Source organism: Bacteroidia bacterium, assembly GCA_039924845.1.
In the GTDB taxonomy this organism is placed as follows: Bacteria; Bacteroidota; Bacteroidia; order DATLTG01; family DATLTG01; genus DATLTG01.
Window position 1 is genome coordinate 57,672 of the sequence record JBDTAC010000089.1, and the last position, 49,172, is coordinate 106,843.

Annotated in this window: 47 protein-coding genes and 1 tRNA gene (1 of these 48 only partly in view); 21 read left to right on the top strand and 27 right to left on the bottom strand. The window is 35.6% G+C overall.

Annotation, left to right across the window (positions count from 1 at the left end):
* The 5 genes from ABIZ51_11005 to ribH all read left to right on the top strand — a co-directional run.
* A protein-coding gene (locus ABIZ51_11005; GenBank protein ID MEO7089310.1) for a gliding motility-associated C-terminal domain-containing protein crosses the window boundary here: on the top strand, positions 1–3,580 show its 3' portion. Its footprint begins 1,640 nt before the window's first position; only the last 3,580 of its 5,220 coding nucleotides appear in the window; its start codon lies beyond the left edge, outside the window; the stop codon is at positions 3,578–3,580.
* 575 nt (positions 3,581–4,155) lie between these two features.
* Positions 4,156–5,142, top strand: coding sequence for a T9SS type A sorting domain-containing protein (locus ABIZ51_11010; protein MEO7089311.1), 987 nt, complete (start codon positions 4,156–4,158; stop codon positions 5,140–5,142).
* 94 nt (positions 5,143–5,236) lie between these two features.
* Positions 5,237–5,746 carry a hypothetical protein gene (locus tag ABIZ51_11015; GenBank protein MEO7089312.1) on the top strand — a complete coding sequence of 170 codons (510 nt, stop codon included), beginning with the start codon at positions 5,237–5,239 and terminating at the stop codon, positions 5,744–5,746.
* A gap of 129 nt (positions 5,747–5,875) precedes the next feature.
* Entirely contained in the window at positions 5,876–6,538 is a 663-nt protein-coding gene (locus ABIZ51_11020; protein MEO7089313.1) for a tetratricopeptide repeat protein, read from the top strand.
* A gap of 24 nt (positions 6,539–6,562) precedes the next feature.
* The gene (gene ribH / locus ABIZ51_11025) at positions 6,563–7,063 is read left to right on the top strand and encodes a 6,7-dimethyl-8-ribityllumazine synthase (GenBank protein MEO7089314.1); all 501 of its coding nucleotides are present in this window, start codon (positions 6,563–6,565) and stop codon (positions 7,061–7,063) included.
* A 29-nt stretch (positions 7,064–7,092) separates the two neighbouring features.
* Here the strand turns inward: ribH and ABIZ51_11030 are convergent, their stop codons facing one another.
* The 4 genes from ABIZ51_11030 to ABIZ51_11045 all read right to left on the bottom strand — a co-directional run bounded on the left by ABIZ51_11030 (position 7,093) and on the right by ABIZ51_11045 (position 9,991).
* Entirely contained in the window at positions 7,093–7,497 is a 405-nt protein-coding gene (locus tag ABIZ51_11030) for a thioesterase family protein (protein ID MEO7089315.1), read from the bottom strand.
* A gap of 30 nt (positions 7,498–7,527) precedes the next feature.
* Positions 7,528–7,857, bottom strand: coding sequence for a YbjQ family protein (locus ABIZ51_11035; GenBank protein ID MEO7089316.1), 330 nt, complete (start codon positions 7,855–7,857; stop codon positions 7,528–7,530).
* Positions 7,858–7,969: 112 nt separating this feature from the next.
* Positions 7,970–8,929: a hypothetical protein gene (locus tag ABIZ51_11040; protein ID MEO7089317.1), complete on the bottom strand. Its 960-nt coding sequence runs from the start codon at positions 8,927–8,929 to the stop codon at positions 7,970–7,972.
* 6 nt (positions 8,930–8,935) lie between these two features.
* On the bottom strand, positions 8,936–9,991 hold the full coding sequence (locus ABIZ51_11045) for a tetratricopeptide repeat protein (protein ID MEO7089318.1): 1,056 nt from the start codon (positions 9,989–9,991) through the stop codon (positions 8,936–8,938).
* A 166-nt stretch (positions 9,992–10,157) separates the two neighbouring features.
* On the opposite strand from ABIZ51_11045, the gene ABIZ51_11050 reads away from it, so the two are divergent.
* Positions 10,158–10,574 carry a hypothetical protein gene (locus tag ABIZ51_11050; GenBank protein MEO7089319.1) on the top strand — a complete coding sequence of 139 codons (417 nt, stop codon included), beginning with the start codon at positions 10,158–10,160 and terminating at the stop codon, positions 10,572–10,574.
* Positions 10,575–10,601: 27 nt separating this feature from the next.
* Complete coding sequence (locus ABIZ51_11055) at positions 10,602–12,476, top strand: Nramp family divalent metal transporter (GenBank protein ID MEO7089320.1); 1,875 nt, start codon at positions 10,602–10,604, stop codon at positions 12,474–12,476.
* Positions 12,477–12,546: 70 nt separating this feature from the next.
* Here the strand turns inward: ABIZ51_11055 and ABIZ51_11060 are convergent, their stop codons facing one another.
* Together ABIZ51_11060 and ABIZ51_11065 are read right to left on the bottom strand one after the other, a co-directional pair.
* The gene (locus ABIZ51_11060; protein MEO7089321.1) at positions 12,547–13,323 is read right to left on the bottom strand and encodes a hypothetical protein; all 777 of its coding nucleotides are present in this window, start codon (positions 13,321–13,323) and stop codon (positions 12,547–12,549) included.
* A gap of 117 nt (positions 13,324–13,440) precedes the next feature.
* A complete protein-coding gene (locus ABIZ51_11065) occupies positions 13,441–14,655 on the bottom strand; it encodes a bifunctional 3,4-dihydroxy-2-butanone-4-phosphate synthase/GTP cyclohydrolase II (protein ID MEO7089322.1) in 1,215 nt (404 codons plus the stop codon).
* Between the two features lie 146 nt (positions 14,656–14,801).
* Between ABIZ51_11065 and mqnB the strand changes: the two genes are divergently transcribed.
* Genes mqnB through ABIZ51_11085 form a run of 4 tightly spaced genes read left to right on the top strand, consistent with a single transcriptional unit; the run spans position 14,802 to position 17,443 of the window.
* Complete coding sequence (gene mqnB / locus ABIZ51_11070; protein MEO7089323.1) at positions 14,802–15,458, top strand: futalosine hydrolase; 657 nt, start codon at positions 14,802–14,804, stop codon at positions 15,456–15,458.
* A 3-nt stretch (positions 15,459–15,461) separates the two neighbouring features.
* A complete protein-coding gene (locus ABIZ51_11075; protein ID MEO7089324.1) occupies positions 15,462–16,292 on the top strand; it encodes a 1,4-dihydroxy-6-naphthoate synthase in 831 nt (276 codons plus the stop codon).
* 9 nt (positions 16,293–16,301) lie between these two features.
* Positions 16,302–17,267, top strand: a complete 966-nt coding sequence (rfaD, locus tag ABIZ51_11080; protein MEO7089325.1) for an ADP-glyceromanno-heptose 6-epimerase — start codon at positions 16,302–16,304, stop codon at positions 17,265–17,267.
* A complete protein-coding gene (locus ABIZ51_11085; GenBank protein MEO7089326.1) occupies positions 17,267–17,443 on the top strand; it encodes a DUF5522 domain-containing protein in 177 nt (58 codons plus the stop codon). The genes rfaD and ABIZ51_11085 overlap by 1 nt, the downstream gene beginning before the upstream one ends.
* Positions 17,444–17,625: 182 nt before the next feature.
* Here the strand turns inward: ABIZ51_11085 and rocD are convergent, their stop codons facing one another.
* Positions 17,626–18,858: an ornithine--oxo-acid transaminase gene (rocD, locus tag ABIZ51_11090; GenBank protein ID MEO7089327.1), complete on the bottom strand. Its 1,233-nt coding sequence runs from the start codon at positions 18,856–18,858 to the stop codon at positions 17,626–17,628.
* A 74-nt stretch (positions 18,859–18,932) separates the two neighbouring features.
* On the opposite strand from rocD, the gene rlmD reads away from it, so the two are divergent.
* From rlmD to ABIZ51_11105, 3 genes are read left to right on the top strand one after another with little or no spacing between them, the layout of a single operon-like run.
* A complete protein-coding gene (gene rlmD, locus ABIZ51_11095; GenBank protein ID MEO7089328.1) occupies positions 18,933–20,342 on the top strand; it encodes a 23S rRNA (uracil(1939)-C(5))-methyltransferase RlmD in 1,410 nt (469 codons plus the stop codon).
* Positions 20,343–20,394: 52 nt separating this feature from the next.
* Positions 20,395–20,871: an NlpC/P60 family protein gene (locus ABIZ51_11100; GenBank protein MEO7089329.1), complete on the top strand. Its 477-nt coding sequence runs from the start codon at positions 20,395–20,397 to the stop codon at positions 20,869–20,871.
* Between the two features lie 15 nt (positions 20,872–20,886).
* Positions 20,887–21,399: a phosphoribosyltransferase family protein gene (locus tag ABIZ51_11105; protein MEO7089330.1), complete on the top strand. Its 513-nt coding sequence runs from the start codon at positions 20,887–20,889 to the stop codon at positions 21,397–21,399.
* Between the two features lie 10 nt (positions 21,400–21,409).
* Here ABIZ51_11105 and ABIZ51_11110 read toward each other — a convergent pair whose 3' ends face one another.
* Positions 21,410–22,306, bottom strand: a complete 897-nt coding sequence (locus ABIZ51_11110; protein MEO7089331.1) for a M23 family metallopeptidase — start codon at positions 22,304–22,306, stop codon at positions 21,410–21,412.
* A gap of 187 nt (positions 22,307–22,493) precedes the next feature.
* Between ABIZ51_11110 and ABIZ51_11115 the strand changes: the two genes are divergently transcribed.
* Positions 22,494–22,934 carry a peptidylprolyl isomerase gene (locus tag ABIZ51_11115; protein MEO7089332.1) on the top strand — a complete coding sequence of 147 codons (441 nt, stop codon included), beginning with the start codon at positions 22,494–22,496 and terminating at the stop codon, positions 22,932–22,934.
* A 7-nt stretch (positions 22,935–22,941) separates the two neighbouring features.
* A complete protein-coding gene (locus ABIZ51_11120) occupies positions 22,942–23,583 on the top strand; it encodes a phosphatase PAP2-related protein (protein MEO7089333.1) in 642 nt (213 codons plus the stop codon).
* Positions 23,584–23,944: 361 nt separating this feature from the next.
* Here the strand turns inward: ABIZ51_11120 and ABIZ51_11125 are convergent, their stop codons facing one another.
* Entirely contained in the window at positions 23,945–24,235 is a 291-nt protein-coding gene (locus ABIZ51_11125) for a helix-hairpin-helix domain-containing protein (protein ID MEO7089334.1), read from the bottom strand.
* A 15-nt stretch (positions 24,236–24,250) separates the two neighbouring features.
* Positions 24,251–25,657, bottom strand: coding sequence for a redoxin domain-containing protein (locus ABIZ51_11130; protein ID MEO7089335.1), 1,407 nt, complete (start codon positions 25,655–25,657; stop codon positions 24,251–24,253).
* A gap of 99 nt (positions 25,658–25,756) precedes the next feature.
* Between ABIZ51_11130 and ABIZ51_11135 the strand changes: the two genes are divergently transcribed.
* On the top strand, positions 25,757–26,296 hold the full coding sequence (locus tag ABIZ51_11135) for a hypothetical protein (protein MEO7089336.1): 540 nt from the start codon (positions 25,757–25,759) through the stop codon (positions 26,294–26,296).
* Positions 26,297–26,369: 73 nt separating this feature from the next.
* Here ABIZ51_11135 and ABIZ51_11140 read toward each other — a convergent pair whose 3' ends face one another.
* The 8 genes from ABIZ51_11140 to ABIZ51_11175 form a co-directional block, all read right to left on the bottom strand.
* Positions 26,370–27,248: a pirin family protein gene (locus ABIZ51_11140; protein ID MEO7089337.1), complete on the bottom strand. Its 879-nt coding sequence runs from the start codon at positions 27,246–27,248 to the stop codon at positions 26,370–26,372.
* A complete protein-coding gene (lepB, locus tag ABIZ51_11145; GenBank protein MEO7089338.1) occupies positions 27,238–28,848 on the bottom strand; it encodes a signal peptidase I in 1,611 nt (536 codons plus the stop codon). The genes ABIZ51_11140 and lepB overlap by 11 nt, the downstream gene beginning before the upstream one ends.
* 10 nt (positions 28,849–28,858) lie before the next feature.
* On the bottom strand, positions 28,859–29,575 hold the full coding sequence (gene dapB / locus ABIZ51_11150; protein ID MEO7089339.1) for a 4-hydroxy-tetrahydrodipicolinate reductase: 717 nt from the start codon (positions 29,573–29,575) through the stop codon (positions 28,859–28,861).
* Between the two features lie 10 nt (positions 29,576–29,585).
* Positions 29,586–30,188 (bottom strand): DUF5683 domain-containing protein, encoded by a 603-nt coding sequence (locus ABIZ51_11155; protein MEO7089340.1) that lies wholly within the window; start codon positions 30,186–30,188, stop codon positions 29,586–29,588.
* Positions 30,178–31,071 carry a ParB/RepB/Spo0J family partition protein gene (locus ABIZ51_11160; protein MEO7089341.1) on the bottom strand — a complete coding sequence of 298 codons (894 nt, stop codon included), beginning with the start codon at positions 31,069–31,071 and terminating at the stop codon, positions 30,178–30,180. The genes ABIZ51_11155 and ABIZ51_11160 overlap by 11 nt, the downstream gene beginning before the upstream one ends.
* A gap of 25 nt (positions 31,072–31,096) precedes the next feature.
* Complete coding sequence (locus ABIZ51_11165) at positions 31,097–31,912, bottom strand: AAA family ATPase (protein MEO7089342.1); 816 nt, start codon at positions 31,910–31,912, stop codon at positions 31,097–31,099.
* Between the two features lie 45 nt (positions 31,913–31,957).
* The gene (locus ABIZ51_11170) at positions 31,958–32,638 is read right to left on the bottom strand and encodes a metal-dependent hydrolase (GenBank protein ID MEO7089343.1); all 681 of its coding nucleotides are present in this window, start codon (positions 32,636–32,638) and stop codon (positions 31,958–31,960) included.
* A gap of 245 nt (positions 32,639–32,883) precedes the next feature.
* The gene (locus ABIZ51_11175; GenBank protein MEO7089344.1) at positions 32,884–33,219 is read right to left on the bottom strand and encodes a hypothetical protein; all 336 of its coding nucleotides are present in this window, start codon (positions 33,217–33,219) and stop codon (positions 32,884–32,886) included.
* 442 nt (positions 33,220–33,661) lie between these two features.
* Here ABIZ51_11175 and ABIZ51_11180 point away from each other — a divergent pair, with 442 nt between their 5' ends.
* Positions 33,662–34,627, top strand: a complete 966-nt coding sequence (locus ABIZ51_11180) for a zinc dependent phospholipase C family protein (protein MEO7089345.1) — start codon at positions 33,662–33,664, stop codon at positions 34,625–34,627.
* Positions 34,628–34,690: 63 nt separating this feature from the next.
* On the opposite strand, the gene ABIZ51_11185 is transcribed toward ABIZ51_11180, so the two are convergent.
* Together ABIZ51_11185 and ABIZ51_11190 are read right to left on the bottom strand one after the other, a co-directional pair.
* On the bottom strand, positions 34,691–35,557 hold the full coding sequence (locus ABIZ51_11185) for a DUF4249 domain-containing protein (protein ID MEO7089346.1): 867 nt from the start codon (positions 35,555–35,557) through the stop codon (positions 34,691–34,693).
* 15 nt (positions 35,558–35,572) lie between these two features.
* Complete coding sequence (locus ABIZ51_11190) at positions 35,573–37,924, bottom strand: TonB-dependent receptor (protein ID MEO7089347.1); 2,352 nt, start codon at positions 37,922–37,924, stop codon at positions 35,573–35,575.
* 415 nt (positions 37,925–38,339) lie between these two features.
* On the opposite strand from ABIZ51_11190, the gene ABIZ51_11195 reads away from it, so the two are divergent.
* Complete coding sequence (locus ABIZ51_11195) at positions 38,340–39,953, top strand: mucoidy inhibitor MuiA family protein (protein MEO7089348.1); 1,614 nt, start codon at positions 38,340–38,342, stop codon at positions 39,951–39,953.
* Positions 39,954–39,996: 43 nt separating this feature from the next.
* Here the strand turns inward: ABIZ51_11195 and ABIZ51_11200 are convergent, their stop codons facing one another.
* From ABIZ51_11200 to ABIZ51_11215, 4 genes are all read right to left on the bottom strand, one after another.
* Positions 39,997–41,253: an MFS transporter gene (locus ABIZ51_11200; protein MEO7089349.1), complete on the bottom strand. Its 1,257-nt coding sequence runs from the start codon at positions 41,251–41,253 to the stop codon at positions 39,997–39,999.
* A gap of 54 nt (positions 41,254–41,307) precedes the next feature.
* Positions 41,308–42,021 (bottom strand): methyltransferase, encoded by a 714-nt coding sequence (locus ABIZ51_11205; protein ID MEO7089350.1) that lies wholly within the window; start codon positions 42,019–42,021, stop codon positions 41,308–41,310.
* 61 nt (positions 42,022–42,082) lie between these two features.
* The gene (gene rimM, locus ABIZ51_11210) at positions 42,083–42,631 is read right to left on the bottom strand and encodes a ribosome maturation factor RimM (protein ID MEO7089351.1); all 549 of its coding nucleotides are present in this window, start codon (positions 42,629–42,631) and stop codon (positions 42,083–42,085) included.
* 70 nt (positions 42,632–42,701) lie between these two features.
* On the bottom strand, positions 42,702–43,226 hold the full coding sequence (locus ABIZ51_11215) for a 30S ribosomal protein S16 (protein ID MEO7089352.1): 525 nt from the start codon (positions 43,224–43,226) through the stop codon (positions 42,702–42,704).
* A gap of 257 nt (positions 43,227–43,483) precedes the next feature.
* On the opposite strand from ABIZ51_11215, the gene ABIZ51_11220 reads away from it, so the two are divergent.
* The gene (locus ABIZ51_11220) at positions 43,484–44,227 is read left to right on the top strand and encodes a glycosyltransferase family 2 protein (GenBank protein MEO7089353.1); all 744 of its coding nucleotides are present in this window, start codon (positions 43,484–43,486) and stop codon (positions 44,225–44,227) included.
* A gap of 12 nt (positions 44,228–44,239) precedes the next feature.
* Here the strand turns inward: ABIZ51_11220 and ABIZ51_11225 are convergent, their stop codons facing one another.
* The 3 genes from ABIZ51_11225 to ABIZ51_11235 all read right to left on the bottom strand — a co-directional run bounded on the left by ABIZ51_11225 (position 44,240) and on the right by ABIZ51_11235 (position 47,454).
* Entirely contained in the window at positions 44,240–45,883 is a 1,644-nt protein-coding gene (locus tag ABIZ51_11225) for a glycosyltransferase family 39 protein (protein MEO7089354.1), read from the bottom strand.
* Complete coding sequence (locus tag ABIZ51_11230) at positions 45,884–46,534, bottom strand: phosphatase PAP2 family protein (protein MEO7089355.1); 651 nt, start codon at positions 46,532–46,534, stop codon at positions 45,884–45,886.
* Positions 46,535–46,617: 83 nt separating this feature from the next.
* Positions 46,618–47,454: an START-like domain-containing protein gene (locus tag ABIZ51_11235; GenBank protein MEO7089356.1), complete on the bottom strand. Its 837-nt coding sequence runs from the start codon at positions 47,452–47,454 to the stop codon at positions 46,618–46,620.
* 181 nt (positions 47,455–47,635) lie between these two features.
* Between ABIZ51_11235 and ABIZ51_11240 the strand changes: the two genes are divergently transcribed.
* Positions 47,636–47,709 (top strand) — tRNA-Met (locus ABIZ51_11240).
* Positions 47,710–49,172: the final 1,463 nt, after the last annotated feature.

Consider the following 49,172-nt stretch of genomic DNA (forward strand, 5'->3'; position numbering starts at 1 on the left):
TCAAGTAGTACAATATGATGCCAATTTGAATCAGCTTTCCACTGCTGCTACACCTTCTGCTGTATATGATGTTGCCGTTAATAAAAACGGAGAGGTAATTGCTTGTGGAAATGGGTTTGCAACCTCATTGGCAATGGCAAATTGCCATCCGATAAAATCGATTTGTGTGATATGTGTTCCTCCAACAATAAACATCACGGCTTTGCCAACTACCATTTGCGCGGGAAGTAATACTGTTCTAACAGCAAGCGGTGGAACAACTTATAGTTGGAGCACAGGCGCGACCACTAATCCAATAACATTAAATCCGGCAACTACCACTACTTATACCGTAACAGGCACTACAGGTGGATGTTCTGGAACTGCTACGGTAACTGTTATCGTAAATCCATTACCAACAGTTGCAGTTAATTCACCAACTATTTGTGCAGGAACTTCAGCAACCTTAACAGGAACAGGTGCTACGACATACAGTTGGAGTACAGGTGCTACGACGAATCCGATAACTGTAAATCCAGCAAGTGCAACTTCTTATACGGTAACCGGCACTACAGGTGGTTGTTCAGGAACAGCAGTAGCGACAGTAACAGTAGTTCCAAGTTTAGGAATAACGATTAATCCATCACCAGTAACAATTTGTGCAGGTACGAATACGACATTGACAGCAAGCGGTGGAACAACTTATAGTTGGAGTACAGGCGCGACCACTAATCCAATAACATTAAATCCGGCAAGTACGACTACTTATACAGTAACAGGCACAACAGGTGGATGTACAGGAACGTCAACGGTAACTGTAACCGTAAATCCATTACCAACAGTATCGGTTAATTCACCAACAATTTGTGCAGGTACGAATACGACGCTGACAGCAAGTGGAGGAACAACTTACAGTTGGAGCACAGGCGCAACAACAAATCCAATAACAGTGAATCCGGCAGCAACGACAACTTATACCGTAACAGGAACTACTGGTGGCTGTTCAGGAACTGCCGTAGCAACGGTAACCGTAAACCCATTACCAGTAGTAACGGTTAACTCACCAACAATTTGTGCAGGTACGAATACGACGCTGACAGCAAGTGGTGGAACAACTTACAGTTGGAGTACAGGTGCTACAACGAATCCAATAACCGTAAATCCTGCAAGTACGACAACTTATACCGTAACAGGAACAAAGACAGGATGTACAGGTAGTATAACAGCCACAGTAACAGTAGATCCGGCAATCGTTTTAAATCCATCATCTACTCCAGCTACATGTGGAGGCAGCAATGGCAGTGTGGGTGTAGCAGCTTCGGGTGGTATAGGCACTTATACTTATTCTTGGAACCCTGGAGGAGCGGGTACAGCAAGTGTAGCGAATTTGAGTTCTGGATCTTATACCGTAACGGTAACGGATGCCAGCGGTTGTACACAAACAGCAATAGCCAATATAACAAATACAGGAGGTATTACATCTGTAACAAATAGTGCAACACCTGCAACGTGTGGTAAAAATAATGGAAAAGATACGATAACGAGTATAACAGGTGGTACATCGCCTTATACTTATTCTTGGTCAGGAGGACAAACTACCTCTGGTATATCGGGTCAAGCAGCAGGTACATACAACGTAACGGTAACAGATGCAAACGGTTGTAAGTACCCAACTTCTGTAATAATACCTGGTACACCTGCTGTTTCAATTACAATGGGTGTAGCAACGAATGTTAGTTGTAATGGAGGTAATAATGGAAAAGATTCAATAATTGTTTCAGGTGGTACAGGATCTTATACGTATTCTTGGAATACAATTCCTCCACAATCAAGCGCTACAGCGACTGGTTTAGCAATGGGGAATTATACTGTAACCGTAACAGATGCGAGTGGATGTTCGGCAACAGGAACCATCAACATTACTCAACCAACTAAATTAGATACATCAACAAGCTATGTTAACGAATTGTGTAACGGCGGCAATAATGGAACTGCAACTGTTAATGTAACAGGAGGCACAGGAGCTTATACGTATGTTTGGACACCAAACGTTAGTAGTACAGGAACTGCCACGGCATTATCAGCAGGAGCTTATTCCTTAACGGTGAAGGATGCCAACGGATGTAGTATTAGTAAATCATTTACAATTACTCAACCGAGTGCGATTGTTTTAAACACATCTTCAACACCGGCTACCTGCGGTTTGTCAAATGGAACAACTACTGTAAATAGCAATGGCGGAACAGGATCATACACCTATTCATGGAATTCTATTCCTGCTCAAACTACACAAACTGCAACTGGTTTAAATGTTGGTACGTATACTGCAACAGTAACAGATGCCAATGGTTGCACACAGACAGCCTCGGCAACAGTGAGTGTTGGACTTGTTACGATTAATATAAACCCTTCACCTGTAAGTATTTGTTTGGGAGATAGTACACTCTTAACTGCAAGCGGAGCAAGTACTTATAGTTGGAGCCCAGCTACGGGATTGAGTTCATCAACTGTCTCAAATCCAACAGCTAAACCAATATCTACAACCACTTATACAGTAACTGGAACTTCCGGAATATGTACTGCTTCTGCAAGTGTTGTAGTAACAGTAAATTTACTTCCTGTAATAACGGTAAATCCCTCTCCTGCTAATATTTGCCAAGGAAGTAGCACCATTTTAACAGCAAATGGAGCTGTTACGTATGCCTGGATTCCGAATACAGGACTCAGTAGCACAACAGGCTCTTCTGTAACAGCAAGTCCAGCTTCTACAATCACTTATACCGTAACAGGAACCAATGCTGCGGGTTGTTCCAACAACATTACTGTGAAGGTAATTGTAAATCCGAAACCAATTATAGACAGTTTAAGTGCGATTGTGTCACCGCCTTTGTGTAAAGGCATGAAAGGCAGCATTTCTGGTATTGTTGTAACTGGTGGAACCAGCCCATATACTTATTTATGGACACCTACTGGACAAAACACCGTAAATGCAACAGGATTAGCCGCCGGAAGTTACACTTTAACGGTAACCGATGCATCTGGATGTACAGCTAATTCAGGACCGTATATCCTTACAAACAGTTCCGTAACAGCTTCGTTTATTGCTAACCCTGATTCAGGAATTGCTCCTTTGCAAGTAAATTTCACCAATACAAGTACTGGCGCAAATAGTTATGAATGGTATTTAGGCAATGGAGATACGACCAACGCAACTAATCCGAATACGACATATCAAAATACTGGCGCGTACAATGTGGAATTAATTGCAACAAATGCCAATGGTTGCAAAGATACCGCCTATGGTAAAATAGATGTATATGGTCAATCTATATTGATTATCCCAAATGTGTTTTCTCCTAATGGTGATGGTAAAAATGACCTGTTTACTGTGAAATCCTCCGGAATAGTCGCACTTCATGGAGAAATATTTGACAGATGGGGCATTAAATTATATTCATGGGATGGCTCAAGTGGAGGTTGGAATGGTGTTAATACAAGCGGAGTAGAAGTTCCTGCTGGTACTTATTATTATCTTATTACTGCCACTGGAGTGGATGGTAAGAAATATGTTGAAAAAGGATATTTGACACTTTTAAGATAATTGTATTTAAAGCTTTTAAAATCACACAATGAAATGTTAAGCAGATACTTTCATTTCTAAGTAAATCACTTAGAGATGAAAGTATTTCATTTACAGTTCTTAACTACCTACTCACAGCTCATACTGCCTCACTCACAGTTCTTAGTGTCATACTAACAGTTCTTAGTGTCATGCTCACAGTTCTTAGTGGTATACTCACAGCTCTTAGCGCCTAACTAACAGTTCTTAGTGTCATGCTCACAGCTCTTAGTGCCTCACTCACAGCTCTTAGTGTCATGCTAACAGCTCTTAGTGTCATGCTCACAGCTCTTAGTGCCTCACTCACAGTTCTTAGTGTCATACTAACAGCTCTATAATAGGCAAGTTCTCTTTAAAATGATTAAAATTGAAAAGGAAGAATTGAACAGGCAGAAAATCGCTATCCACTACTTGATACAACAAATGCAAGAGCAGCTTTTTCCTTCTTCTTTGGAAAGAAATCAGCTAAGGTTTAAAATGAACATCATAAAAATCATATCTTTGATACTCATTTACCACTTATGAGAAAAATTATTTTTCTTGCTTTTTATTTTTGTGTGTTTTCCTTTTCAGTGAAAACAAAAGCGCAAAACCTTGTGCCTAATTACAGTTTTGAAGACACGATACAATGTAGTCCAAATGGTCAATTTACAGGTTATGTGAAGAATTGGACAGGACAAGGGGGCGGGGGGGGACTCGAATATTTTACTTCACAATGCTCAGATTATTACTTTGGAGTTCCTACAAATGATGTTGGACATCAAAATGCACATACTGGAGTGTCGTATGCGGGTATTTATACGTATGTAGATTCCCTATATTATCCCACAGATCCTAATAACAGAGATTATATACAGGATAGCTTAATAAGCTCACTAATAGCTGGAACTAAGTATTATCTTACTTTTTACGTAAGTTTAACAGATACTATGGCATACGCTTGCAATAATATGGGGGCGTATTTTTCTGATTCGGCTTTAGTGTTTAACAATACAACAAATGGAAGGGTAAAACCCTACCTGCATCCGCAGGTAATAAATGATGTTGTACATAACCCTTTGACTGATAAAGTAAACTGGATGAAGGTAAGCGGCAGTTTTGTGGCAGCAGGGGGGGAACAATACATTGTGATTGGTAATTTTGTGGACGATGCTCATGTAGATACCGTTTTTGTCGGTCCAAAAAATTCGTTGTATTCATTAACAGCTTACTATTACATAGATGATGTAATAGTAAGCACGGATAGCACATACTCAGATAGCTTGTTTACAGGAGTAAATGAAATAAAGCCTGTTAAGGCAAATGTAAAAGTATATCCAAACCCAGCAACTAATTTATTGAATGTAGCAGTGGATATGCAACAAATTAAATCAGGTAGTATTTGTTTGTATAACACAACCGGACAAAGAGTAGAATGCGAAGATTTATCTGGTAATATTACAAGCATTTCAACTAATAAATTATCAGCAGGTTTATATTATTATAGAATAACAGATAGCTATGGCAATTTAGTAAAAGCAGATAAGGTTGTTATAACGCACTAAATTAATTGACAATAGAGAATGGCATCTAATTGCGAAAGAGATTTTAGCAAAGCGAAAGCAAAGTTTTTATAATTTTGTAGGAAATAACAAAAAGATGGCTGATAAAAACAATTTTTTCGATCCCGAAAATTACAATACCATTCATGTTTCAGTAGGCGCTGATGATACCCACGCTCCTAATAAAAAGAGTAATGACATTGCTGCCAAGCTCTTGCACTTATTGAGTGATCCGGAGCAGAAAGAATTTCGGCACGAAACACTTTTACTCTTGAAGAAAAATCCAAATGCTTTGGATATCCTAATGGAAGCCATCAAAAATAAGGAGATAAAAAAGAATAAGCAGTATCTGATTTCTGCCGTTTGGGAAGCCGGAATTGATGGTAGCAAATACCTTTCTGATTTTGTAAACATTGCAATTGAACATCCTTTTTTGGAAGCCATGGAAGCTCTTACCGTTATTGAGGATATGTGTGGAAAGATGGATCAAAAGGAAATAGCAGAGAACATTAAAAAAATGGAAGTTGCCATTTCTAAAACAAGCGAAAAAGAAAGGTTTTTTTTACTCCAAACAACCTGCGATAAATTAAAGGATTTCAGTGCCTGAAAAAATAATTTTTTCATTAATCTTCCTACAATTGGTTTTCAGGTATAAGTCGAGGAGAATTCGTTTCTCAAAAGAAAATTCTTCCTGTTTACAAAAAAAACTTATTTTTGCGGGTCTAAAATAAAAACAATGAGTAACGAAAACGAAAAAACGGGAATAGATATCGAAGAAGCTTATGGTAGAATGGAGCTTTTCTTTGAAGAGTATAAAAACAATATTTTATTGATTGCCGGTGCGATAGTTATTGTAGTAGGAGGCTTTTTGGCTTGGAAATACTATTACATTCCCGGACAAGAAGCGAAAGCGCAAAAAGATATGTTTGTAGCAGAAAGTTATTTCGATAAAGACTCTACTAAACAAGCCATCGAATTATTCGGAGCTGTGGTAGATCAATACAGTTCAACGCCTTCCGGAAATTTATCAGAGTATTATTTAGGACTTTCATATTACAAACAAGGTGATTATGAAAATGCCATTAAGCATTTGAAAAATTTTAGTTCGAATGATGAAATGTTAGCACCTATTTCCGTTGGTGTTATTGGTGATGCAGAAATGCAACTCGGAAAAACAGACGAAGCGATACCGTATTATTTGAAAGCAGCAGAGAAAAATAAAAACGATTTTTCATCGCCTATTTACTTGCAAAAAGCAGCAATGGCTTACGAATCTCAAGGAAAATACGAGGATGCGTTAAAATTGTATCAACAGATAAAATCGGATTACGGAAAAACGTCGCAAGGCAGAGATGCTGATAAATACATCGCGCGCGTGCAAACGTTACTCAATAAATAATGCCTTCGAAAAAATAATTTTTCAATGGCATCATCGCTTAAAAACTTATCCGACCAAGGCTCTATTTCTCTTCCTTTAGCAGGAAAAATTTGTATTGGAATTGTGGTGTCTGAATGGCATGCAAGCATTACGGATAAGCTATTGGATGGCGCGGTAAAAACGCTTCTGAAAAATAAAATTTCTCAAAAAAACATTTTCATAACGCATGTTCCAGGAGCTTTTGAGTTAGCACTTGGCGCACAATTTCTTGCTGAATACCATAAAAAAGCAGATGCCTTTATTTGTTTAGGATGTGTAATACAAGGCGATACCAAGCATTTTGATTTTATTTGTGATGCTTCCGCGAAAGCAATTTCCGACTTGAATTTAAAATACAATAAACCGTTTGTTTTTGGGGTACTCACCACCAATAATTTGCAACAAGCCGTAGATAGGAGCGGAGGGAAGCACGGCAACAAAGGCGATGAAGCTGCCATGGCAGCTTTAAAAATGATTGCGCTTAAAAAAGGACTGTTAAAAAAATAATTTTTCGAGACCGAAAATAAAGTTCTCTTTTACAGAAAAGGCTGTAGTTTTTCCAATACCCAATTGGGTGCTGCACAAGGTTTGTTGGTGCTTCTTTCCATAAAAACCAAGGTCGTCTCGCCTTTGTTGAGTAATTCTTTTTTCTCATTGTACATTTCGTATTCAAATACAATGCGTGCTTGTGGCATTTTTTTTACCATTGTGCGAATGGTCAATAAATCATCAAAAAAAGCAGGCTTAAAATACTTGATGCTGAAGCTGAAAACTGGAAGCATAATTCCTTTTTGTTCCATTTCTTTGTAGTTCAAACCCAAGCTGCGCAAAGCTTCTACACGCCCAACTTCGTAGAAATACGCGTAATTTCCGTAATATACATACGTCATACAATCCGTATCGGCGTAGCGTACTCTTACTTGAGTTTCCGAACTATACATGGTTGTTTAACACGAATTGAACGTTGAAAATTATTTTTTTTCTACAGTAACTGCTGTTCCGTATGCAAGTACTTCCGTAATTCCTGGACCAATTTCATTGGCGTCGTAGCGCATACAAATAATGGCGTTGGCATTCATTTCGTCTGCGTGTTGCAACATTAATTCGAAGGCATCTTCTCGCGCTTTTTCGCATAAACTCGCATAAAGCGAAATATTACCACCTACCAAAGATTGGAAACTGGCACCAATATTAGCAAATACATTTCGAGAGCGAACGGTAATACCGCGTACAATTCCCATTGTTTTTACGATTTTAAAACCTTCTAATTCAAGTGCTGTAGTAACATTTTTTTTGTCCATTTGTTTGTTTTTTTAAGATGAATAAAAAGTTCTAATTAATGCCTTCGAAAAATTATTTTTTCAAAGCTCTTTTTTGGGAAGCAAATCGTAAAGTAAACATCTTTTCTGAACATTACCTATTACAATTAGATTTTAAAATCTCTGCATCTGCTTGTTGAACTCCTAATTCTTTTGCTTTATACAAATCTTCGCATCCTTTATCTTTTTGTCCTATACGAACTTGAATTTCTCCTCTAAACAAATAAGCTGGACCAAAATTTGAATCGTTTTCAATTACTTTTAATAAATCTAACATTGCTTTATTGTAGTTTTGAAAAGAAGTTTCTAATAATCCTCGGTTAAAATAGGAAAATGTATCCTGCTTATTTAATTCGATCGCCTTTGAATAATCTATTATGGCACTTGCATAATTATGCATATAGCCTTTTACTATACCTCGATACCTAAAATAAACATAGGATTTTGGGCTTAAGCGAATTATTGCATCTAAATCTTCAATGGCACCTTGATAATCATGCAGCTCTCTCCTCATAATAAACCGTTGTTTAAGAGTTCTAATATTTGTTGTATCTAAGTTAACGGCAATTGTTTCGTCTTTCAATGCACCTATCGAATCGTGCATATAATTCCATTTATAAAATGATCTGTAATAATAGCCTAAAATTAATTTAGGATTTAATTTTAGAGCCATATTAAAATCAGACAAAACACCTGCTGTATCATTTAACAGTGTTCTTGTAATTGCACGCACACAATAAGCTCCTGTATAATTTGGATCGGCTTTGATGGCTGAATTGAGATATTCAATGGCTTTTGAATTCTGATTACGGCTAAGAGCAGTGACTGCCGTATCATAATATTCTTGAGAGAGATTAGTAGATTTACTTTGTACTAATTTTAATAAATCATTATATAAACCTTTACTTGTAAAACCATTTCCATTAGTTATTGTCTGAGTATTTGTCGAACTCGAATCTTGTTTTGTTATTTTGTTTTTATCTTTTGTGCTGCTTGGGCCACAGGAAATAATAAAAACAAACAAAAAGATTAATACAAAGTATAATTTTTTCATTAAAAATTATTTACAACCTGCTGCGTAATCCGTCGCATCATCGTCTCCGAGTGCTGCGGATTTTTTATAATCGGCGCAAGCCGCTGGTTTTTCATCCAATTGATCTTCGATAGAAGCGCGTTTAAAATAAGCTGTTCCGTCTTGCGGTTTTAAGCGAATTACTTGACTGTAATCGTACAAAGCAGAATTGACTTGATTCATAGCTTCGCAGCATTGTGCGCGCGCCAAATAAGCATCAGCAGACATTGAATTGACTTGAATCGCTGCCGAAAAATCATTAAAAGCATCTTTGTATTTTTCTTTTTTGAAAAGAATTTTTCCGTGTATAAAAAGCACATTAAAATTAGTCGAATCTATTTTTTTTGCTTGCGATAAATCAACTAATGCGCTGTCGTACTCATTCATTTCCATCAAGGTCTGACCTCTTTTTGCGAGGAAATTAGCGGAATCAGGACTCAAAGCAACTGCTAAATTAAAATCAGCTAAAGCTTCCGGAAATTGGTGCAATTGAAATTGAGAAAGTCCAGCTTTGTAATATTTTACTCCAGAAGTCCAACAAAAATCATCGTTGTATAAATCATTTGCTTTTGTATTTCCGGCTTTCGCAGAAAGACGTAAATCGATACAAGCTCCGTCTTTGTCTTTGTTTGCTTTTTTAATCAAAGCGCGCTCGTAATAAGCATCTGCGTAAGCAGGATCAATATTTATTGCCATCGAAAAATCTTTCGCCGCATTGTCTTTTTGCTCCAATTTAGTATACGCTACACCTCTGTCGTAATACGGAATTGCCATATCGTGATTTACTTTTACCACTTGCGATGGATCCAATAAAGCTTTTTGATAATCAGATAAAGCATTGTAGGCTTGTAACTTTTTCACGTAAGCGTTTGCGGTATTTTCGTTGGCAGAAATAATCGGAGTTAAATCACTAATAGCACCCGCAAAATCAGAAGCAGCAATTTTTGTTTCCGCTCCTTTCATCACATCCGCATTGCTTTGCGCGAAAATAGAACTTGTCATTAAACAAAAAATAACGCAGGAAGTAAGTAGAGGTTTATTCATTTTATTTTTTTTATTTTCGTTTTTAGATAGAAAAACAAATTTATGATTTTTTTTAAACTTTCTTAAAAAAACAGCTTTGAAAAATTATTTTTTCGAAACCTTAAAAATAAATTTGTTTTATTAATCTAACTTTATACTTTTGTAACGAAAACTAAAATTCAAAGCCATGAAAACGAAAAAAATAGTTTTACTAATTCCTTTCTTTGTTTTATTGATGTTGGCAAACGGTTTTGCGAAAACATCCGATACTACTTGCAGCGTTAATTGCAATGGTATTTACGCCTTTAAAATTGATGCGAATAATTCTGCTATTTTACGTTTTTACGACGATGGAACTGTGCTCGCCTCTTCGTCGGTAAACAATTATACCAATGTGCTTACTTGGTTTACAAAAGACAATCAGAAAATGGTATTAAGCGGAAAATACAAAATAAAAAAATGCGCTTTTAAATTTAAAGTAAAAGGTGAAACCGGCTCGCAAAAATACGAAGGCACTCTTCAAGACAACCAATTGACGCTGACCGTAGAGGATTTAAAAACAAAAACATTTGCTACACGCGTTTATTCTTTTATTGCTTCCTAAAAATATTTTTTTGAAGCCCAATAAACTATGCATTTAAAAAACGAAAAATCTCTTTCTGAAGTAAACGGTAGCGTTGATACAACTCTTCAAAGCGGTTTTTGGAAAAAACTTTTCGCTTTTGCTGGTCCCGCTTACCTCATCAGTGTTGGTTATATGGATCCGGGAAATTGGGCAACCGATATTGCCGGCGGTAGTAAATACGGCTATTTGTTACTTTGGGTATTATTATTATCCAATTTAATTGCACTGTTATTACAAAATTTAAGTGCACGTTTAGGTTTAGTGAGCGGTTTAGATTTAGCGCAAGCATCCCGACAAAATTATCCTCCCGTAGTCAATTTTTTCTTATGGATTTTAGCTGAAATTGCCATTGCCGCTTGCGATTTAGCCGAAGTTATCGGTATGGCAATCGGCTTAAATTTATTATTCGGTTTGCCCATGATGATCGGCGTTGTCATCACCATTTTTGACACTTTTATTTTGTTAGTGCTACAACGTTACGGAATGCGGAAAATGGAAGCGTTTATCATTGCACTTATCGCGATTATTGGTATCGCATTTATTGTAGAAATGTTTTTTGTACATCCGGATGGAAAACAAATTTTACTCAATTTTATTCCTTCTGCTCTCAACAAAGATTCGCTTTACATTGCGGTCGGAATAATAGGTGCCACCGTTATGCCGCACAATCTTTATTTACATTCTTCACTTGTCCAAACACGAAAAATAGATCGCAGCGAAAAGGGAATAAAAGCGGCTATTAAATTTAATATTATTGATACCAGCATCGCACTCAATTTAGCTTTTTTTGTAAACGCAGCCATTCTAATTATGGCGGCTGCCGCATTCTACGGAAGAGGTTTGTACAACGTTAGTGAAATCCAAGATGCGTACAAATTACTCACTCCGCTTCTGGGTTCTAAAATTGCTCCGCTACTTTTTGCCATTGCCTTAATTGCAGCCGGACAAAGCTCCACACTTACCGGAACTTTATCTGGACAAATTGTAATGGAAGGTTATTTGAATTTGCGTATTCAACCTTGGTTACGCCGAATTATCACGCGCTCATTAGCCATTTTACCTGCTTTTTTCACCTTGTGGCTTTTTGGTGATAATAAAATTTCTGCGTTGTTGGTTTTAAGTCAAGTAGTATTGAGTTTGCAATTGGGCTTCGCGATTATTCCACTTATTCATTTTGTAAGCGACAAAAAAATAATGGGAAAATTCACGATAAAAACGTATTTAAAAATTATGGGCTGGGCTTGTGCTATATTTATTCTGGTATTAAATATTCAACTTGTTTACGATTCAATATTGGATTGGATGTCGAACCCACAAGTTAAGCCATTTATCGAATTTATTGTTATTCCGATAACAGTTATTTCCGCTTTAGTATTGGCTTATGTAACCGTTAAACCTTTCTTTAAAAAATCAAATACAGATAAAAGGATGGTCTTTTTACCTGCTGAAATAACATTTTCAGAAAGTGCTGCTTACAAAACAATTGCTATTACGGTTGATTTTTCAGCCAGCGATAGCATTGCCATTAACAATGCCATTTCGCAAGGCGGAAACAAAGCGCATTATATACTCATTCATATTGTTGAAACGGCAGGTGCTTTAATGATGTACGATGAAATTGCCGACAAAGAAACTTTTTCCGACAAGTTATTTTTGAAAAAATATGCGGATGAGTTGGAAAACAAAGGCTTTCATGTAACTCCTGTTTTGGGTTATGGAAATCCGAAAATCAGTATTCCTGAAATCGTTAATAAACAACAAGCCGATTTATTGGTAATGGGCGCACACGGACACCGCGCTTTGAAAGATATTATTTTTGGAACTACCGTTGAAAGCGTACGACACAAAATAAAAATTCCGGTGATGATTGTACGCGTTTAAAAAATTATTTTTTCGAACGTCTTTTCTTTATTATTTCGAAAAACTAACCTTTAATTTAGAACCAATCTTGTTAGAACGGCAAATCATCCTCTACTTTTTTTGTCGAAACTGCTTGTCGAAATTGAAGTTGGTCTTGATTGGATAAAATCCAAGCCTCTCCTTTTTCTGTCAATCTACAAACTATATACTCTTCGCTATTATTCCACTTGTCAAACTCTTTTGTCGTAGTAACCATTCTGTTTTTTGAAAGTGTCCTTATACCAACACTTGTTGCAATGTCTGTGTAACCAGATTTATTCATTTCGCTCTTTAAACCATAAACTGAAAAACTATCTTCAGAAGAAACTTGATTTTCCATAATTAAAATCAGAATAGCTATTTCGTGTCCCTTTAGCCCTTCTGTTTCAACAACTGGTGTTGTGTGAAGTTGTTTTACAGTTTTTGATTTTTGTTGAAGAGCCTTTATTTTTCTTGTAATAGTATCTTCTAAAGAAATAAAATCACTTGTTGAACTTGTCTTATAACTAATAATATGTCTGTGTTGAATATCAAAAGGAAATTTGCCAAGCCTTTCTTCAGAAGAAACCATTACTACATCTTTGTCACATGCAAAAGCAAAACCTAATTCATACCAGACGTTTGGATTGTCTGTCGTGATTTCAGCAAAACAGATTGCGCTTTCAGATATTTCTTTTTCAATATCGTCAATTGGGATTCTTACACTTAAATCTTGGTCAATTCGATAAGGCTCAAACCCCGATTTTACAATTGCAGGTTTAAATATGTCGATAAATCGTTTGTCAAATTTGTCGTTGTCGAAGGGTTGAATTACAAAGCATTTTTCCATTGTCGTGTTTTATATCATATAAAAGTTACCAAACACCCGGACTTACGCAATTGGACGTAATCTCCAAACAATGTTCGTAAAGATTACAACTGAAAAATTATTTTTCTGAACGCAATTTTATTCTTCCATTTTTAAGGTATGTCCCATTTTATCACGCTTCGTTTGGAGGTACAATTTATTGTGGATATTCGATTTAATTTCCATCGGAACGTTTTCTATAATTTCCAATCCGTAACCAATTAAACCCGCGCGTTTAGTAGGATTATTTGTCATTAAACGCAATTTACTGATGTTTAAATCACGCAAAATTTGTGCGCCCACACCGTAATCGCGTTCGTCCATTTTAAAACCAAGTTCTAAATTTGCTTCCACGGTATCCATTCCAGATTCCTGTAATTTATAGGCTTTTAGTTTGTTCAACAAACCAATTCCGCGCCCTTCCTGATTCATATAAACCACCACGCCTTTGCCTTCTTTCTCAATCATTTCCATCGCTTTGTGCAATTGCGGACCACAATCACAACGGCAAGAACCAAAAATATCTCCTGTTAAACAGGAAGAATGTACACGTACCAACACAGCTTCGTCTTTTTTCCAAGTGCCTTTTACCAGTGCCAAATGCTCTTGATCATTGGTTGTTTGGCGATAAGCCGTTAAATTAAAATCGCCCCATTGTGTGGGTAATTTTACAGTAACAGCTTTCTCGATTATACTTTCTGTTTTTAAACGATACGCAATTAAATCTTCGATGGAAATAATTTTCAAATCAAATTTTTTCGCGATTTGCAATAACTCAGGTAAACGCGCCATCGTGCCGTCTTCGTTCATAATTTCCACCAAAGCACCCACTGGTTCGAAACCTGCTAATTTTGAAATATCTGTTGTAGCTTCCGTATGACCAGATCTGCGAAGCACACCGCCATTTTTCGCTTTCAGCGGAAAAATATGTCCAGGCTTTCCAAAATCTTCTGGTTTTGTTTTCGGGTTAATTAATGCTTGAATGGTTTTAGAACGATCGCTTGCCGAAATTCCAGTAGTACAGCCATTTCCAAGTAAATCGATGGAAACCGTAAAAGGTGTTTCGTGCAAAGAGGAATTTTTTTGCACCATCATTTCTAAACCTAATTGCTCCGCTCTGTCCTCCGCAATAGGCGCGCAAATTAATCCGCGACCATGTGTTGCCATAAAATTAATTACTTCGGGCGTTACATTTCTGGCAGCCGTAATAAAATCACCTTCGTTTTCGCGGTCTTTATCATCCACCACAATAATTACTTTGCCTTGACGAATCGCTTCAATCGCCTCTTCTACCTTGTTCAGTTCTATTTGCATCGCTCAAAAATTATTTTTTTACAAAGGTAGGAAATTCTCATTTCAGAGTAAGATTTACCTTCATTATTCGTGTGATTGGGTTTTATACCAAAGAAAGCTTCTTCGAAAAAATGATTTGTACCTTTGGGAAAATTTATTTTTGACGAATGAAAATTTTAATAGTTTCTGCAACGCAAATGGAAGTTCAGTCTTTGTTGGACAAAATGGAAAGCGTGCGTCATTCCACCGAAAAAATAATTTTTAGTCGCTATAAAAATCACGAAATAAATTTTCTCGTTACCGGAATTGGAATGGTTGCAACGGCTTATTTTACTGCAAAAACTCTTTGTAATAATTACGATATTGCTTTTAATGTCGGCATTTGTGGAAGTTTTTCGAAGAGTTTAGAAATCGGTTCTGTTATCAATTGCGTTCAAGAACACTTTTCGGAATTAGGAGCTGAAGATGGCGAACATTTTTTATCGCTAAAAGACTTGAATTTAGATGGAAATAGCGAAATCATGAACGAGTCAATTATCAAAAATAATATTTTAGAACTGATTCCGAAAGTGTGCGGAATTACTGTAAACACGACGCACGGAGAAGAAACGAGTATCGAAAAAGTGTTCCAACGTTTTCATCCGATGATTGAAAGTATGGAAGGTGGCGCGTTTTTATTTGCTTGCGAACAGGAAAAAATTCCTTGCGCACAAATTCGTGCTGTAAGTAATTATGTGGAGCGCAGAAACAAAGAAAATTGGAACATTCCGCTTGCGATAAAAAATGTGAATGAAAAAATGTTGAAAATTTTAAATGCGTTTTAAACGATGAATTTAACACTTGGTTTTTCGCCTTGCCCTAATGATTGTTTCATTTTTGATGCGCTCATTCACAATAAAATTGATACCGAAGGTTTGTTGTTTAATGTATCGATGGAAGATGTTGAAACGCTGAACCAAATGGCTTTTAAAGGCGAAATTGACATCACGAAATTAAGTTATCACGCGTATGCCTTTCTCACTAAAAAATATATTTTATTGAATGCAGGAAGTGCTTTGGGAAATGGCTGCGGACCGCTTTTAATATCAAAATCTGATTTAAATTCATCCGATTTAACAAATGCTAAAATTGCGATTCCTGGAAAATACACAACTGCAAATTTCCTTTTGTCGCTGGCATTTCCAGAAGCAAAAAATAAAATAGAAATGGTATTTTCGGAAATTGAAGATGCTGTTTTAAACGGAAAAGTAGATGCCGGATTAATCATTCACGAAAACAGATTTACCTACGAACAAAAAGGCTTGAAAAAAATAATTGATTTGGGAGAATATTGGGAAAGCACCTATCAGTCGGCTATTCCGCTTGGCGGAATTGTAATAAAAAGAAATTTTTCAGAAGCCATTCAGCAAAAAGTAAATCGTGTCTTGAGAAAAAGTGTAGAATTTGCGTTTGCAAATCCCGCTTCATCGCTTACTTTTGTAAAAGCAAATGCGCAAACGATGAGTGAAGAAGTGATGCAAAAACACATTCAATTGTACGTCAATAAATATTCTATTGATTTGGGTATTGAAGGGAAAAAAGCCATTCGTACTTTATTTGAGAAGGCAGAAAATTCAGGTATTATCAATAAAATAGAAGAAAAAATATTTGTAGATTAAAACAAGCAAATGATTGTAATAACAGGCGCAGCAGGATTTATAGGAAGTTGTTTAGTAAGCAAACTAAACCAGGAAGGGTTTTACGATATTGTGTTGGTAGATGATTTTTCGAATGCGGAAAAAAATAAAAATTTTGCAGATAAAAAATTTTCTCAAAAAGTGCATCGTGATGATTTCGACCAGTGGTTGCAAAGTAATCACCGATTGGTAGAATTTATTTTTCACATTGGTGCACGTACTGACACTACCGAATTTAACACCGAAATTTTCGACAAACTTAACTTAAATTACACCAAACAAGTTTGGAATAATTGTGTGGAATTTGGATTGCCATTAGTTTATGCTTCTTCGGCTGCCACTTATGGTTTGGGCGAATTTGGGTACGATGATAATCATGCAACCATCGAAAAATTAAAACCATTAAATCCTTACGGAGATTCAAAAAATGATTTTGATAAATGGGCATTGAAACAAGAACGCGCACCTTATTTTTGGGTGGGTTTAAAATTTTTTAATGTTTACGGACCAAACGAATATCACAAATCCCGCATGGCTTCTGTGATTTTTCACGCTTATCAACAAATTTCAGAAAAAGGAAGTATGAAATTATTTCGTTCGCACAATCCGAATTACAGAGATGGCGAGCAATTGCGCGATTTTGTATATGTAAAAGATGTGGTGGATGTTTGTTTCTTTTTGCTGAATCATCGCAAAAATTCGGGCATTTATAATTTAGGTTCTGGCAAAGCGCGTAGTTTTTTAGACTTAGCAAAAAATACTTTTTCGGCAATGAATAAAACCGAAACAATTGATTTTATTGAAACTCCAATTGACATTCGCGATAAATACCAATATTTTACGGAAGCCAATATGGCGAAATTAAAGTCCATCGGTTATTCGAAAAACTTTTTTTCGCTGGAAGATGGCGTGAAAGATTACGTTCAAAACTATTTGCTTCCAAAAAAATATTTTTAATGGAAGGATTTTCACAACGCCCAAAATTAGATCCGGAAGATTTTTATTACAGCCCAGAAGGCTATATTATTTTTACAGAAAAATACCATCTCAAACGCGGCTATTGTTGTCAGAATGGCTGCAAACATTGTCCTTACGGATTTAATAAAAAAAAAGGGCGCATCGAAAAAAAATAATTTATTTTCGTTCAAAAATCACAGCATTTATGGCGGCAATACGCGCATTCATTTATACACCAAAATGATTGATTTTATACTTACTAATTTGTAAGAAAAAAAGATGTTTGAAAAATTAATTTTTCGAACACCTTTTTTAGAGAGTATAAAAAACCCTTTCAAAAAAATAATTTTTCGAAGCTTTAAAAATGTTCCAAAGTTTTTTTAATGATGGAAATACATTCTTCCATTTGTTCTTCGGTAATTACTAAAGGCGGCGCAAAACGAATAATATCGCCGTGTGTAGGTTTTGCAAGCAATCCATTCTCTTTTAAAGCAAGGCAAACATCCCAAGCTGTTTTTCCATTTTTGGGTTTAATGATAATGGCATTTAACAAACCTTTTCCACGTACCAAGGTGAGAACATCGGATTTAATTTTTTTCAATTCGGTGCGTAAAATTTCTCCAAGATACGCGGCGTTTTCAGCTAACTTTTCTTCTCTGATAACTTCCAATGCAGCGATGGCAACCTTTGCGGCAACAGGATTTCCACCAAAAGTAGAACCGTGTTCGCCCGGTTTTATGCACAACATAATTTCATCATTTGCCAACACTGCCGAAATCGGGTAAACGCCTCCCGACAAAGCTTTGCCGAGAATTAAAATATCCGGATGCACATTTTCATAATCGCAAGCAAGCATTTTTCCGGTGCGTGCAATACCTGTTTGAATTTCATCTGCTATAAAAAGAACATGGTGTTTTTTACACAAATCAAAACATTTTGATAAATAACCTTCATCCGGAACATTAACGCCAGCTTCGCCTTGAATCGGTTCTACTAAAAATCCGGCTACCGTTTTATCTTTCAAAATATTTTCCAATGCGTTTACATCGTTGTAAGGAATGGTAATAATTCCAGGGGTATACGGTCCGAAATTATTTTTTGCATCCGGATCTGTACTTGCCGAAATAATAGTAATCGTACGTCCGTGAAAATTTCCTTCGCACACAATTATTTTTGCTTCGTTAGAAGGAATTCCTTTTTTCTCATAACCCCATTTACGGCACAATTTCAAAGCTGTTTCAACGCCTTCCGCGCCAGTATTCATCGGTAATACTTTATCGTATCCAAAATAAGAAGTAATGTATTTCTCGTATTCTCCCAATGTATCATTGTAAAAAGCGCGCGAAGTAAGGGTCAATTGTTCGGATTGTTCAATCAAAGCATTCACAATTTTTGGATGACAATGTCCCTGATTAACGGCAGAGTAGGAGGAAAGAAAATCAAAATATTTTTTTCCGTTTACATCCCACACAAAAACACCTTTTCCTTTGGTTAAAACCACGGGAAGCGGGTGATAATTATGTGCTCCGTGTTTTTCTTCGAGTTGCATTGCTTGCGCTTCGCTGATTGTATTTTTCATTGTCGTTTCCATAATTGTATTTTTTTAAATCGCTACTCTTACAAAAGTACAAAATATTTGCTGTAAATTCTTAGTTTTGCCAAGCTATGAGACCCAAAAAGAAAATATTACCATTGTTAGAATCGGTAACAATAACGGATGCAGGAAGCGAAGGACAAAGCATTGCGAAATTAAACGACTATGTTTTGTTTGTTAAAAATGCCGTTCCCGGCGATGTGGTGGATGTGCAAATTACACGCAAAAAAAGTAATTACAGAGAAGGCACTGCCGTATTGATTCGACAGCCTTCTGAAAAGCGCGCCATTCCTGAATGCGAACATTTTGGTACGTGTGGCGGTTGCAAATGGCAAAACATGAAATACGAATGGCAACTTTTTTACAAGCAAAAACACGTACACGATTGTTTCACACGCTTAGCGAAAGTGGAGTTTCCTGAGATACAAAAGATTTTACCTTCCGAAAAAATATTTTTTTACCGCAATAAATTAGAGTACACTTTTTCCAATAAAAAATGGCTCACCTACGAAGAAATTAGTGGGAATGAGGAGATGGACCGTTCTGCACTTGGTTTTCACATTCCGAAAATGTTTGATAAAGTACTTGATATAAATAAATGTTTTTTGCAAGCCGAACCTTCCAATTCTATTCGTTTAGAAATAAAAAAATACGCACTCGAAAATAAATTATCATTTTTTGATTTGCGCCAGCAGCAAGGCTTGTTGCGAAATATTATTATTCGTACCACATCTACAAACGAGTTAATGTTGATACTTTCCGTTTTCGAGGAAACAGAAGAAGTACATCAATTATTAAATCATATTTCTGAAAAATTTCCGGAAATAACTTCGCTGCAATATGTTATCAACGCGAAAAGAAATGATACGATATCAGATTTGGAAATAAAAGTTTTCAAAGGAAAAGATCACATCACCGAAAAAATGGAGGATTTGAAATTTAAAATTGGTCCGAAATCTTTTTACCAAACTAATTCCGAACAAGCTTATTTTTTATACAAAACAGCGCGCGATTTCGCCCAATTAACGGGCGATGAAGTAGTGTACGATTTATATACAGGAACAGGAACCATCGCAAATTTTATCGCTAAAAAAGCAAAAAAAGTAATTGGAATTGAATATGTGGATGCTGCGATTGTAGACGCAAAAGATAATTCGCGTGAAAATAATATTTCGAATACCTTATTTTTTGCTGGTGATATGAAAGATGTTTTGAACGATGATTTTATCAGTGAACATGGTATTCCCGATGTTATTATTACCGATCCTCCGCGAGTTGGAATGCACGAAGACGTAACAAAAAAAATACTGCAAATAGGCGCGAAAAAAATTGTGTATGTAAGTTGTAATCCCGCTACGCAAGCCAGAGACATTGCGTTGTTGGACGAGAAATACAAAGTAGCAAAAGTGCAACCTGTTGATATGTTCCCGCAAACGCATCACGTGGAAAATGTCGTATTGTTAGAACTTCGGACGGTTTAAAAAATCGTATATTCGCGTCGTGAAAATTATTTTTTTAGGACTGTTTATCTTAATGTGTAACACCTTTGTTTCGGCACATGCGGATTACAAAGCAGTTGCCGTAGATGATTCTGTTGTCGCACAATTTTATCATGCCGAAAATTTGGAAATTGATTCGGCTGCCAATCCCGAATTGTATTATAAAGTGTACGATTGGTTGGGCACGCGTTACAAATATGCGGGCAGAACAAAAAAAGGAATTGATTGCTCGGATTTTGCCTGCATGATTTATCGCGAAGTGTATTGCGACACGATTGGCGGCAATGCTCCCAGACTTTTTACGATTTCAACACCAATTAAAAAAGAGGAGTTGCAGGAAGGTGATTTGATTTTTTTTAAGATAAAAAATAATCGCATTTCACATGTGGGTGTTTATTTAGGAAACGATAAATTTGCGCATGCTTCCTTACATGCGGGTGTTATTATCAGCGATTTAAACGAAACATATTACAAAAAAAGATTTTTTTCGGGCGGTAGAATTAATCCATAAAAAAATAATTTTTCAATGAGCAAAAACGAAAAAATATTGGTTGTAAATCATCTTCAGATGGAGCAAAAAATCAATCGGATGGCATATCAGATTTACGAAAACAATTACGAAGAAAAAAATATTTTCATTGCGGGAATCGCGCCAAACGGCTATTTACTGGCGCAGAAAATCACGAAAGTGCTCGAAAAAATTTCCCCCTTAAAAATTCAATTATTGAAATTAACCGTCAATAAAGAAAATCCGCTAAAAGAAAAAATAAGTTTGGAGCCGAAAGAAAATGACCTAAAAAACAAAGTGGTTATTTTGGTGGACGATGTATTAAATTCAGGACAAACACTTATTTACGGAGCCAATTATTTCTTAAACTTTCCGCTGAAACAATTACGTACTGCCGTTTTGGTGGATAGAAACCACACGCGTTATCCTGTAAAAGCAGATTATATTGGAGTTTCGCTTTCCACTACTTTACAGGAACACATTGATGTAGAGCTGGATAAAAAAGGAAAAGAAGCAGTGTATTTAATGTAGAAAATTATTTTTACAACATTACTCTTTTGCCTATTTGCAAATGCGTTTCGTGGTTCATACCGTTTAAACGATACAAATCTTTTACCGGAATGTGGTTTTTTCTTGAAATAGCGTAAATCGTGTCGCCTTCTCTCACAATATAATAATGATGATTTCCTTTTTTTACGACGTACGAAAAATTATTTTTTCGAGTGCGTTTATTTGCATACATTCTTTTAGACATGTATGAAAAATTATTTTTTGTGATGTACAAATCGTTCATCAATAAAGAATGATTATCGAAAGAAATAATTGTTTTCGGATCTATTGGATGACCTTTGTAACGCACTTCAAAATGCAAATGATTTCCAGTGGAATGACCTGTGCTGCCGCCTAATCCAATTTTTTGTCCAGCAATTATTTTTTCATCTGCATGCACTAATATTTTTGAAAGATGGGCGTAAATGGTTTCCAAACCATTGTTATGACGAATAATAATCACATTTCCATAACTTTTATTGTGTTGCGCAATACGCACTTCTCCGTCAAATGCAGCTTGTACGCTATCTCCTTTGTTTAATTTTATGTCAATTCCGTAATGATAACGGTATTTGCGAAAACCAAAATCAGATGTAATCGCGCCAATATAAGGTTGCACAAATTGGCAGCAACTGGTGTCAGTTTGCAAAACCACTTCTTCCGTATCAGGCATATTTTGCACATCAAAATGATAAGGCTCCAAACAAAGTGTATCCCAATTTTTATAAAGAGAATAGGCTGGAAATAGTTGTATCGAATCATTATACGATTTAGTAGGAATGTATTTTGTAGCAGAAAGAGTATCTGTTTTCAAACTTCTAACGCTTGAAAACGCAGTAAAATCAATCAACAAAAAAACAAACAGACTTAAAAAAAATATTTTTCTCATGGCAAAAAGTAATCGAGCGTTGATGAAGCGCTATCAAATAATGAAACGTAAATTTTATGATTTTTAATAACTATTGACGCGAAGGTGAAAAAAATATTTTACAAATCAAAATAATTCTTTTAACAATCTTTTAATAATTTGAAAACTTAGGTATTTCAAATATGTATATTTGCGAAAAAATTTAGACATGAAAACAGCAGAAATTATTACAGGAAAAGGATCCATGAAAATTGAATTCTATGAAAAAGATGCACCATTAACAGTGAAAAATTTTATTGATTTGGCGGAAAAGAAATTTTACGACGGATTAACTTTTCATCGTGTGATTCCGAATTTTGTGTTGCAAGCAGGCTGCCCAAATGGCACAGGCACTGGCGGACCAGGTTATAAAATTAAATGCGAATTGAATGGAGAAAACCAATATCACGATAAAGGAGTGCTCTCAATGGCTCATGCTGGAAGGGATACAGGAGGTTCACAATTTTTTATTTGCATCAGTCGACAAGCAACGCAACATTTAGATCGCAACCATACTTGTTTCGGAAAAGTGGTTGAAGGACTTGATGTGATTGATAAAATTAAGCAAGGCGATGTGATTGAAAAAATAATTATTTCAGAAAAAAAATAAGCGTACGATGAAGGAGAAGTGGATAGAAGCTTGGAAATACAAGCCCTATAGATATACCCTGTTGGCTTCCTTGGTTTTTACGTTGATTGTTTCGCATTATTATGCTATTTTTTTATTATTCAATGAAGGCCGCAACGGATTTGATTTTAATGATCCTGTTTTACGATTTTTTACGCCTGTTAATTTATCCGTTCCGCTTTTTATTGCAATGTATTCGGCTGCCGTTTTTACGGCTATTTATGTGATTAATACATCGCCGATTTTAACGTTGAAATTAGCATTTGCCTATACTTTTTTATTGATTTGGCGAATGTTTTCCTTAACGATTTTACCTTTAAATCCGCCGTCGGGTGTGCTTCCGCTGAATGATCCCTTTTTAATACATTTTGTTTATTCCGATCGTATTGATGTACGCGATTTGTTTTTTTCAGGACACACTGCCAGCGCATTTCTGTTTTATATTGTTGTCGAAAACAAAAAACTTAAAATGTATTTATTAGTATGCGTTTTATTTATTGCTGTTGGCGTTTTAGCGCAGCATTTGCATTACAGCATTGATGTTTTGGGCGCACCGATATTTTCGTATTTAGCTTATTTCCCTGCTAAATGGTTGGTGAAAAGAGTGGATTATACGCGCGCAAAAAAATAATTTTTTTGAAGCCATTTAGAATGTTGTATTTTTATCGAATCATAAATTATAACGATAAAAATAAAATATCCTCATATCGCTTCTTATAGTCGTTTTTCGTATAGTCCAACCATTCCATATTATTATTCATTAAAAGATGTATTTGTTATTGTTTTTGAAAATAAATTTTACCGTTACATTTTGATGCGTGGTAATAAAATACAGGACATTCTCTATGGTATTTATGACCCAAACATTCTTGATTATTGGGTATTCCCAAGTCATTACGGATATAGTTATAGAGACAATTTTTGGGATGATGCTGTTAAAATACCTTTGATTTTAAAGAAGTAATTTAAAAAATAATTTTTCAAAAGATAAATCACTCATTGTAAAATTTATTTTTCCAATACCACCAATTTAATTTTTCAGTATCGTGATTTTTTTCCGTCGCAAAATATACAGCACAACGAAATGTATACAACATACAAATGTCGTGCGTTACGCCACTAAACGTATTGAGTTGATTGTATAGCGTAATCGGATTTTTATTAGAAAGATCGGCAATATTTCGAATCCCAATATTCCATAAATCCAGCGAGCATGCTTTGCCGATACTTGGAATTTTTTGAAGGTCTTTCAAAATTTTATTTTTCTCGGCAGCAGCAATCATTTCAAAAAAATATTTTTACTCAACCGTTATTTTATATTTCTTTTTTAGCAATTCGTTGAGCTGCTCTACATCCAATCTTTTGGCTACAATGGTTTTGTTTTCATCCAATAAATAAATAACGGGCGTACTATATACATCATACACTTGATGTAAACCACTTTGGTGATAACGATCCGAAACATTGATCCAATCCAATTTGTTTTCGTCAATGTATTTTCGCCACGTAGCAATGCCATCGTTGGTTTGAACGGCATATACTTTTATGTTTTTAAATTTTGCTTTCTCGTACCATTCCAATAATTTAGGTGTTACTTTTTTACAATAACTGCAGTCGTAATCCCAAAAATAAACAATCGTAAATGCTGCTTTTACGGAATCCAGAGGAATAATATGCCCGGAAGTATCGGGTAAAATCAAGGAGGGCGCTTGTTTTCCGATAAGAATCGGATCCAATGTTTTGGCGCGCTCGGTAATACGGTACAATTGTGTAGAATCTATCCAAAAGGCTTGTTTGGTGGCATAATATTTTTTCACCATGTGCACAAAAACGGCATCCATGCCCATGATATTGGATGTTTCGTAAGTGCTCGTAATTTCATTCACAATGTATTTAAACATTTCTTTATTTGCCCTTGCTTTTTCGCTGAGGTAATCAGCAGCAGCGTTAAGAGAATCAGGAGTTTGTAAGGTAAGTTTAGTAAGGTATTCTTTTAATTTACTCGCCATAATGGGCGTGCGAATTAAACGCGCATCCGAAAAATCTACATTGTCAAAATAATGGCTTTTATAATATCGAAAGGCAAAAAGAGAATCCTTTTTTCCATCTGCTAATTTGGGTGCTTCCGGCACTTTTGGTTCTTGCGATGTTATAAAAATCTTTGCCAAAAAAGTTTCTGGATGTTCTGCAATATAATCAGTTTTGTATTTGTTTACTTCTTTGTCTGCCGCTGATAATTGGGCATCTATCACTTTTATAGAATCTTTATTTTTTGCAGAAGACAATTCTTTTCGCAAAGGATCGACCATTTTTGCTTTGTCGGCAATGAAATGGAGGTATTTGTAAAAAAGAACATTGTCCTTCGAATTTTTCACTTTCATGTCATTGATAAAATCGGTCGTATCAGTTTCCATCGAAATGTGCTGGTCTTTATCCACAATAAACTCAAAATATTTTTTATTTTTAAATAGGATAAAATACACGCCGCCTGGAAGCGTTTTGTTTCCTTTAAATTCGAAATTGCCTTGCGCATCAATCTTCGCAGTATCCTGCACAAATTCTTTATCACCAAAATAACTTCCCATAAAACAGGTGCTGTCTTTTATATGGAGCACTTTGAATTTAAAATCATAATTGCTTTCCGGATTGGCATTTGCACTGAATGCTCCGATGATAATAAGTAGTGAAAAAAATATTTTTTTCATATCGCTTCTATTTTTATTTTTTATTAGATGAAGAAGCAAAAATAATAATAAATTTAGAGCCTGTTCATAAATCATTCATTCAAAAAATAATTTTTCAACATGAAAATTCTCAAGAATATTTTTATTATTATATTGATAACAGCTAATTTCATTGGAAAAGCGCAAGTTGTCGGAACAATTTTCCCAGATATTACTGGCGAGACATTCGATAATAAAGCTGTTACGCTGCCACAAGATACAAAAGGGAAATACACGATTATCGGTATGGCGTATTCCAAATCTGCGGAAAGTGATTTGAAAACCTGGCTCAATCCTGCTTTCAATAAATTTATTGCCAAAACCGGATTGATGGATTCCACTTACGATGTAAATATTTATTTTATCCCGATGTTTACTGGAACCAATTCGGCTACGGAAGGAATTGCTAAAAATAAATTAGAAAAAGGCACCGATAAAAAATTATTTCCCTACGTTCTTTTTTACAAAGGAGCTTTATCAAAATACAAAAAAGCATTGGCTTTTGATAAAAAAGACACCGCTTATTTTTATGTGTTGGATAAAGATGGAAAAATAATCTATGCCACTTCTGGCGCATTTTCTGAAGATAAAATGGATGCCATTACAGATAAATTGGAATAAAAGAGCCAATTATAAAAAGACCGCTCAAAAAAATAATTTTTCGAGCGGTCTTTTTAGTTTAAACTTTTAAAAATTAATCTTCCAGAAACCCGAATTTCCCCATATTATAATCATCAATTGCTTGAACAATTTCAGCTCTGGTATTCATCACAAAAGGACCTTGCGCTGCAATAGGTTCGTGTATCGGTTCTCCGCTTAATACCAATACCACCGAATTTTCAAGTGCATCCACTGTAAAGTTTTCGCCTTCGTTTTCAAACAACGCAAAATAATCGAGCGGCACATTTTCCGCGTCGTTCACTTTCACACTTCCTTCTATCACCAATAAAGCGGTGTTGTAATTGGCAGGAAAAGAAAATTCGGCTTTTGCTCCTTTATTTAATCTTCCATTTAACAAATTTACTGGCGTAAAAGTAAATGCAGAACCTTTTATATCTTTGTAATTTCCGGCAATAACTTCAATAATTCCGCCATTATCTGGCAATTTAAATTTATTAATTTTATTGTTGACGATTTCCTGATATTTTGGTTTCGACATTTTATCTTTTGCAGGAAGATTAACCCACAATTGCACCATTTGGAAATCGCCGCCCGCTTTACTGAAATTTTCTTCGTGGTATTCTTTGTGTAAAATTCCTCCAGCAGCCGTCATCCATTGTACGTCGCCTTCGCTTATTACACCACTGTTTCCGGCACTGTCGTGATGCGCCACTTTTCCTTTGTAGGCAATCGTTACCGTTTCAAAACCCTTGTGTGGATGAACGCCAACGCCTTTGGGTTTTTCAGAAGGTGGAAAATAAAATTTCGAATTGTAATCCAGCATTATAAACGGACTCATTCGTTGCATATCCAAACGGTAAGCACTTGGAATAAAATTGTGTACTCTAAAGCCATCGCCTACATAATGCGGTTCTCTGGGCGGTATTACGATTTCTATTTTTTTAGTTTTCATCTTTTTTTCGAGGTTTTCTGAAATACGTAAACATAAAAATAAGAGCAGCTACAATAATAACTGGAATAAAATAAGAGCGCGAAACACCATTGCTATCAATGAAACTAAACAATCTGTTCCATCTTATTTTTTGTATGAAATTAGCTCCGGTTGTTTTCCATGACATCCAAATAAATACGGCTTTTCCTACAATGTGATCTTCCGGAACAAATCCCCAAAAGCGCGAATCTTCTGAGTTGTGGCGGTTATCACCCATCATAAAATAATAATTCATTTTAAAAGTGTAGGAATTACTTTCTTTTCCGTTGATGAAAATTTTATTTCCAACAGTTTTCAAATCATTGTGCTCATAAGCTGTAATGACACGACTGTAAAGCGGCAAATTGGTGGTGTCTAATTTTATGGTTGCTCCAGCTTTCGGAATGTAAAGTGGTCCGAAATTATCTACATTCCAACGGTAATGCGGATTGTTCGGATAAATATCTTCGTCGAAAATCTCTTTATCAGCGATATCAAGTTGTACACTTTTTATTCCCACATAATTTTTTATTTTTTCGACATTCTCTTTTGGTAAATTTACCAACCAACTGGTAGAATCTGTTTGTCGCGGATCATCCGTAATATCAAGTCCTTTAAGTGCTTCCGGATTAAAATAAGAACCGTCAGTTTTTACCACATAACCAGCTTGCGCTTCTTGAGCAAGTGTCGTACTTTTTCCGTTGATAAAAACTTGCGCTCTTTTAATCAGAATCGTATCGCCAGCAATACCGATGCAACGCTTGATGTAATTTTCTTGTTTATCGACCGGGCGATACACAACATCGCCTAATTTTTCTTTGTTATCCCAAACGACCGCTCTGCCATAATGTCTGCAAAGTGAGTAATAGTCAGGGTTGGAGACTTTTGTTGTAACCGTGTCACCTTCGGGATAATTAAAAACAACGACATCGTTATTTTTTACTTTTTCATAACCCGGCAAACGCAAATAAGGCAATTCAATCCATTCTAAATACGATTTTACATCATCGAAAAAAGGCAAGGAATGGTGCACGAAAGGAAAGGAGAGAGGCGTGTTCGGAATGCGCGGACCGTAACTTACTTTGCTCACAAAAAGATAATCGCCCACCATTAAAGTTTTTTCCATGGAAGAAGAAGGAATGGTGTAGGCTTCCACAAAAAAAGTACGAATGATAGATGCCGCAATAACCGCGAAAACAATAGCTTCTACCCATTCTCGAGTAACGGATTTATTTTCAATTTTATCAGAAGGTTGTGTGTATTTCGTGTCTTTTTGAAAAGCGATATAAGGTAAGTAAAAAAATCCGATGAGCGCTGCCAACACGGCGTCGACTGTTTTTTTCTTCCCAAATGTCGCGGATAACGCCACCGACATCACCATCAACATCATGTAATCAATGCCTGGAATGATGATTAAAAAAATCCACCACCACGGTTTTTTAATGAGCTTTAACCAGATGTAATAATTGTAAATCGGAATAAGTGCTTTCCAGCCTTTCTCTCCGGCCTTTTCAAACAATTTCCATAATCCAATAACGGTGCTTACCGCGAAAATAATAAGTAAATAGGTGGTGTTTTTCATGTTTGAAAAATTATTTTTTTAAGAGGTCGTTCATGCCGAAAATTCCTTTTTTGCCAATCATCCATTCTGCTGCAACCACAGCGCCCAAGGCAAAACCTTTACGATTGTGAGCAGTGTGTTTAATTTCAATGTCATCTACTGCGGATGTATAAGTAATACGATGCGTTCCCGGGACTTCATCTATTCGTTTGGAAACGATGGAAAGTTCTTCCGACAGTGTATTTACACCGTTTTTCCAATTTTTTTTAGAAGAATTTTGTTGAATGATTTTTTCCGCCAAGGTAATAGCAGTGCCGCTTGGCGCGTCTTTTTTATGAATGTGATGAATTTCTTCTACCGCAATTTCATACTCTTTATAAGGATTCATCAATTTCGCCAAATAGTCATTCAGTTGAAAAAATAAATTAACGCCGATGCTAAAATTGGATGCGTAAAAAAAGCCTTGTTTTTTTTCTTGACAGCTATTTTTGATGTTTTCCATTTCATCCAACCAACCTGTAGTACCTACTACCACAGGAATATTCGCATTAAAACATTTTAAAATATTTCCAACGGCGCTGTTGGGAGTACTAAATTCAATCGCTACATCGGCTTGAAAAAATAATTTTTCGGACGTATTTTTTTGATCGGAAGAATTTATTTTTAAAATAACTTCGTGTCCGCGTTCAATGGCAATTTGCTCGATTTCTCGTCCCATTTTTCCGTATCCGAACAAAATTATTTTCATGGATGCGAAGTTATAATTTTAGACTTATCGTGAAACCGCTTGCTGCTGTATTTTTAGAAAAATTAACAATATTGATATAAGGTTGCACGCGAAGTGTGAGATTATCGCTCACATCAAACGTGAAAAATTGAGCATCTACATTGGCATCTACTAAATTTAAAACATACAATAATCCCGCGCAGATAATGGATAAATCTCGGTATTTATGGTAGTAATTATCCAGCGTCAATAAATTGTCTTGCGTATACAAAGGATAATTATCAGGAATACCGTTGCTTCGATTATAATAAGCTTGTTTGTAAATGGAATACTTGTGTTGATTGAAAGAAATAGCATAAGCGATGCCTGCAAAACCTGCATAAATAATGGGAATTTTCCAATATTTTTTATTATATGCTTGTCCTAATCCCGGACAAATGGCTGAAAATAAAAGTGCTTTTTTAGGCGAATGCGCTGGTTTTTCAGTTTCGATAATCGTATCTGTTTTTACTTTTAAAGTGTCTTGATTTTGTGCACTTACCTTGCTAAACGGACAAACCGATAGCATCATCAGCAAAAAGAAAAAAAGTGCTGTCGAAAAATTATTTTTTCGAACGTGTTTTTTAGAGGTCAAAAAAATCGAGGATTCGTGATAAATCTGTTTCTGATTCGAAGTGAAAAATTATTTTTCCTTTGCCTTTATTGTCGCGTTTAAAATCCACTTTTGTTTTAGTAGTTTGCGCTAAATCATTTCCTATTTTTTGTTCCTGAAAAGAAAGCGGCGCCGCAATTTTTTTTATGGTAGAATTTATTTTCTCCAGTTTATTTCCTTTCGCCATTTCTTCTACTTGCCTTACAGAAAGGTCGTTTTCGATGATTTCACGATAAATATCTAATTGTGTTTTTTCATTTTCGATGTTAATCAAAGCGCGTGCATGTCCCATCGCAATTTTTTTATCGCGAATACCCAATTGAATTTCGGGAGGAAGTTTTAACAGTCGTAAGTAATTGGTAATGGTAGAGCGTTGTTTGCTTACTTTTTCGCTCAATGCTTCTTGTGTTAAATTGCATTCATCAATCAAACGTTTGTAGCTCAAAGCCACTTCCACAGCATCTAAATTTTCGCGCTGAATGTTCTCCACCAATGCCATTTCCAACATCGCTTGATCGTTCGCGATGCGGATGTATGCAGGAATTTCAGTTAATCCGGCAATTTGCGAAGCTTTAAACCTGCGCTCGCCAGAAATCAATTGGAATTTATCGTAACCCAATTTACGAACCGTAATTGGCTGAATAATGCCGTGTTGTTTGATAGATTCCGCTAATTCGAGCAAGGCTTCTTTTTCAAAATGCGTTCTCGGTTGAAAGGGATTTGTTTCAATATTTTTTATCGGCAAAACGGATATGGAGCTTGCCAATCCTGATTTTTCGCCTTCGTATTTAGTGGTAATATCGGTTTTTGCATTTTCCAATAAGGCACCTAATCCTCTTCCCAATGCTTGTCTTTTTACGCTCATGTTCTGATTTGTTTCTGTCGTAAAATTAATTTTTTCCGGTAACATCAATAATTTTTTCTGAATCGCTCATACGTGTTAAATCATTTTTTTGCAATACTTCGCGCGCTAAATTCAAATAATTGATGGAACCTTTGCTGCTGGCATCGTGCATAATAATGGTTTCGCCGTAACTTGGTGCTTCGCCTAATTTAGTGTTGCGTTGAATAATCGTGTCAAAAACCATTTGCTGGAAATGTGTTTTTACTTCTTCCACCACTTGGTTGGAAAGACGCAAACGTAAATCGTACATCGTTAATAAAATACCTTCGATGGCGAGATCCGGATTTAAACGTGCTTGTACGATTTTGATGGTATTCAATAATTTTCCGAGTCCTTCCAACGCAAAATATTCGCATTGTACTGGGATAATCACAGAATCCGCTGCGGTAAGAGAATTAATCGTAACCAAACCCAATGATGGCGAGCAATCGATGATAATAAAATCATACTCCTCTTTAATTTTTGACAATGCCATTCGCATCATTTTTTCCCGATTGGGAAGATTGATCATTTCGATTTCAGCACCTACTAAATCAATGTGAGCGGGTAATAAATCCAAATTGGGCGTGGCAGTATTCAATACAATTTCCTTCACATCCACACCATCAATAATACATTCGTAAATACTGGTTTTGATATTGCGCGGATCAAACCCAACGCCGGAAGTAGCGTTTGCCTGCGGATCGGCATCAACCAACAAAGTGCGATGCTCCAACACGGCTAAACTGGCTGCTAAATTAATGGCAGTGGTTGTTTTTCCAACTCCTCCTTTTTGATTGGCTATTGCGATTATTTTACCCATGTGTTTCTTTTTTATTTTGAAAAAATATTTTTTCGAGAACGAAAATCAAACGTTTGAAATCGTTCCAATTGGCATTAAAATCAACTCTTTTCCGGCTCTTTGAAATTTTGTTTTTGCTTCCTCTTTATCAATTTCGATAGGAGGGAAGGTATCGTAATGCATTCCGATAATTTTGTTGCAATGAATAAAATCTGCAGCAATAATGGCATTGTCAACGCCCATCGTAAAATAATCACCGATAGGTAAAAAGGCAAAATTTAATTTTCGAAACTCACCAATTAATTTCATATCGTAGGTAAGCGCGGTATCTCCTGCATAATAAAAATTTCCTTCGCCAGATTCAATGATAAATCCCATCGGATTTCCGCCATACGTACCGTCCGGCATGGTGCTGGAATGTACAGCAACCACGCATTTTACTTTCCCGAAATCGCACATCCATTTACCGCCAATGTTCATTGCTTGTATACTTTTAACACCTTGTTGTGCCAGCCAATTGCACACTTCGTAACTTCCGATAACAGTGGCATTTGTGCGTTTTGCAATGGCAACCACATCTGCAATGTGATCTTCGTGTCCGTGCGAAACCAAAATATAATCCGCCGGAATTGTATTGATATCAATGTGTTTTGCTAATTTGTTCGGTGTAATAAAAGGATCAAAAAGCAAGTGTTTGCCGTTTATTTTTACTCCGAAACACGAATGACCGTAATAAATAATCTCCATAAATGATGTTTGAAAAAATAATTTTTTGAGCGTTAAAATTTTCGCTCTGGTAAAAATACGAACTAAGAGAGGAATAAACCTGCTTTACTTATCAGATATTTTAAACAAAAGATTGTTGAAAATAAAAAAAGCCCGCTAAAATCTTTTTTTTTACGAATTATTACTGTAAAAATTATTTTTCTAAAAAATGCGTTTGAAAAATTATTTTTTTGAAGGCTTTTTTCTTGATGAAAAAAGGTGAGAAATTAAACATTATCCAATTCTCTATTTTTTATTTTTTCATATACGATATTTGCAATCCAAAGTAAAATTGTCCCTTTAACTGGCTCAAGTGAAATAATTACAATTAATATAATTAATATTTTGCAAGGAATATTAAATTGCTTTCTATCAAAAAAAACAAAAATGGCAACAACATTACCACATATAAAATCAAAACAATCTGAGAGTCCTGTTAAAAATAGAGACTTCTCCATATATACACGTGTTAAAACAAATGTTGACAAGAAAGCTAACACATTAGCTATTATTGAAATTAAAAGTATAATAATGATATACTTTTTAAAAAGTATTATTTTCATAGTTTTTAAAATTAATTATTTTTTTCATGAAAAAGACGTTTGAAAAAATATTTTTTGAATCTTTTTATTTTCTTTTTGGCTTGAACCAAAAAGAAACAAAAAATTCAAGGCTGTGATTTCTCATTTTATTTTAGTTTCCTGAAAGCTATTCGTCGGGTGATTTCCTCGCACGCTCGGAACTTCCCGATCTCATCACGCTTTCATTTTGCTAAAATTTTATTCGAAATCAGATGCCGTTCAAAAATTATTTTTCTAAAAAAGACGTTTGAAAAATTATTTTTTTGAAGACTTATTTCCTCTACTAAAAAAGTTCGCTAAAAATTAATTTTTGAAAAAGACTAAATTAGCGGAATTAAATTTTAAAGCGTTTGAAAAAATAATTTTTCGAATCACTTTTTTAGATCATTTTCTAATAAAATTAAAATAAAGCTGTTAAAGCCGTATGCGAAAAATAATTTTTCTACTTTTTTTATCCACACTAATTTTTATAGTTGTTTCTCCAAATGCTTTTTCTTGGGGCTTTTACGGACATAAAAAAATAGAGGAAATGGCTGTTTTTACGCTACCTCCGCAGATGATTGGTTTTTATAAAAAGAACCAAGATTTTATTGTGAAACATTCTGTAGATCCCGATAAAAGAAGATTTAAAAACAAGCGCGAAGGTCCGCGGCATTTTATAGATATTGATCATTATGGAAAAAATCCTTTTGAAACTATTCCAGAAAGTTGGAAAGAAGCGGTGAAAAAATATTCGGAAGATACGCTGCAAACATACGGGATTGTGCCTTGGTACATTGACAAAATGGAATATTTGCTTACCGAAGCGTTTAAAGAAGGAGATCGGGAAAAAATAATTCACCTCTCTTCCGAAATCGGGCATTACATTGCCGATGCGCACGTTCCGCTGCATACTACGGAAAATTACAATGGACAATTTACGCATCAAGAGGGTATTCACGCGTTGTGGGAATCAGCGATCCCGGAATTGGAAGGCGATCAATACAATTATTTAGTTGGGCGCGCCAAGTATTTGGATAATCCGCTGAAAACCGCTTGGAAAGCCGTACAAGAAAGTTATTCTGAAAAAGATTCTGTTTTAAATTTGGAAATGGAATTGGAAAAAAAATTTTCGGATGATCAAAAATACACGTACAATTCCAAAGGCAAAAAAAAATATTCGGAAGCGTATATCGAAGCGTATAGTAAATTATTAAACGGAATGGTGCAACGTCGATTGCGCGCTTCCATTATTGATGTTGGGAGTTATTGGTACACGGCTTGGGTAAATGCCGGTCAGCCGGATTTAAACGCTTTGCTGCTGAAAGAACAAAACAATCCTGCTCTCCAAGATAACGAAAATACCGATAAGCAAGAAAATACGATTCATCCGAAAGGACATGAGGAATAAATGAGAATTAAGAATTAAGAATGTCGGGTTTAATTCATACGAAAAAATAATTTTTCGTATGGATTATTTTAATACTACACTTTTTGTTGAAACAGCTGCTGTACTAAACCATCCGACTGGTGTTGTTAAAGTATTGGAGGTATTTTTCTGAATGTTGCAATCCACGTTTGAGGGAGGCGTTGCAAACAAACCACCATTGGTAGTTTGAGTACGTACTTCTTGTAAAAATATAAATGTTTGATACGTGATGGCGTGAAGTTCCACCGTAAGGGAATCGCCTACATTTAATGCTGTTCCAAAGCGCAATTGTCGGATGGGTTGAATAAATAGTAAGCCATCGTCTGCGGAATTGTTAAAAGATCCATCTTGCGACACATTTATATCGGAAGGTTTGGTATCCAACACGCCATTCAGAAATTGCTTTATCCAATAAAAATCAACAATATGTGGGATATCCGTTGCATAAAAAACAGCGTGATATTTATCGCCGCTACCAAAACGATTGGCTTCTAATTGATACGTAATGGAATCAATTGGCGGTACAGGATTCATGATAGAAGTAGCAGAATAATTATCGCCGCTATAGCTGATGGAAAGTGTATAATGATGTCCAATAATGCCTAAAGTATCACCAATAGTAGGTGTCCAAATGTAATTTCCATTATTGGCATTATCTGTAAATGCGTACATCTTGTTATTCGTATTGTCCGTAACTTTTACCGTGGCTCCTGTAGCTGCTGGGCAAGGTTGATTGTCGAAATAATTGGCGGTTTGCGTCAATCGTATTTGCTGTGTTCCTGTTTTGTTTGTCAAGAAGGCATCCACCGCCAATTGAGATTGTCCTGGATTTAATTGAATGTCCATCACATCTTGGCATCCTGTAAAAAGAAATACGATAAAAAGAGTTCCGAAAATTATTTTTTTTGTCATCTGAAAAATTATTTTTTAAAACTTAAAATTGTAAGCGATAGAAGGAATTGCGGAGCCGATAATAGAATATCGAACTGCCTGCGTAACTTGCGGATTATTGGGATCTTCTTGAAAGAAGATAGAAAAAGGATTTCGTCTGTCATAGACATTATATACTGAAAATACCCAACTACCTTGCCATTTACGCGAATGATTTCTCTTGCTTTGAAGCGTAGCCGAAATATCCATCCGATCGTAAGGCGGTAAAATATAATTATTCCTACTGTTATTGACATTTTGCGGAATAATATATCCTTGTAACTCTATTCTGTCTGTCGGAAATGTAGCCGGAGTTCCGCTCATGTAAACAAAATTTGCAGAAAAACTCCAGCGTTCGTTCAAATCATACATCGTTACCACATTTAAATCGTGTGTGTGATTAAAACGTTGCGGATACCAATTGTTGTTATTGATGCCGTCCACTTTTAATTCGGTTCTCGCCAAGGTATAGCTAATCCAACCCGTAAATTTCCCTTTGTTTTTTTTGACGTAAAATTCTACTCCGTAAGCTCTGCCGATGCCATTGAGTAAATCTCCTTCGATGTAAGGGTTTAATAATAAATTGGCATCGTTGATATAATCTACTTGATGTTGCATGGATTTATAATACGTTTCCACAGATGTTTCGTAATCGTTGTGAAGCCCAAAGTTTCGGTAATAACCAATACTTCCTTGATCGGCAAGTTGAGGTGGAATATTATTTGTTGCCGGATTCCATACATCCAATGGCGTAGAAGCGGTGGTGTTGGAAACGAGGTAAATGTATTGCGCCGTTCGCATATAACTTATTTTTAAGGAACTACTTTCTGTCAAATCGTATTTTGCGGAAAAGCGAGGCTCCGGATTGGCATATTGTTTAATCACTTGCCCAGAAGTATAATTTTGTTCTCCGACAAGTGGTTTCCTTGCTCCTGCAGTCGTATCGCCATACAAATATGCAGTTCCACTTCCTAAATACTGATAAAATGAATAACGCAATCCATATTTTAAAATGAGTCGTGCACCAATTTTTTGTTCATTTTCGAGATAAATCGCACTTTCCAAGGCAAATTTATCTGGCAAGCTACTGTTTCTGCTTTCGCCACCACTGGTAAAAATAGCTGTCCCCGGTTGAAAATTATAATAAGAAGATTGTAATCCGAATTTAATCGTGTTTTGAGGATTTGGGAAAAAAGAAAATTCAGGTTTGATACTGTAACTGATGATGTGCGAAGTCCATTTAAAGGCGTTGGAATCGTTGTTACTACTAAACCCTAATGAATAATTGTAATTGCTATAAATAGCGGATGTATTCAAAAATAATTTATCATTGAACAAATGATTCCAGCGCAAAGTGGCGGTTTTATTGCCCCAATTGAAAGAAAATCCGGGTGCACCAAAATTATCCTGTCCCATATAACCAGAGAGATAGACGCGATTTTTATCATTTAACATGTAATTTGCTTTCAATGTTAAATCGTAAAAATTAAAAATAGAGCCTTTTAAATCGCTTATCAGGAAAGGCTGAGCGAGTACATCAACATACGAACGCCTGGCGGCAATAATAAAAGATCCTTTGCTCTTTTTAATCGGACCTTCCACAGCAAAACGACTGAAAACCAATCCAATTCCGCCTGAAAAATCAAATTTTTGATTGTCTCCTTCTTTCATGTGAATATCCAAAACAGAGGAAAGTCGTTCTCCATATTCAGCAGGAATTCCACCTTTGGTAAGTGTTACATCCTTCACGGCATCAGGATTAAACACCGAAAAAAAACCAAACAAATGCGAAGAATTAAACACGGGTGCATCGTCCAATAAAATTAAATTTTGATCTACTGAACCTCCACGCGCATTGTATCCGCTGGAACCTTCACCAACCGTACTGATACCTGGTAAAAATAAAATACTACGAATAATATCTGTTTCACCCATAAACATAGGAATTTTTTTTATCGTCCGAATATCCATTTTGGTTACGCCCACCTCCACGCTTTTTACATTTTCATTTTCCTTAGTAGCACTCACTTCTACGGTATTAAGTGCTTGTAGATTTTCATGCAAAGGAATATTCAGCTTTAAGTTGGCATTGAGCTGTATTTTTTTAGTAAATGAAGGATATCCGAGTGAATTGCAAATAAGGATATAATCTCCTTTCGGGATAGAAATGGAATAAAAACCGTATTCGTTGGCGGCAACTCCAGTGTTTAATTCTTTCACGGCGATGGTGGCGCCTGCCAACGCTTCACCACTTGCGGAATCTTTTACATATCCACTCACCGTAAAGGTTTGCGCAGATGCTGTACCTACAAACAGAAGTAAAAGCAAGATTAAAAAATTATTTTTCATAAGGGACTTAAAATTTCGCTGCAAAACTACGGAAACTTTTAAAACAAAAAACGTTTCCTTGGTTTTTTTCATTTGAAAAAATAATTTTTTGAAGGGAATACTATTTCGTTTTCCGCAGATAAATAAGAATTTTTTATTTATTGTATGAATATTGAGTTCATTGTAAAGCACATTTGAAAAACTATTTTTAAACGGCATCTGATTTCGAATAAAATTTTTTGAAATGAAGATGTGATGAGTTCGGGAAGTTTTGAGTATATAAGAGGGAATCACCTGACGAATAGATTTCGTAAAGCTTAAATGAAATGCGAAATCACAGTCTTAAATTTTTATTTCTTTTTTTTATGAAAAAGAAAATAAGAAAAATAAATTTAAAAAAATTATCTTTACTGATAAGAATTTAAATCTGTAAACTATGAAAAAGCCTATTTCTCTTTTGTTTAGTGCACTTTTATTGAGTACAATGGCATTTGCTCAAAAAGAAAAACAAATCACATCTCAAATAAAAAGGGTAACCGTCTTTTTAAGTGGTTGTGAAATTACTCGCACAGCGAATGTAACTATTCCCGAGGGCACTACACAAATGGTGTTGGATAATTTGTCATCCGAAATTCAGCAAAGTAGTATCCAAGTGAGTGGTAAAGGTGATTTTGTTATTGAAGCGGTAACACCGGAAATGAATTATTTACATAACGCTGAAAAATCGCCTCGCGAAAAGCAATTGGAAGATTCATTGAAAATGGAAAAAAATAATTTGGGAATGTTGAATGCGCAGCAAGCTGTGTTGGATGAGCAATCAAGACTGCTTACTTCCAACGAAAAAATTGGAGGAGCTAATATCGGACTTTCCATTGATGAGTTGAAAAAAGCGATGGCGTATTTTACCAGTCAATTGATGGATATAAAAACCCAAACAATGGCACTTGCGGATAAACAAGAGGAGGCAAATAAAAAGATTAATAGGTTACAAGATCAGTTGAACGAACTGACTCAGAAAAACAATCAACCTACAGGAGAAATACTTGTTACCGTTACAGCAAAAACAGCAGTTAAAGGCTCTTTTGAACTAACTTATTATATTGCGAATGCAGGATGGAAACCTTCTTATGATATTCGTGTAAAAAATACGCAAGATTCAGTAGCTTTAACTTATAAAGCAGATATTTGGCAAAGTACAAATGTAGATTGGGATAAAGCTGATATCACACTTTCTACAGGTAATCCTACACAACCTGGTACGCAGCCAACTCTAAACTCTCTTTATGTAGATTTTCATACTCCGCCTGTTTATAGTCGTAATGGGTATGCGCCAAGCAGCCCCGTTGCAGCCTCACAAATGGAAGTTAAAAGCGAAGTTGGAGTTTATGAAGGAGATGTATCATCACAAACAACTGCCAATTATACAGCGCAAACAAGTAATGAACTGAGTACTACATTTCACATACAACGACCTTTTTCCGTTCCTTCGGATGCGAAGCCGCATACAACGGAAATAGCTGTACATAATATTAATAGCACTTATGATTATTATGCAGTGCCTAAGTTGGATAAAAATGCTTTTTTAATTGCGAATGTCACCGGATGGGATCAATATAAATTACTGGCAGGCAATGCCAATGTTTTTTATAAAGGCACTTATGTGGGTAAAAGTTATATCAATCCTGAAAACACCAACGATACGCTGAAAGTATCGTTGGGCAGGGATAAAGATATTGTGATTGAACGCAAAAAAGTACAAGACTATACCAAAGAAGCGATAATTGGAGATCACAAAGAAGTCAACTATACTTATGAATTAACTGTTCGGAATACAGGTAGCGATAATATTCAAATAATTATGGAAGATCAAGTGCCGATTTCCAAACAGAAAAAGATTGTTGTTAAACTGAAAGATCAGGGCGATGCTTCTTACAATGAAGGAACAGGTTTATTGAGATGGAAACTTACGTTGAAACCAGATGAAACTTCTAAACATAAATTTATTTACAATATTGATTATCCAAAAGATAAAGTGATTCAATACGAATAATTGTTTCTGTTCTTTTTTTTCAAGAAAAAGGAACGTAAAAAAATTATTTAAAATCATCCAAATTGAGCTCGCGGAGTTTCGGGGCTTTCTTAGAAGTAATTCCGGTTACAAGCAAAGTCATACATCCGCCAAAAATAACCGATCGAATTAAGCCCATCCAATGTGCGGCCAAACCAGATTCAAATTCTCCAATTTCGTTGGACGAGCCGATAAAAATATTATTTACTGCCGAAACGCGTCCGCGCATATTGTCGGGCGTCATTAATTGCAAAGCCGTTGAACGTACAATCACGCTCACGTTATCGCAAGCGCCACTTAAAGCAAGCACGAAAACAGAGAGGTAAAAATAAGGTGAAATGGCAAATAAAATCATGCAAATTCCAAAACCGCCAACGGCAAAAAGCATTTTTTTTCCTGCGTTTTTCATAGGCGGAAAGTAAGCCATTATAAATGACATTATAACGGCTCCAACTGATGGAGCTGCACGTAAAATTCCTAATCCGGTTGGACCTACTTTTAAAACTTCGGCAGCAAAAATGGGCAATAAAGCAACTGCTCCACCAAAAAAAACGGCAAATAAATCAAGCGAAAGCGCACCTAAAATAATTTGATTTTTAAATACAAAACGAATTCCTACGCCTAAACTTTCAAAAAGAGATTCTTTCTTTTCCTTTGGAGATATTGGTTTTGCTGCGATAAATAAAAATAAAAGAAAAGCAAAAGCTGCCAAACAAAAAACAATTTGGTACGATATTTCCGCGCCAAGTGCAACGTATAAAAAGCCACCTAAAGCCGGACCGCCAATGGCGCCAGTTTGCCAAACGGCACTGTTCCAAGTAGCTGCGTTGGAGTACAATTCGCGCGGCACAATTTGCGACATAAATGCAAAAAAAGACGGACCAATAAAAGCACGTGCAATTCCAGTTAAAAAGATAACTCCATAAATAGGTAAAACTCCGTGCGTTTTTATAAATGCACTGTTGTGATAACTGAAATAAGCCAAAGCAAACGAGCTTATTAAAACGCCCGACATTGCGATTAAAATTATTTTTTTTCGCGGAACAATATCAGCAATGTGTCCGGCAAAAAGTGCGGTACAAATAAAAGGAAGTGCTTCTGCAAGTCCAATCATTCCTAGCCAAAGTGGGTTTTTTGTGAACTCATAAATCTGCCAACCTACAATTAAACCTTGCATTTGATTGGCAAGTGTTAAAAAAAAACGTGCGGAAACAAAAAAACTGAAATCCTTTATTTTGAGTGCTGCAAATGTTTTTTTATCGGAAGTATTTGGAGCGTTCAAAAAAATATTTTTTTAGGAGGCACAAACTTACTAGAAAAAAGAGAAGGTGAAAAATTAAAATCCTAAATAATACTCTTTGGTAAGTGCGATGTAATCGTCGGTATAACTGTGACGTTCTTCTTTTTCAATGATGATGGAGCTTTCCGAAAAAGTATTGCGTGCAAATTCAAATTGCATCATAATTCGTTTCGCTACTTTTCCTTGTGTTGTTTTAACGCGCATTAATTTAGTCAGAAATAATTTTTTTTCGTTCGCCATTTCAATAAATGTTTCTCCTTCTTTAAAAGGAAGAATGATACAAAATTTTCCATTTTTTTGAAGCAATGAAATGACGCCATCAATCAATTCTTCGAAAGACAGTAAATCGGTATGCCGAGCGGTTGTACGTTCAATTCCCAAGGCTTTGGAAGAATCAATAAAATAAGGAGGATTGCTCACAATCACATCGTATTTTTTAGTTGATTTCTTAGAGAAATCTTGCAAAGAAATACAATGTATTTGAACGCGATTTTTCCAATTACACGCGTCTTTATTTTCCGTTGCTTGTAAACATGCATTCTCATCAATGTCAATGGCATCAATGGAAGCAATGGTTTTTTGAGCGAGCATCAAGGCAATAATTCCCGTGCCAGTTCCAATATCTAAAATGTGTTGAACGTTTTCTGCGTTTACCCAAGATCCAAGTAAAACTGCGTCTGTGCCCACTTTCATGGCACATTTGTCCTGATGGATAGAAAATTGTTTGAATACAAATGTCTGATTCGGCATAAAAAAGGCAGCGCCATTTTTAATAGCTAAACATAAAACTAAGAAAAACTTTTGAGATGAACTAATTTTGCTTCTCCGAATCGGGATTTAAATACATTTCCACTAAGCCTTCGGGTGCTTCTATTTCGAGGATTTTTTCTTTGCGATTTGTTTTTAAAATAAAATTTTCGATCAGCGGAAGCAAAATTTCTTTTCCGTTCGGATGAATAATTTGCAAGATTTTTTGTTGCGGAAAATCTAAAACTTCTCTTATTTCACCAATATTCCCGAGCTTTTTATCATTTACAGAAAATCCAATTAATTCGCTTCCAAAAGCTTTTTTTTCAGCGGATAAAACCAATGTTGCTGCCGGAAGATAAATTTCTGTTTTTAAAAATTCGCTTACTTTTTTTTCTGTATCCTTTCCATCGATCGCCAAAGTGGCACTGTTATTTACGATGCGTATGTATTTTATGAAAAAAGGAACCAAACGATTGTTGAGTTTCAAAAAAATAATTTTTTCGGCAAAGGATTTTTTAGAAACCGGAATATGCAATAGCACCGTTACTTCACCTTTAAAACCAATGGTTTTAATAATTTTTCCAATCTCAATACAATCTTCGATATTCATTTTAATAGAATCAATAGAAATAAAAAAGCAGTTGACGCAAGCGCCAACTGCCTCTCTAAAAATTAATTTTTTAAGCCTCTGCTGCTGGACTTTCTTCTGCTGCCGGAGCGCTTGGTGCTTCAGCAACTGGTTCTGGAACAACTGCTTTCGCAGCTATTTTTGCAGCTCTTTTTTCTTTCAATGCCGTTTCGGAAGCAAATTGTTTTTTAGCTGCATCTGCTTTTTGAGTTGCCAATCCGGAAACTTTTCCGTTGATTTTATTCTCTTTATCAGCCATCCATTTAGCAAATTTTGCATCCGCTTGTTCTTGTGTTAAAGCGCCTTTAGCGATTCCTTTCACAAGGTGATTGCGAAACATAATTCCTTTGTAGGATAAAATGGCTCTGCAAGTATCAGAAGGCTGCGCGCCATCTTTCAACCATTGCAATGTTTTTTCGCTATCAATATCAATTGAAGCGGGGTTTGTTCTGGGATTGTACGTGCCTAATTTTTCGATAAATTTTCCATCTCGAGGTGCACGACCGTCCGCAATGACAATATGAAAAAAGGCTTGACCTTTTTTTCCTTGTCTCTGTAATCTGATTTTAACAGGCATTTCTACTTATTTTATTGTTTTGGAATTGATTAACAGAGGTAATTCCGTTCCTCTTCCTTTTCTGATTTTTTAGAAAGGACGGCAAATGTCGGAAAAAATATTGAATTTTAAAAATATTCCTTGTTTTATATAGAAATGGAAAGTTCGCAAAAAAACACGTTTGAAAAATTATTTTTTCGAAGCACTAAAAAGCAATGAAATTTTATTTCTCGCTCGTGTCAAACAATTCTTATTTTTGTCCGAAGAAAAATATTTTTATGATCAACAATAAAAAATTGGTAATTGTTTTGCCAGCTTACAACGCTGCACAAACACTGCGTAAAACATACAGCGAAATTCCTTTTGATATTGTAGATGAAGTGGTGTTGGTGGACGATGCGAGTAAAGATAATACCATTGAAGTTGGAAAAGAAATCGGTATCAAACACATCATTCGGCACGAAAAAAATACGGGTTATGGAGGTAATCAAAAGACATGCTACCACAAGGCTTTAGAACTAAATGCCGATATCGTTATTATGTTGCATCCCGATTATCAATACACGCCAAAGTTAATTCCGTCAATGGCGAACTTAATTGCGAACGATTTGTATCAAGTGGTTCTGGGTTCTCGGATTTTGGGGAATGGCGCGCTGAAAGGCGGAATGCCGATGTATAAATATATCTTTAACAGAATGCTGACGCTCACGCAAAATATTTTAATCAATCAAAAATTGAGCGAATATCATACCGGTTATCGCGCCTTTTCAAAAGAAGTACTTCAAAAAATAAATTTTCACGCTAATTCAGACGATTTTGTTTTCGATAATCAAATGCTTTCGCAGATTGTTTTTGCTGGTTACGAAATAGCTGAAATTACGTGTCCTACCAAGTATTTTAAAGAAGCATCTTCCATTAATTTTAGACGTAGTAGCAAATACGGATTGGGTGTTTTAGCTGTTTCCATCACGCATTTCTTAGGCAGAATGGGAATTTATACTTCGAAGATTTACAAAAAGTAAATTTTCGAAAAATTATTTTTCGCGCTCTAAAAAGACAAAACCATTTTTTCGATACAATTCTTTCAGTTGCGGAAATTTAGTTTCGTATTCCGAAGCATTATTTATTTTGCAAACAAAATAAGCCGGTTTATCAATGTTTCCAGATAAAAGCCAATCTAAATTGGTATTTCGAATGTCTTTTTGTGGTTGTTTGTCAGAATAAAACAAATACGCATAGCTTTTAAAACCAAGTGTTTCAACATAACAATCTTTATTTTTTAATTGCTGATAAAACTCAATCGCGGCATTTTGAGAATATTCTTCTACACGCGGAACAATCGCAACAGCAGCGAGATTCACAGTAATCATCGTTACAAAAAAAAGTGCGAAAATACCTTTCGAAAAATTATTTTTTTGAATCGCGTAAAGCGACAGTAAAATTCCGACAATAAAGAAAACGCCGATTAAAAATTCAAAACCTGTCCAATGTGCATTGGCTTCTAAATTGGCATTAGCAAAGGAATCTTTAATAATTCCGGAAGCAATAATTTGCGATTTAAACGTATTGATAAAAGGCAAAATTATCAACAGCAAACCCAAAAGAGATGCGATAAAAAGAAGCATTTTCGTCATCCATTTTTTCCATTCCAATTCGTTGCGAATTATTTTATAGCCGCAATATGCCGCTAAAAAGGTGAGCGGAAAATAGCAGAGCGAAGAATAATGAATAATTTTTGTTTTCACGATGGAGAATAAAATCAAAACCACCCAAAATAAAATCAGCATGCCTGTTTTAAAATGTTTTTGGAAAGGTGTATCGAAACTGTTTTTTTTGAAAGCTCTAATTCCTAATATGGACGCAGGAAAACAGCCAATTAATAAAACAACAAAATGATAATAAAATGGACCGCTATGACCGGCATCACCAGTTCGCAACAAGCGAATTTGATATTCAATAAATTCTTTAATGAGTTGAAAATGTCCGCTTAAAATTAAATACACAAACCACAAACCAGCGGTAGCAAGCAAAACAGCGGCATAAAAAATAATTTGCGGAATAGTTGCAATTGTTTGAAAACGATTTTTTATCCAAAAGACAACAGCACATAATCCGAAAATAAGTAAGCCGACAGGACCTTTCGTCATAATTGCCAAGCCAATAAATAGCGCTGAAAAAAATAATTTTTCAGAGAAGATTTTTTTTGTTTTTTCGTTGGTGAAAAGAATGAAAAAATAAATTCCACAAAAAATAAACAAGTTAAACCAAGGATCAATAATACCGGATTTAAAATAAAAATGAGGAAGAAAAGATCCCGCGAAAGCCAATGCCCAAAGTAAACCAAAAGTTTTGTCGTATAATTTTTCTCCAATATTAAATACCAATAAAAGTGTAATTATTCCGCAAACAGCATCCGGAAGACGTGCTGCAAAAGCAGTAATTCCAAAGGCTTTCATGGATAAAACTTGCATCCAAATAAATAAAGGCGGCTTTTCCCAAAAGGGTAAAAAATTTATTTGTACTAAGGAATAATTGTGCGTTACAATCATTTCTCGAGCGCATTCAGCAAAATTTATTTCGTCCCAATCAAATAAATGAACGCTCCCAAGAAAAGGTACAAACAACAAAATTCCTGCAAAGAGCAGCAATAAATTAAGTTGAGTTTTACTGAATTTCATTTATTTTTTGCTGATGAGCGAATGGTTCAGCCAAGTTTTTTCGCTTAGAAGTTTGGAATTTTCTACCATGTAATACGAAAACAATGCGCTGGAAACGCCAATGATAGAGCCGAAATAAACATCATTTAAAAAATGCTCCGACAAATACACGCGAGAATATGCCACCGATAAAGCCACGATTAAAAATAAAAATTTCGCCCATTTTTTTTCGACTATTAAAGCCAAGGAAAAATAAACTGCAAATGCGGTAGTCGCATGTCCGGACGGAAAGCTGTGGTACAAATCCATTTTAACACCTGGCACAAAATACAGCGGATGAACATTCTGAAAATAAGCCGTAGGGCGCAACACATCTTTAAAAATAGTGTGTTTCAAACCTTGTGTAATGATGCTGGAAATAACGTAAGCGCCAATCGCAATAATGGCAAAACGATAGTTGCAAAAGAGTAATAAAACCAAAATCGCAACAGCAATTCCACTGCCTAAATACGTAACGTAAGGTGCTAATTTATCAACGATAGCACAGTGAAAACCGTTGATGTATATGTGAATACCGGATTTTGCTTGCGTAGCTAAAAAAAATCCGGCAACGATTAAAAATAGAAGATAGGGAAGGAGGAAAGCGGTGTTTCTTTTGAGAATCTTTTTCATGAAATAAATTTTCCGCAAGTTAATTCAATAAACCGAAACGGAATAAATGAGTTTAAAAAAAATATTTTTTTGAAAACGTTTTTTTAAGCTCCTATAATGTGCAAAAGTTTTCCGATTTGAGTATCCCAAAGCATTTTAGAGCTTTTTTGCTCGGCTTCATTTTCAGCAAAATCGGTAATGATGAGTGAAATATCATTTGTTAATTCATCTGTTTCAATCGAAAATTGAAAATAAGATCCATCGTTTCTATCTGTCCATTTCAGGCGCAATGTCTTGCTGGGCGTGGCTTCTAATATTTCGGCAATTTGCGCGCCGCCATCCCAAATAAAACTATAGTGGTTATCTTTAATATTTACATCATCGGCAAACCATTCGCAAAGTCCGCTGGGCGTAGTTAAAAATTCATATAAAATAGTGGGAGAACAGTTCACAATATACTCTAAACTGTATTTCCCTTTGGGTTCTTTTTTTGCCAATTTACTGGAAGACGGTTTCAGATTCAAAATTTCATTTTTAATGAAGAAAACCGAACGCATTTTTTTGGGTTTCATCGATTTTTTTGAACGTGGAATTTCCTTTTTCAGAAGTTTTTCAGGTTTAATAGGCTTTGTAGGCGCAATAACTTTAATTTCTTTTACGGCGACCCTTTTTTCTGTTTTCACTATTTTTTTAGAAGAAACCTTGGCAATAGGTTTCGCAACCGGAACTAATTTTTGCTTTTTAGTAGGAATAACTTTTTTTGCGACAGGCTTTTTTGTTGGCTTGGCAACTATTTTTGCAATCTTGGTAGGCTTCTTTTTAGAAACTATTTTTTTTGTAGGCTTCGATTTCAGACTTTTTTTACTTTTCTGAGAACTACTCTTTTTTGTCGAAATTATTTTTTTGACAATTTTTTTATTTTTTGCAATTTCTTTTGCCATTTTACTTGCTATTCAATTGATTATAAACTAAAATCGTAACGCAATATATAAAAAAATAGAATATCGCAAGAAAATAATTAAAAATCTTACTGCGTATGAAATAGAGAAAGCATTATATTTGCGCCCTCAATAATTAAAAATACAAGTAAAAATTTTATTTTTAAGATTGAAAATAATTTTTGGCGAGGTAGCTCAGCTGGTTAGAGCACAGGATTCATAACCCTGAGGTCGGGGGTTCGAGTCCCCCCTTCGCTACCTGAAGGGAGAAGTCGCCATTTTTGGCGACTTTTTTATTTTTGTGTTTCCCGAAATCCTTTGTAACAGTACAAAGTAGGTCTATCATTTCATTGGGTTTTGCGGTTCGATAAGTATTTTTGTTGAAAATCAGTTTTTCAGGGAATATTGAACCAAGAATCATTTGTTTGCCTTCCAAAGTGCTTGTACTGTAATAATAATGCAGGTTTCCAAGTAATGTAACTCCATATTTTAAGTATTCCATAAAACCACTTTCCGTTTCTTTCAGTTCGCTAATTCTTACTTTCAGGTTCATCGTTTCTTTTTGTAAGGTATCCTTTATCCTGTTATAACTTTCTTTGTCCAGTTCATCATTTATTAGTTTCCTTGTCGCCTTATCGAGCATATCTTCTGTTTTGCTGAGTTCAAGGAATAGTTTTATTATTTCTGAGTCTCGCTCTTTTTCGTTGCCCTTAAATATATCTTTCATAACCTCCAAGTAAAGCTGCCCTATTTGAGGCTTCATGGATATATCGGAGAGCCATTGTGTAAACGTAGTGTGTACAGTTTCTGTGCTTATTCTCTCTTTGCATCCATTCTGACAGTGGTAATAAAAGTATTTCTCATTCCTTCCTTTTGAACAACTGGCAGTAAGATTGCCTCCGCAACTATTACATATTAAAAAACCTCTCATTGGAAACTCTTCTCTTATCAAGCTCCTTTTTAGTTGTACTTTTTTCTTTCCTTCCAATACGTTTTGCACATCTTTAAAAAGAGTTTCGTTCACAATGGATTCATGTATGCCCTGTATTATTTCTTCGGGTTCATTACGGTATGCTTTCAGTCCTATTTGTCCGCAATAGATTGGGTTTCTTAGCATTCTCCAAAATTGATTTTTACTTCGTGTTAAGCCCTCTAAATACATTTTTTTCCAAAGTGTTTCTGTTGGATAATTACCTGTGGCGCATAACTCAAAAGATTTTCTAACCAAACTTGCCTTTTCTGATTTTACAATAATAGGTTTGTTCTGTCCGTCCCTTTCATTTTTATATCCGATAGGTGCGACTCCTAAAAACCTTCCCTGTCTTTTATTTTTTCGTATTCCATTAATAGTATTCATCGCTCTGCGGTCATTCTCTACTTCGGGTATAGTTAAGTAAAAAGAAAGCATCATTTTTTGTTCAGGAATACCAAAATCAATGGGTTGTTCAATAGCATTGACTTCTATTCCGAGTTTTGCTAATTTGGAAATCATATTATAGGCTTCGGGTGCATTTCTACTGAATCTGTCCCAACGAAGTACCATTAATTTTTGTACAAGTCCTTTGTTTGATTTTATAAAATTCAGGAGCTTGTTAAATTCAGGTCTGTTTTCAAAATTCTTTGCCGAATAATCTTCCGCAAAATAGTGAACTGGATTATCTCCTGTTAGTGTGCAATATTGGTAAAGTCGCTCCTTTTGAAAAGGAATACTTGTTCCTTTG

Excerpts from the sequence above, each read along its gene's own strand:
- ABIZ51_11105 (MEO7089330.1), top strand. The coding sequence starts at position 20,887 with ATGAGCAAAAACGAAAAAATATTGGTTGTAAATCATCTTCAGATGGAG.
- ABIZ51_11230 (MEO7089355.1), bottom strand. The coding sequence starts at position 46,534 with ATGAAAAAGATTCTCAAAAGAAACACCGCTTTCCTCCTTCCCTATCTT.
- dapB (MEO7089339.1), bottom strand. The coding sequence starts at position 29,575 with ATGAAAATAATTTTGTTCGGATACGGAAAAATGGGACGAGAAATCGAG.
- mqnB (MEO7089323.1), top strand. The coding sequence starts at position 14,802 with ATGAAAATTTTAATAGTTTCTGCAACGCAAATGGAAGTTCAGTCTTTG.
- ABIZ51_11035 (MEO7089316.1), bottom strand. The coding sequence starts at position 7,857 with ATGGACAAAAAAAATGTTACTACAGCACTTGAATTAGAAGGTTTTAAA.
- ABIZ51_11045 (MEO7089318.1), bottom strand. The coding sequence starts at position 9,991 with ATGAATAAACCTCTACTTACTTCCTGCGTTATTTTTTGTTTAATGACA.
- ABIZ51_11165 (MEO7089342.1), bottom strand. The coding sequence starts at position 31,912 with ATGGGTAAAATAATCGCAATAGCCAATCAAAAAGGAGGAGTTGGAAAA.
- lepB (MEO7089338.1), bottom strand. The coding sequence starts at position 28,848 with ATGAAAAACACCACCTATTTACTTATTATTTTCGCGGTAAGCACCGTT.
- ABIZ51_11160 (MEO7089341.1), bottom strand. The coding sequence starts at position 31,071 with ATGAGCGTAAAAAGACAAGCATTGGGAAGAGGATTAGGTGCCTTATTG.
- ABIZ51_11190 (MEO7089347.1), bottom strand. The coding sequence starts at position 37,924 with ATGAAAAATAATTTTTTAATCTTGCTTTTACTTCTGTTTGTAGGTACA.
- ABIZ51_11215 (MEO7089352.1), bottom strand. The coding sequence starts at position 43,226 with ATGCCTGTTAAAATCAGATTACAGAGACAAGGAAAAAAAGGTCAAGCC.
- ABIZ51_11040 (MEO7089317.1), bottom strand. The coding sequence starts at position 8,929 with ATGAAAAAATTATACTTTGTATTAATCTTTTTGTTTGTTTTTATTATT.
- ABIZ51_11120 (MEO7089333.1), top strand. The coding sequence starts at position 22,942 with ATGAAGGAGAAGTGGATAGAAGCTTGGAAATACAAGCCCTATAGATAT.
- ABIZ51_11175 (MEO7089344.1), bottom strand. The coding sequence starts at position 33,219 with ATGAAAATAATACTTTTTAAAAAGTATATCATTATTATACTTTTAATT.
- ABIZ51_11055 (MEO7089320.1), top strand. The coding sequence starts at position 10,602 with ATGCATTTAAAAAACGAAAAATCTCTTTCTGAAGTAAACGGTAGCGTT.
- ABIZ51_11050 (MEO7089319.1), top strand. The coding sequence starts at position 10,158 with ATGAAAACGAAAAAAATAGTTTTACTAATTCCTTTCTTTGTTTTATTG.
- ABIZ51_11075 (MEO7089324.1), top strand. The coding sequence starts at position 15,462 with ATGAATTTAACACTTGGTTTTTCGCCTTGCCCTAATGATTGTTTCATT.
- ABIZ51_11100 (MEO7089329.1), top strand. The coding sequence starts at position 20,395 with ATGTGTAACACCTTTGTTTCGGCACATGCGGATTACAAAGCAGTTGCC.
- ABIZ51_11180 (MEO7089345.1), top strand. The coding sequence starts at position 33,662 with ATGCGAAAAATAATTTTTCTACTTTTTTTATCCACACTAATTTTTATA.
- ribH (MEO7089314.1), top strand. The coding sequence starts at position 6,563 with ATGGCATCATCGCTTAAAAACTTATCCGACCAAGGCTCTATTTCTCTT.
- ABIZ51_11060 (MEO7089321.1), bottom strand. The coding sequence starts at position 13,323 with ATGGAAAAATGCTTTGTAATTCAACCCTTCGACAACGACAAATTTGAC.
- rlmD (MEO7089328.1), top strand. The coding sequence starts at position 18,933 with ATGAGACCCAAAAAGAAAATATTACCATTGTTAGAATCGGTAACAATA.
- ABIZ51_11085 (MEO7089326.1), top strand. The coding sequence starts at position 17,267 with ATGGAAGGATTTTCACAACGCCCAAAATTAGATCCGGAAGATTTTTAT.
- rocD (MEO7089327.1), bottom strand. The coding sequence starts at position 18,858 with ATGGAAACGACAATGAAAAATACAATCAGCGAAGCGCAAGCAATGCAA.
- ABIZ51_11225 (MEO7089354.1), bottom strand. The coding sequence starts at position 45,883 with ATGAAATTCAGTAAAACTCAACTTAATTTATTGCTGCTCTTTGCAGGA.
- ABIZ51_11030 (MEO7089315.1), bottom strand. The coding sequence starts at position 7,497 with ATGTATAGTTCGGAAACTCAAGTAAGAGTACGCTACGCCGATACGGAT.
- ABIZ51_11020 (MEO7089313.1), top strand. The coding sequence starts at position 5,876 with ATGAGTAACGAAAACGAAAAAACGGGAATAGATATCGAAGAAGCTTAT.
- ABIZ51_11135 (MEO7089336.1), top strand. The coding sequence starts at position 25,757 with ATGAAAATTCTCAAGAATATTTTTATTATTATATTGATAACAGCTAAT.
- ABIZ51_11235 (MEO7089356.1), bottom strand. The coding sequence starts at position 47,454 with ATGGCAAAAGAAATTGCAAAAAATAAAAAAATTGTCAAAAAAATAATT.
- rimM (MEO7089351.1), bottom strand. The coding sequence starts at position 42,631 with ATGAATATCGAAGATTGTATTGAGATTGGAAAAATTATTAAAACCATT.
- ABIZ51_11205 (MEO7089350.1), bottom strand. The coding sequence starts at position 42,021 with ATGCCGAATCAGACATTTGTATTCAAACAATTTTCTATCCATCAGGAC.
- ABIZ51_11065 (MEO7089322.1), bottom strand. The coding sequence starts at position 14,655 with ATGCAAATAGAACTGAACAAGGTAGAAGAGGCGATTGAAGCGATTCGT.
- ABIZ51_11140 (MEO7089337.1), bottom strand. The coding sequence starts at position 27,248 with ATGAAAACTAAAAAAATAGAAATCGTAATACCGCCCAGAGAACCGCAT.
- ABIZ51_11170 (MEO7089343.1), bottom strand. The coding sequence starts at position 32,638 with ATGGAGATTATTTATTACGGTCATTCGTGTTTCGGAGTAAAAATAAAC.
- ABIZ51_11015 (MEO7089312.1), top strand. The coding sequence starts at position 5,237 with ATGGCTGATAAAAACAATTTTTTCGATCCCGAAAATTACAATACCATT.
- ABIZ51_11110 (MEO7089331.1), bottom strand. The coding sequence starts at position 22,306 with ATGAGAAAAATATTTTTTTTAAGTCTGTTTGTTTTTTTGTTGATTGAT.
- ABIZ51_11195 (MEO7089348.1), top strand. The coding sequence starts at position 38,340 with ATGAAAAAGCCTATTTCTCTTTTGTTTAGTGCACTTTTATTGAGTACA.
- ABIZ51_11115 (MEO7089332.1), top strand. The coding sequence starts at position 22,494 with ATGAAAACAGCAGAAATTATTACAGGAAAAGGATCCATGAAAATTGAA.
- ABIZ51_11125 (MEO7089334.1), bottom strand. The coding sequence starts at position 24,235 with ATGATTGCTGCTGCCGAGAAAAATAAAATTTTGAAAGACCTTCAAAAA.
- ABIZ51_11130 (MEO7089335.1), bottom strand. The coding sequence starts at position 25,657 with ATGAAAAAAATATTTTTTTCACTACTTATTATCATCGGAGCATTCAGT.
- ABIZ51_11220 (MEO7089353.1), top strand. The coding sequence starts at position 43,484 with ATGATCAACAATAAAAAATTGGTAATTGTTTTGCCAGCTTACAACGCT.
- rfaD (MEO7089325.1), top strand. The coding sequence starts at position 16,302 with ATGATTGTAATAACAGGCGCAGCAGGATTTATAGGAAGTTGTTTAGTA.
- ABIZ51_11185 (MEO7089346.1), bottom strand. The coding sequence starts at position 35,557 with ATGACAAAAAAAATAATTTTCGGAACTCTTTTTATCGTATTTCTTTTT.